The organism is Flavobacterium sp. M31R6 (assembly GCF_013284035.1).
Classification (GTDB): Bacteria; Bacteroidota; Bacteroidia; order Flavobacteriales; family Flavobacteriaceae; genus Flavobacterium.
Genome location: NZ_CP054141.1, coordinates 3402616 through 3460286 on the forward strand (window position 1 = coordinate 3402616; position 57671 = coordinate 3460286).

General features: G+C 35.1%; 47 protein-coding genes and 2 pseudogenes (2 of these 49 only partly in view). 15 read left to right on the plus strand and 34 right to left on the minus strand.

Annotation, left to right across the window (positions count from 1 at the left end; translation table 11 throughout):
• The 8 genes in view from HQN62_RS14030 to HQN62_RS14065 are tightly spaced (at most 15 nt apart) and all read left to right on the plus strand, a layout consistent with a single transcriptional unit that may run on beyond the window.
• Window positions 1–599: the 3' portion of a nucleotidyltransferase domain-containing protein gene (locus HQN62_RS14030; RefSeq protein WP_173504841.1), read on the plus strand. 634 nt of this gene lie to the left of the window's left edge; 599 of the gene's 1233 nt are visible here — the last part of the coding sequence; the start codon falls outside the window, past its left edge; its stop codon occupies window positions 597–599.
• Entirely contained in the window at window positions 583–1062 is a 480-nt protein-coding gene (locus tag HQN62_RS18860; RefSeq protein ID WP_217362494.1) for a type II CBASS E2 protein, read from the plus strand. The genes HQN62_RS14030 and HQN62_RS18860 overlap by 17 nt, the downstream gene beginning before the upstream one ends.
• Window positions 1063–1067: 5 nt before the next feature.
• Window positions 1068–2273, plus strand: a complete 1206-nt coding sequence (locus tag HQN62_RS14040; protein ID WP_173504842.1) for a restriction endonuclease subunit S — start codon at window positions 1068–1070, stop codon at window positions 2271–2273.
• Between the two features lie 11 nt (window positions 2274–2284).
• Window positions 2285–3061: a DUF1883 domain-containing protein gene (locus HQN62_RS14045; RefSeq protein ID WP_173504843.1), complete on the plus strand. Its 777-nt coding sequence runs from the start codon at window positions 2285–2287 to the stop codon at window positions 3059–3061.
• 15 nt (window positions 3062–3076) lie between these two features.
• Window positions 3077–4207, plus strand: a complete 1131-nt coding sequence (locus tag HQN62_RS14050) for an SAVED domain-containing protein (protein ID WP_173504844.1) — start codon at window positions 3077–3079, stop codon at window positions 4205–4207.
• A 4-nt stretch (window positions 4208–4211) separates the two neighbouring features.
• Window positions 4212–5414 (plus strand): PDDEXK nuclease domain-containing protein, encoded by a 1203-nt coding sequence (locus HQN62_RS14055; RefSeq protein WP_173504845.1) that lies wholly within the window; start codon window positions 4212–4214, stop codon window positions 5412–5414.
• Window positions 5414–8638 (plus strand): type I restriction endonuclease subunit R, encoded by a 3225-nt coding sequence (locus HQN62_RS14060; protein ID WP_173504846.1) that lies wholly within the window; start codon window positions 5414–5416, stop codon window positions 8636–8638. The genes HQN62_RS14055 and HQN62_RS14060 overlap by 1 nt, the downstream gene beginning before the upstream one ends.
• Window positions 8638–9348 (plus strand): M48 family metallopeptidase, encoded by a 711-nt coding sequence (locus tag HQN62_RS14065; protein ID WP_173504847.1) that lies wholly within the window; start codon window positions 8638–8640, stop codon window positions 9346–9348. Before HQN62_RS14060 ends, HQN62_RS14065 begins: the two co-directional genes overlap by 1 nt.
• Window positions 9349–9504: 156 nt before the next feature.
• On the opposite strand, the gene HQN62_RS14070 is transcribed toward HQN62_RS14065, so the two are convergent.
• The 9 genes from HQN62_RS14070 to HQN62_RS14110 all read right to left on the minus strand — a co-directional run bounded on the left by HQN62_RS14070 (window position 9505) and on the right by HQN62_RS14110 (window position 24451).
• Window positions 9505–14907, minus strand: coding sequence for an N-6 DNA methylase (locus tag HQN62_RS14070; protein WP_173504848.1), 5403 nt, complete (start codon window positions 14905–14907; stop codon window positions 9505–9507).
• Window positions 14894–15331, minus strand: a complete 438-nt coding sequence (locus tag HQN62_RS14075; protein WP_024981684.1) for a DUF1896 domain-containing protein — start codon at window positions 15329–15331, stop codon at window positions 14894–14896. Before HQN62_RS14075 ends, HQN62_RS14070 begins: the two co-directional genes overlap by 14 nt.
• 24 nt (window positions 15332–15355) lie before the next feature.
• Entirely contained in the window at window positions 15356–16237 is an 882-nt protein-coding gene (locus tag HQN62_RS14080; protein ID WP_100844392.1) for an ORF6N domain-containing protein, read from the minus strand.
• Window positions 16237–18324 (minus strand): type IA DNA topoisomerase, encoded by a 2088-nt coding sequence (locus HQN62_RS14085; protein WP_173504849.1) that lies wholly within the window; start codon window positions 18322–18324, stop codon window positions 16237–16239. Before HQN62_RS14085 ends, HQN62_RS14080 begins: the two co-directional genes overlap by 1 nt.
• Window positions 18325–18385: 61 nt before the next feature.
• On the minus strand, window positions 18386–18829 hold the full coding sequence (locus HQN62_RS14090) for a hypothetical protein (RefSeq protein ID WP_173504850.1): 444 nt from the start codon (window positions 18827–18829) through the stop codon (window positions 18386–18388).
• A gap of 68 nt (window positions 18830–18897) precedes the next feature.
• Window positions 18898–20349: a DUF3945 domain-containing protein gene (locus tag HQN62_RS14095; protein WP_173504851.1), complete on the minus strand. Its 1452-nt coding sequence runs from the start codon at window positions 20347–20349 to the stop codon at window positions 18898–18900.
• A gap of 83 nt (window positions 20350–20432) precedes the next feature.
• Window positions 20433–20741: a helix-turn-helix domain-containing protein gene (locus HQN62_RS14100; RefSeq protein ID WP_173504852.1), complete on the minus strand. Its 309-nt coding sequence runs from the start codon at window positions 20739–20741 to the stop codon at window positions 20433–20435.
• Window positions 20742–21155: 414 nt separating this feature from the next.
• Window positions 21156–21989 carry an RteC domain-containing protein gene (locus HQN62_RS14105; protein WP_173504853.1) on the minus strand — a complete coding sequence of 278 codons (834 nt, stop codon included), beginning with the start codon at window positions 21987–21989 and terminating at the stop codon, window positions 21156–21158.
• Window positions 21990–22021: 32 nt separating this feature from the next.
• Window positions 22022–24451 (minus strand): bifunctional aminotransferase class I/II-fold pyridoxal phosphate-dependent enzyme/GNAT family N-acetyltransferase, encoded by a 2430-nt coding sequence (locus HQN62_RS14110; protein ID WP_173504854.1) that lies wholly within the window; start codon window positions 24449–24451, stop codon window positions 22022–22024.
• 218 nt (window positions 24452–24669) lie between these two features.
• On the opposite strand from HQN62_RS14110, the gene HQN62_RS14115 reads away from it, so the two are divergent.
• From HQN62_RS14115 to HQN62_RS14130, 4 genes are all read left to right on the plus strand, one after another.
• Entirely contained in the window at window positions 24670–25053 is a 384-nt protein-coding gene (locus HQN62_RS14115; RefSeq protein ID WP_100844387.1) for a DUF7793 family protein, read from the plus strand.
• A gap of 32 nt (window positions 25054–25085) precedes the next feature.
• Entirely contained in the window at window positions 25086–26003 is a 918-nt protein-coding gene (locus HQN62_RS14120; RefSeq protein WP_173504855.1) for a helix-turn-helix domain-containing protein, read from the plus strand.
• 112 nt (window positions 26004–26115) lie between these two features.
• Window positions 26116–27594 carry a DoxX family protein gene (locus HQN62_RS14125; RefSeq protein WP_173504856.1) on the plus strand — a complete coding sequence of 493 codons (1479 nt, stop codon included), beginning with the start codon at window positions 26116–26118 and terminating at the stop codon, window positions 27592–27594.
• Between the two features lie 106 nt (window positions 27595–27700).
• Window positions 27701–27967: a hypothetical protein gene (locus tag HQN62_RS14130; protein WP_024981674.1), complete on the plus strand. Its 267-nt coding sequence runs from the start codon at window positions 27701–27703 to the stop codon at window positions 27965–27967.
• 69 nt (window positions 27968–28036) lie between these two features.
• Here the strand turns inward: HQN62_RS14130 and HQN62_RS14135 are convergent, their stop codons facing one another.
• Genes HQN62_RS14135 through HQN62_RS14145 form a run of 3 tightly spaced genes read right to left on the minus strand, consistent with a single transcriptional unit; the run spans window position 28037 to window position 35161 of the window.
• Window positions 28037–30688 carry an alpha/beta hydrolase family protein gene (locus HQN62_RS14135; protein WP_173504857.1) on the minus strand — a complete coding sequence of 884 codons (2652 nt, stop codon included), beginning with the start codon at window positions 30686–30688 and terminating at the stop codon, window positions 28037–28039.
• Between the two features lie 7 nt (window positions 30689–30695).
• Window positions 30696–32114, minus strand: coding sequence for a RagB/SusD family nutrient uptake outer membrane protein (locus HQN62_RS14140; protein ID WP_173504858.1), 1419 nt, complete (start codon window positions 32112–32114; stop codon window positions 30696–30698).
• A gap of 17 nt (window positions 32115–32131) precedes the next feature.
• Complete coding sequence (locus tag HQN62_RS14145; RefSeq protein ID WP_173504859.1) at window positions 32132–35161, minus strand: SusC/RagA family TonB-linked outer membrane protein; 3030 nt, start codon at window positions 35159–35161, stop codon at window positions 32132–32134.
• Window positions 35162–35752: 591 nt separating this feature from the next.
• Between HQN62_RS14145 and HQN62_RS14150 the strand changes: the two genes are divergently transcribed.
• From HQN62_RS14150 to HQN62_RS14160, 3 genes are all read left to right on the plus strand, one after another.
• Window positions 35753–35989, plus strand: a complete 237-nt coding sequence (locus HQN62_RS14150; RefSeq protein ID WP_173504860.1) for a helix-turn-helix domain-containing protein — start codon at window positions 35753–35755, stop codon at window positions 35987–35989.
• Window positions 35990–36168: 179 nt separating this feature from the next.
• The gene (locus tag HQN62_RS14155; RefSeq protein ID WP_173504861.1) at window positions 36169–37605 is read left to right on the plus strand and encodes a hypothetical protein; all 1437 of its coding nucleotides are present in this window, start codon (window positions 36169–36171) and stop codon (window positions 37603–37605) included.
• A gap of 205 nt (window positions 37606–37810) precedes the next feature.
• Window positions 37811–39085, plus strand: coding sequence for a hypothetical protein (locus HQN62_RS14160; RefSeq protein WP_173504862.1), 1275 nt, complete (start codon window positions 37811–37813; stop codon window positions 39083–39085).
• 54 nt (window positions 39086–39139) lie between these two features.
• Here the strand turns inward: HQN62_RS14160 and HQN62_RS14165 are convergent, their stop codons facing one another.
• The 22 genes and pseudogenes from HQN62_RS14165 to HQN62_RS14265 form a co-directional block, all read right to left on the minus strand.
• On the minus strand, window positions 39140–39403 hold the full coding sequence (locus tag HQN62_RS14165; protein ID WP_173504863.1) for a hypothetical protein: 264 nt from the start codon (window positions 39401–39403) through the stop codon (window positions 39140–39142).
• 73 nt (window positions 39404–39476) lie between these two features.
• The gene (locus HQN62_RS14170; RefSeq protein WP_217362495.1) at window positions 39477–39737 is read right to left on the minus strand and encodes a metallophosphoesterase family protein; all 261 of its coding nucleotides are present in this window, start codon (window positions 39735–39737) and stop codon (window positions 39477–39479) included.
• Window positions 39738–39780: 43 nt separating this feature from the next.
• Window positions 39781–40851, minus strand: a complete 1071-nt coding sequence (gene arsB / locus HQN62_RS14175; protein ID WP_173504864.1) for an ACR3 family arsenite efflux transporter — start codon at window positions 40849–40851, stop codon at window positions 39781–39783.
• A 5-nt stretch (window positions 40852–40856) separates the two neighbouring features.
• Window positions 40857–41486 (minus strand): arsenate-mycothiol transferase ArsC, encoded by a 630-nt coding sequence (locus HQN62_RS14180; RefSeq protein ID WP_173504865.1) that lies wholly within the window; start codon window positions 41484–41486, stop codon window positions 40857–40859.
• A 27-nt stretch (window positions 41487–41513) separates the two neighbouring features.
• The gene (locus HQN62_RS14185; protein ID WP_173504866.1) at window positions 41514–41984 is read right to left on the minus strand and encodes a DUF6428 family protein; all 471 of its coding nucleotides are present in this window, start codon (window positions 41982–41984) and stop codon (window positions 41514–41516) included.
• Between the two features lie 19 nt (window positions 41985–42003).
• Window positions 42004–42336: an ArsR/SmtB family transcription factor gene (locus HQN62_RS14190; protein WP_111410129.1), complete on the minus strand. Its 333-nt coding sequence runs from the start codon at window positions 42334–42336 to the stop codon at window positions 42004–42006.
• A 395-nt stretch (window positions 42337–42731) separates the two neighbouring features.
• Window positions 42732–45269 (minus strand): heavy metal translocating P-type ATPase, encoded by a 2538-nt coding sequence (locus tag HQN62_RS14195; RefSeq protein ID WP_173504867.1) that lies wholly within the window; start codon window positions 45267–45269, stop codon window positions 42732–42734.
• Window positions 45270–45347: 78 nt separating this feature from the next.
• Window positions 45348–45908 (minus strand): annotated as a pseudogene (locus tag HQN62_RS14200) (helix-turn-helix domain-containing protein).
• An 81-nt stretch (window positions 45909–45989) separates the two neighbouring features.
• A complete protein-coding gene (locus HQN62_RS14205; RefSeq protein ID WP_111410174.1) occupies window positions 45990–46280 on the minus strand; it encodes a heavy metal-binding domain-containing protein in 291 nt (96 codons plus the stop codon).
• A 161-nt stretch (window positions 46281–46441) separates the two neighbouring features.
• Complete coding sequence (locus HQN62_RS14210; RefSeq protein ID WP_173504868.1) at window positions 46442–47659, minus strand: efflux RND transporter periplasmic adaptor subunit; 1218 nt, start codon at window positions 47657–47659, stop codon at window positions 46442–46444.
• A 2-nt stretch (window positions 47660–47661) separates the two neighbouring features.
• A complete protein-coding gene (locus HQN62_RS14215) occupies window positions 47662–48909 on the minus strand; it encodes a heavy metal-binding domain-containing protein (RefSeq protein ID WP_173504869.1) in 1248 nt (415 codons plus the stop codon).
• Complete coding sequence (locus HQN62_RS14220) at window positions 48906–50165, minus strand: TolC family protein (protein WP_173504870.1); 1260 nt, start codon at window positions 50163–50165, stop codon at window positions 48906–48908. Before HQN62_RS14220 ends, HQN62_RS14215 begins: the two co-directional genes overlap by 4 nt.
• The gene (locus HQN62_RS14225) at window positions 50152–52089 is read right to left on the minus strand and encodes an efflux RND transporter permease subunit (RefSeq protein ID WP_173504871.1); all 1938 of its coding nucleotides are present in this window, start codon (window positions 52087–52089) and stop codon (window positions 50152–50154) included. Before HQN62_RS14225 ends, HQN62_RS14220 begins: the two co-directional genes overlap by 14 nt.
• A gap of 10 nt (window positions 52090–52099) precedes the next feature.
• Window positions 52100–53380: an efflux RND transporter permease subunit gene (locus HQN62_RS14230; RefSeq protein ID WP_173504872.1), complete on the minus strand. Its 1281-nt coding sequence runs from the start codon at window positions 53378–53380 to the stop codon at window positions 52100–52102.
• Window positions 53381–53393: 13 nt separating this feature from the next.
• On the minus strand, window positions 53394–53594 hold the full coding sequence (locus HQN62_RS18960) for a GDCCVxC domain-containing (seleno)protein (protein ID WP_024981691.1): 201 nt from the start codon (window positions 53592–53594) through the stop codon (window positions 53394–53396).
• Window positions 53595–53711: 117 nt separating this feature from the next.
• Window positions 53712–53993: pseudogene (locus HQN62_RS18965) on the minus strand (MerC domain-containing protein); the annotation flags it as partial.
• A 28-nt stretch (window positions 53994–54021) separates the two neighbouring features.
• Complete coding sequence (locus tag HQN62_RS14240; protein ID WP_173504873.1) at window positions 54022–54477, minus strand: heme-binding domain-containing protein; 456 nt, start codon at window positions 54475–54477, stop codon at window positions 54022–54024.
• Between the two features lies 1 nt (window position 54478).
• Complete coding sequence (locus HQN62_RS14245) at window positions 54479–55051, minus strand: DUF3347 domain-containing protein (RefSeq protein WP_173504874.1); 573 nt, start codon at window positions 55049–55051, stop codon at window positions 54479–54481.
• Between the two features lie 30 nt (window positions 55052–55081).
• Window positions 55082–55699 (minus strand): heavy metal-binding domain-containing protein, encoded by a 618-nt coding sequence (locus tag HQN62_RS14250; protein WP_173504875.1) that lies wholly within the window; start codon window positions 55697–55699, stop codon window positions 55082–55084.
• A gap of 222 nt (window positions 55700–55921) precedes the next feature.
• Window positions 55922–56290, minus strand: coding sequence for a hypothetical protein (locus HQN62_RS14255; protein WP_173504876.1), 369 nt, complete (start codon window positions 56288–56290; stop codon window positions 55922–55924).
• A gap of 112 nt (window positions 56291–56402) precedes the next feature.
• On the minus strand, window positions 56403–57308 hold the full coding sequence (locus HQN62_RS14260) for a DUF3943 domain-containing protein (RefSeq protein WP_173504877.1): 906 nt from the start codon (window positions 57306–57308) through the stop codon (window positions 56403–56405).
• Window positions 57309–57560: 252 nt separating this feature from the next.
• A protein-coding gene (locus HQN62_RS14265; RefSeq protein ID WP_173504878.1) for a heavy metal translocating P-type ATPase crosses the window boundary here: on the minus strand, window positions 57561–57671 show its 3' end. 2010 nt of this gene lie beyond the right edge of the window; 111 of the gene's 2121 nt are visible here — the last part of the coding sequence; its start codon lies off the right edge, out of view; its stop codon occupies window positions 57561–57563.

The window sequence follows — 57671 nt, forward strand, 5'->3', positions numbered from 1 at the left end:
AACTTTTCTCTTTAAACGAATCTATTCAACCTGTACCTAAATTCCAAAAGAGAAGATTGCCTTTACAAAGAGTGGTTCAAATTTTAAAACGCCATAGAGATATGATGTTTAAAGATGACAAAGAAAAACCTATTTCTGTAATTATTACCACTTTAGCAGCTTATGCCTATGAAGGACAAACTAATGTCCTTGATGCCTTAGTTGGAGTAATAGATAGAATGCACTTATTTGTTGAAAATAAGCTTGACCAAGATACTGGAGAACCATATAGATTTGTAGGCAATCCTGTAAATATATCTGAAAATTTTGCTGACCGTTGGAGAGATACTCCAGCCAAAGAAAGAAAATTTAATGATTGGTTGAAAAAGGTGAAATTTGATATTAATAATTCTGCTCAACAAAATGGGCAGCATAATATTATTAGAACTCTTTCAGAATCATTTGGAGATAATGCCGTAAAAAAAACATTCAGCAATATTGGAAATCGTAAACAATTATTAACTGAACAAGGAAATAATCGTTTCGATGCAGCAGTAGGCTTATCATCAGCTGGAGCAAGCGCAATTAAACCTCACAAATTTTATGGGACTGAAAAATAATCAAGTATCAATTGCGATTCAAGCAGCCAATATTAAAAAGATGTTTCCAAACTCAATAGTTACAACTTTTCACGGCCAAGAACTAACTTGGACGCATACAATTATGCCTTCTCCTTTAGGTGATAAATATGAAATTAAATTAGTTTATAAAATAAACGGATCAAGAAATAGATTAGGATCATCAAAAACGACAAGTGCGCCTAAAATTTACATACTAAATCCTAAACTTGAATTAGCAATAGGAGAATCAAAATTGCCACATTGTTATGACCAAAAGAAACAACATTTGTGTCTGTATTATCCCGATGGTACGGAATGGAATAAATCAATGTTGTTAGCAACAACAGTTATTCCTTGGGCTTATGAATGGTTATACCATTACGAAATTTGGCTAGGAACAGGAGAATGGACTGGAGGGGGTATACACCCTGTTAAAAACAAACCTAAAATTTCAGAAAAATAATAAAAATGAAAGTAGAAACTAAAACTAAAAAACATACCGAAAACATGATTAGTAAATTTACTGATATAGGAAAGGTCTATAATGGTTGGGAAGCTAAAGAACTTGGATATTTTTTAGATTATGTTCAACCAACTAACTTCATTTCTAAATATATTGAAAAAGAAAAATCTAGTGTAAATTGTATTCCAGTTTTGACAGCAGGTAAATCTTTTATTTTAGGATATACAAGTAATAATGATAAAACATTTAACAAACTTCCAATTATTTTATTTGATGATTTTACAACAGACAATAAATATGTTGATTTCCCTTTTCAGATTCGTTCATCTGCTGCAAAAATATTAGTTCCAAAAGAGAATAATGATTTTGATTTCAAGTTTGTTTTCAATGCGATGCAACAAATAAATTTTATCTCATCAGACCATAAAAGATATTGGATTTCAGAGTATCAGTTATTGACAATTCCTTTTCCATCAATACAAGAACAACAAAAAATAGCATCCATACTTACTACTTGGGATATTGCAATTAACAAAAGCATATTGATATTAGAAGAATTAATAAAACAAAAAAAATGGTTAGCATATAATTTATTATTTAATAAAAAAAAGAATAATAAGAATGAGGTCATTAATCTTGTTTCGCTTTCGAAATTATTAAATAGAGTTAAAAACCCTTTAACACCAGATCCTCAAAAATATTATAAACAGATTGGTATTCGTTCCCATACTAAAGGTATTTTTTATAAAGAAGAAGTAAGTGGTCTGAGTCTTGGAAATAAATCAGTTTTTCATATTGAAGCAAACTGTTTTATTTTAAATATTGTATTTGCATGGGAGCATGCAATAGCAAAAACCACATTAAATGAGGTCGGAATGATTGCATCTCATAGATTTCCGATGTTTAAGCCTGTGGCTGATGAATTAAATTTAGATTATCTATTGCATTTTTTTAAATCTCAAAAAGGTAAAAATTTATTGGGTTTAGCCTCTCCAGGAGGTGCCGGTAGAAATAAAACATTAGGGCAAAGTGAATTTTTAAAGTTAAAAATACCTGTTCCAAATATTAAAGAACAGAAAATTATTGCAGAAGTACTGGACAAGGTAGATGAAGAGATTTTATTATATAAAGAAAAGATAACAAACCTACAATTACAGAAAAAAGGATTGATGCAACAATTATTAACAGGTAAAGTGAGAGTAAAAATCTAAAATAAGAATATATGAATTTTAATGTATATGATTTAGGGAATTTAAAAGCTGGCGAAAGAGTTCAGGTAACTTTACAAGGTAGTGCAGCTAACGTTAGACTAATGGATAGTTCTAATTACAGTAATTATAAAAACGGAAGGAGACATACTTATTATGGAGGTTTAATTACTAAGTCTCCAGTAGTTTTAGGTGTTAAAAATTCAGGACATTGGTATGTTACTGTTGATATGCAGGGGTTGCGTGGCACCGTAAGGTCTTCTGTAAAAGTATTACCATCTGCTTTGCCAACATATAGAGAACCATCACTTGCAACAGTACCTTCGTTAATTCATAAAGAAGAGCATAATCCATATGATTCTGTTGAGGATGAAAAAAAATATGATGTTTTTATTTCTCACGCTTCAGAAGATAAGGAAGAGGTTGTCAGGCCTCTTGTTCATGCACTACAAAAAGAAGGTTTGACAGTTTGGTATGATGAATTTGAAATGAAAATTGGCGATAGCTTAAGAAGAAAAATTGACAAAGGATTGGTAAATAGCAAATTCGGTATTGTGGTTTTATCGAAAGATTTTATCAAAAAAGGTTGGACAAATTATGAGTTAGATGGTATTATTTCTAAAGCTGTCACAGGCGAACAAGTCGTTTTGCCTATTTGGCACAATATTACTAAAAAAGAAGTAATTGATTTTTCTCCATCACTTTCAGATAAAGTAGCAAGAAACACTTCCGCTTATACTGTAGAAGAAATTGCAACAGAAATAGCTGAATTAATTATTTCTAGTAACTAAAAAAATTAAAACATCATGAGCGTAACAAGTATAACAGATAAAAATAAATATTTACTTTGGGTAAAATCGGGCGGAAGATGTCAATATAGGGGATGCAATTGTTCTTTGACACAAGATATTTTAACCAAACGAAATTTCAATCAGTCATACATTGCTCATATTGTAGCTGATGTTCCTGGTGGTCCAAGAGGCGATGCCGTTCGTTCTCCTTTACTAAAAGACGATATTACTAATTTAATGTTGCTTTGCGATACCCATCATAGATTAATTGATAGAGCTGATGTAGCAGGTCATCCGGAAACATTGCTTGTGAAAATGAAAAAAGAACACGAAGCCCGCATTGAGAATGCTACTGCAATTGCTCCAAATATGCAAAGTCATATACTTACATATAAAGCCAACGTAGGGCAATTTACACCAGAAATGAGCTACCAAACAGTAAGTCAATTCCTTAAGCCAACATATTATCCAGCTATGGCGGACACTATTGACTTAAGTTTATCCAATAGTATACAAAGAGATAGAGACACTGCATTTTGGACAACAGAAGTAGCAAATTTAGAAGCACAATTCGATAGAAAATTATTCCAGAATTATGCAAAAGGAGAAATCAAGCATCTATCAGTTTTTGCTTTTGCTCCAATTCCATTATTAGTGAAATTAGGTACATTGATTAATGATATTTACACCTGTCAAATTAACCAAAAAGTACGTAATCCAGATACTTGGAATTTAGACGATGATACTGCAGAGGTTAAATACACACTAATTGAACCTGAGAAAAAACATAAAACAGTAGCTTTAAATATTTCTTTAAGTGCTACTATTACTAATGATAGAATTACTCAAGTATTAGGCGAGGATTGCGATGTTTTTACATTTACGATAGATAATCCATTCAATGATTATTTAAAAAGTAAAAAACATTTAGAAGATTTTAGTATTGCAATTAGGAAATTATTTAATCTCATAAAAGCTAAATATGATGCACAGACTCCAATCCATATTTTCCCTGCTATGCCTATTGCCAAAGCAGTAGAAATGGGTAGAGTTTGGATGCCAAAAGCTGATATGCCTTTATATCTTTATGATCAAAACACAGCTAATGGTGGATTTACAAAAGTGATAGAAATAGTAAATAGTTAATTTTATGAGCAACATTCAAAATCCAGAATTTGGCAATATTGTAAAACTAATACAAGAAACACAAGGCAGAGTAAGACAATATACCAACACTGCTTTGGTAACATTATACTTTGATATTGGTAAAACAGTTAGCCAAAAAGTGGCACAAAGCACTTGGGGACAAGGTACTGTGCAACAATTAGCGGATTACATTCAAACCGAAATGCCTACATTAAAATCATTTAATCGTAGGGGTTTATACCGTATGAAACAGTTTTACGAAACCTATTGTCCAGGATCGGAATTTGATGTTGTATTTCAAAATATTGCTAGTCTAAATACTGAAAATAAAAATAATAAAAATGTATCAGCACCTCCGACACATTTAAGTTTTGAATTTGTGTCAACTGCGTTGACACAATTGCAAAAAACACAAAATGAAAAAGTGTCACCAGTGGCGACACAATTAGAAAATGACGATAATAACGAAAAAACAATTGTCTCTGCATTGCAGACACAATTAAGTTGGTCAGTTCACTTGGAGATTTTATCAGCTTGTAAGTTACCCGAAGAGAAACTATTTTATTTGATTATGGCTTCGAAAGAGAAATGGGGCAAATTAGAAGTCAGAAGACAAATCGATAGTGGTTATTTTGAACGCTATGCTTTAAGCAATAAAAAAGTGTCGCCACTGGCGACACAATTACCAGCCAAGATAAACGAGCACTTAAGAGACATTTATTCATTAGAGTTTTTAGAATTAGGTGATGATTTCAGTGAAAGAGATTTACAAAAATCAATAGTAAAAAACCTAAAGAAATTTATTTTAGAAATTGGAAATAATTTTTCTTTTGTTGGCGAAGAATACAGAGTACAAGTAGCTAATAGAGATTATGAAGTAGATTTATTATTCTATCACAGATCATTACAATGTTTGGTGGCTTTTGAACTAAAAATTACCGATTTCAAACCCGAGTATTTAGGTAAAATGAACTTCTATTTAGAAGCACTCGACAGGGATCATAAACAGCCACACGAAAATCCAAGCATCGGAATAATACTTTGTAAAAGTAAAGACGATGAGATTGTAGAAATTGCAATGAGCCGTTCACTATCACCAACAAAAGTAGCAGAGTACACCACCAAATTAATTGATAAAAAATTACTTCAAGCCAAATTACACGAATTGGGAGAATTGTACAATCAATCAAAAAACATAGATTCATAATGAGTATTCCATCCTATATTGAAGACCATATCAGTCAAATTCCAGCATTACAGTTGCTCATAAAAATGGGATATCAATATGTATCGCCAGATGAAGCAATGGAATTACGTGGCGGTAGAACCAGTAATGTATTACTGGAACCTATTTTAAAAAAACAACTCGAAAAAATAAATAGTATTCAATACAAGGACAAAGAGTTTTCTTTTTCAGAGAGCAATATCAATGCTGCAATTATCGCTTTGCGGGAATTACCAATACAGGATGGTTTTATAAAGGCAAATCAGGCAATTTATGACCTTATAACTTTGGGCAAAAGTTTGGAACAAACCATTCTAAACGATAAAAAAAGTTTTTCTTTTCAATATATCGATTGGAAAAACATTGAGAATAATACATTCCACGTTACCGAAGAATATGCCGTACTGCGCAGCGAAAGAAACGACACCTATCGTCCAGATATTGTTTTGTTCATCAATGGAATTCCAATGGTAGTAATTGAATGCAAAAGTAATGTGATAAAAGATCCTGTAACACAAGGAATATCACAACATTTAAGAAACCAATTAGAGGACGGAATAAGAGGATTATACCAATATTCTAATATGGTGTTGTCATTAGCAGTAAACGAGGCAAGATATGCCACGACAGCCACACAAAAAGAGTTTTGGAGTGTATGGAAAGAAGTATTCCGTACCAAGGAAGAAGGAATACAGTATGGCGATGCAATTAGACAACTAAAAAACAGCGAATTGCCTAACACAGAGCGAACAGCCATTTTCAAACAACGATTTGGCAGTGTATTACATTATTTCAATCAACTAGAAAAAGAAGAAGTAATTGTAACCGAACAAGATAAATTAGTATTCAGTTTATGTCAAAAATCAAGAATTTTAGACTTGATTTTTAATTACATAATTTATGATGATGGCATTAAGAAAATAACCCGATACCAGCAATATTTTGCAATCAAAGAAACACTAAAAAAAATCAGTATTGCCGATGCTAATGGAAAGCGAACTGGTGGTGTGATTTGGCATACACAAGGAAGTGGAAAATCGTTGACAATGGTAATGTTGGCGCAATTAATTGCAACCCAAAAAGAGATAAAAAATCCAAAAATAATTCTAGTTACCGATAGAATAGATTTAAATACACAAATAACAGAAACATTTCAAAAATGTCACGTTGATGTAGAAGAAGCACAAACCGGAAAACATTTAGTAGAACTAATTAATAGCCCAACCGATGCAGTAATTACAACATTGATACACAAATTTGAAGCTGCTATAAACCAATCAAAAGAAGGTTTTACTTCGCCTAATATTTTTGTATTGATTGACGAAGGACACCGAAGCCAGTATGGTACATTTAATGTAAAAATGCAAAAGGTTTTCCCTAATGCCTGTTTTGTCGCATTTACAGGAACTCCATTAATGAAAAAAGAAAAAAGTACTGCCAATAAATTTGGAGGTCTAATTGATGTTTATTCTATAACGGATGCCGTTGAAGATAAAGCTGTAGTACCGTTGCTTTATGAGGGAAGACACAATCTAATTGAGGTAAATGATAAACCATTAGACACCTATTTCGATAAAATTTCGGAACCTGCAACACCTTATGGAAAAGTTGCATTAAAAAGAAAATTCAGTTCAACCAATCAAATTAATAAAGCCGACCAAGTGATTTATGCAAGAGCTTGGGATATTAGCGAGCATTTTGAAGCAAACATTCAAGGGACTGGTTTCAAAGGACAATTAGTAGCACCCAACAAAACCAGCGCAATAAAATACCGAGAATACTTAAAAGAAATAGGAAAAGTAAGTTGTGAGGTGTTAATTTCTGCACCCGATACAAGAGAAAATCACGAAGATGCTTTTGAGGAAAACGAAGATGTAGTCTTGAAGTTTTACAAAGCAATGATGGGTAAATATGGAAAACAATTAGATTACGAAAAATCAGTAATTAGTGCTTTCAAAAAGCAAGAACAACCTGAAATAATTATTGTAGTAGATAAATTATTAACTGGTTTCGATGCACCAAATAATCAAGTATTATACATTACTAGAAGTTTAAAAGAGCATACTTTACTTCAAGCTATTGCAAGGGTAAATAGAGTTGCGCCTGGAAAAGAATATGGTTTTATAATCGATTATTTTGGAAATTTAGAAAATCTGGACAATGCTCTAAATACATACAGCGGACTAAATGACTTTGAATTAGAAGAACTATCAGGAACAATAATAAACATAAACAAGGAGATAGAAAAATTACCACAGGCACACAGCGAGTTATGGGATATTTTCAAAACGATAAAAAACAAATACGATGCAGAAGCATATTCCGAATTATTAAATGATGAAAGCATAAGACATCCCTTTTATGAAAAACTTTCGGCTTTTGTTCGTTTGTTTAAATTAGCAATGGCATCAATAGAATTTAATGATATTAAAAACGAGAAAACCATTGATAAATACAAAAAGGACAGTAAGTTTTTCTTGCAATTGAGAGTAGATGTTAAGCGAAGATATTTTGATGATTTAGATTATTCAGCTTATGAACCACAAGTTCAAAAGTTAATAGATAAACATATAACTACGGAAGGCGAAGTATTAAAAATAACCGAACTAGTAAATATTTTTGATAGAGAAAAAAGAGAAGCTGAAGTAGAAAAAGTAATTGGAAAAGCAGCAAAAGCGGATCACATTGCAACTCGTACCGTCAAGGCAATTAATGTCAAAATGAATGAAGATCCCATCTTCTATAAAAGTTTGTCGGCATTAATTAGAGAAGCTATAAATGATTATCATCAGCATCGAATTGATGAAGCACTTTATTTACAAAAAGCTAAAGAATATGAAAATCAATTCTTAACTGGAAAACAAAATAATGTACCAAATGCTATCCAAGATAAACCAAATGCAATTGCTTTCTACAATCTGATAAATGCAGTTTTACAAAATAGTTTTAGCAATGCACCAGAACCAAAAGAAGTACAAGCTGGTACAGCATTAGAAATAGAAGATTGTATAAAGAATATAGTATTTGAAAACAATACACTTATTATTGATTGGCAAACCAATACTGAAATTGAGAAAGAATTGAAAAATAATCTCGATGATTTACTTTTCGAAAAACAGCAACAATACGATACGCAATTTTCATTTGATAAAATTGATGAATTAATAGACGAAGTAATTAAAATTGCTAAACTAAAATACATTTAATGCTACAATCAAGTCAACAAGTCAATTATGGCAGTAAAAGCATTGAATATAAATTGTCTTTTGCTGAAAGAAAATCATTAGGCATAAAAGTATTGCCTGATGGTTTGGTATTGGTTATTGCTCCATTTGATGCGGATTTAATAGAAATCAATAAAAAAGTAAAATTAAAAGCCAATTGGATATTAAAACAGCAAGCTTTTTTTTGTAGTTACAAACCAAATACTCCAGAGCGTAAATATGTTAATGGAGAAACACATTTGTATCTAGGTAGACAATATAAGTTACAAATTATTGAAGATACTATAAATGAAATAAAGATTTATAGAGGCGCAATGATTATGAAAACTAAAAAAAACAATCCGGAATATTTAGAGAAAAAATTAAATGAATGGTACAAGGAAAAAGCAATTGTCCATTTTGAAGAATTGCTCGAAATTTCTTTAGAAAAATTTAATAAGTACAAAATCGAAAAACCTATTTTAGATATAAGATTAATGCAAAAACGTTGGGGAAGTTGCACTAAATCAGGCAAAATAATTCTAAACACAGAATTAATAAAAGCCCCAAAAGGAAGTATTGAATATGTTGTAATTCACGAATTATGTCATTTAGTTCATCACAATCATAATAAGGAATTCTATGATTTACAAAATACATTATCTCCCAATTGGGAAAAATGGAAAGAAAAATTAGAACACGCTTTGTCCTAAAATCTAACGTCTATCAAATAGAAATTATTCAACATTTATCAAGGTAAATAAAAAGTAAAATAGTAATTAAAGACATTGTTTTAACTTCAATCGGATCTTTTTCTAACACTAACAACCGTTAACTTAAGAAATTCACTTGACGTGAATTGGTCGCTATCAAGTCCCCTTTAAGCGAACAGATGGTCTTTCCTGAACCAGAGCATCACTGCTTTTAATGGGTACTACCAGCTCTTCTAAATCCTGCTCTTTATGTTCTGGAGCAATAGATAATTGTATCTTCCTGTCAATGGACGCCAATTCCGTTTTCAGTTCACTCAACCTGCTTTCCTTTGTCCACGTACCGTTAACCACTTCCTGAAGTATAGGCAGGTCTTTTTTCAGTTCGGTAATTTTCTTTTGTTCCTGCTCAATATAGCTGGGGATTTTTTCTAAAGCACTAAGGAAATTCATTGATGCAAGCTTTGCGTCAGTAGCAATCAAGCCATTATTATAAGTGTATTTTATATTGCCTTCACCCTGCACCAAAAAACGATTGACCCTAATATCAATACCCTCTTTTTCGGATATTTCAGTTTTAACCAATAATGTAAACCCATACAGGCTGCCTATTTCGTCATATTGACCACCGGTACGGGCTTTATCCGCAATCTGATTTAGCTTTGTTCCAATCTGTTTCACATCAGCATTAGGTAACAATCCATCAAGCTGTACAGGGTTCAGTATCGTTCCGTCCTGTCCTTTTTGTAAGCGTTGTTGCAGATTTTCCCAATCGAGGGTCATTCGTTCCAATCGTGACTTGGCAGACTCTAGTGTCGCAGAAATATCTTCCAGCTTGTATTTGGAGCTGAACTTGGAACGATTGAATGCCTGCTTCTCACTTTCCAATCCAGCGACCTGTTTTTCCAGTTTTGCTTTTTCCAATAAATCCGTATTTCCCGAAAGTATAGCTACGTATTCAGAGAAATTCATTCCCGATTTTTCATCCATACTCCCCTCATCAATGGTTCGCTTTCCTAGATTGTTGGTTTTGAGTTGGTCAATAAAAAGCTGTTTATTGTACAAAAGATTAAACTTGTAGCTGTCCAGCGATTTTTCGACTGCATAGATAATTACATCCACCTTGTTATCGGCGAAAAATTTGGCAATTTCATTGCCTTTTCGCACAGCCCTTCCGTCACGTTGAGCAAGATCGCTTGGTCTCCACGGGGTATCCAAATGATGAACGGCAACAGCTCTTTTCTGTGCATTTACACCAGTTCCCAACATGCCGGTAGAACCAAACAGCACACGGATTTTCCCCTCATTCATACCGCCTATAAGCTCCTTGCGTTGCTTATCATTTTTAGCTTCCTGTATAAAACGGACTTCATGTTCCGGTATACCATAATCATCTACAAGTTTGCGCTTGATTTCCCCATATACATTCCATTCTCCTGGCTTGTAAGTGCCTAAATCTGAAAAAACAAACTGCGTTCCTTTCTGCGCATGGAATTTTTGGTAATACTTTGCAATATTGGTTGCACAATGAGAAGCTTTGTTATCGGGGTGGTCATTATATTTACTGCTTACCATCCGCATATCGAGGGACATCTTACGGGCATAATCCGTAGCAATCAGCATCTTTGCTTTTTCTTCCCTATCTGTTAGCGGAGGTCTTCCCAATAAGGTCGCATTACCTGATTTAGCAAACTCCATCAATTTCTGGATGAATACTTCCTGATCGGGCGTAGGCGGTATATTATAAAGTACCTCGTTCTTTTCCGGACGATCTATACCAATATCCTTAGCGGTTCTGTAATCCGTGATTTCCGAATAGAACTGTGCCAGTTCCGGCACTTTGATAAAGTAGCGGAAGCGTTCTTTTGACACGATATTATTCGCTACCGAAAACTCATAATCAGTCGTTTTCCTTGCATAGATAGCCGCCCACGCATCAAAACAGTTAATACCTTGTTTTTCCAATGCTCTTGGACGGAGATATTTAAACAATAGATATAACTCGGTTAAGGAATTGCTGATAGTTGTACCTGAAAGAAAGGTAGCACCCATATCGCCTTGTATGCGATCCTGAATGGTGCGGATGGCAAAAAGCAGGTTCATGGCCTTTTGGCTTCCCATCATATTGCCCAAACCTGCAACCCGGTCATGACGCGTATTGAACATCAGGTTTTTGAACTGGTGGCTTTCATCAGCAAATAAGTGGTCGATGCCCATCATCTTAAAATCCACTACATCATCTTTTCGGTTTTCGATGTCATGTTCCAAAGTTTTCAGCCTAACTTCAAGGTTCTGTCTCCTGATGATTACACCTTTGAGCATACCCCTTGAAATCTCTTTGCCCTGTGCTTCCAAAGCGGCAAGATTATCTTCCACGCTGTTCAGTTCGACTTGTAGGATTTCCTTTTGCATTTCTGGCGACTGGGGTATCATGCCAAACTGGTCATGGGTCAATATCACGCAGTCCCAATCGTTGTTTTTAATATCTCCGAAAATCCGTTGCCTTTTCTGTGGGGTAAAATCTTCTTTGCCAGGATACATAATTTTAGCGTGTGGGTAGGCTTTACGGTACGTTTCTGCAATCTCATGGACATTGGCTTTCAATCCTATTATCATAGGTTTGTGTACCATTCCCAAACGTTTCATCTCCTGTGCTGCGGTACACATCACCAATGTCTTGCCGGCTCCTACTTCGTGATCGCAAATCGCACCGTTGTTCAGCTTGATCATCCATACTGTATCCTTTTGGCTCGAATATAAATCGTTAATGCCTAAGCCTTTTCTGTCCAGTCCTGGAAATTCCTGATGGCTTCCGTCGTACTGCGGACGCACAAAACAGTTAAAGGTATCGTTATACTGGTCGGTCAGCCTTTTTTTAAACTCATCGTTTTGAGTGTGAAGCCATTCGGTAAAGGCGGTACGTATTTCATCAATCTTGGTATTCGCCATCTGTATAGCTTCCATATCCCTTACCTTGACTTCCTTATCATCAATCATTACTTTTTTGGTAATATCAGGAGTAGTATTGACTAATGCGTTTTTCAGTAGAGCAATCCCGTCAAATGTTCGACTTTCAGACTTGACGGCATATTTATCCCATATATGTACATTTTTCTGATCGCATTTTATAGAAAAGTCATCGGAAGTTTCAGAATACTGGATACGCACCTCCGTATCAAAAAGATGAGAAGCAAAACGGGCATAGATCCCTGTCGGTATCCAGCGTTCACCAAGATTGAAATCTAACTCTTCAAATTCGATACGTCTTGGTCGGGCTTCTTCTAAAGACGTAAGGCTTTCTTTGGCCTGCCTATCATGGGGATTGCTTTCGAGATAGCTTTTTAAGGCTGTGGCTTTCTCCACCACATTGCCAGCTACCCATCTTTCAGCTATTTCATATTCCTTTTCCAAAGGATTATAAAAGATGCGTCCGTGCAATACCGCTTTCAAATCGTCGGATGATATACCGCTGATTTTGGACATAAAGTCTAGATCAACGTTCCCGTATTTGTTCAATGATGCGGCTAAAGCCTCATCGGGATTATCGGTAGCTAATGTGGTAATGGAGAAGCTTACCGGACGGTGGAAGATATCCGCCTTATGTACCACACCGCCCACAACACGTTCCAAATAAGCCATTTCCTTACCGGAACTGTCTGTTTTGATAAGCTTGATATTATCGGCACTGTTCAGGTTGCCGTACCTTTTTACGAAGGCATCGTAAACCTTATTAAATGTTTCTCTCTCTTCTTTATGTTCGGTTTGCAGTTTGGCTTCCTTCTGATATAAATCGAGGTAGTTATCTCGTACAGAAATATAGGCTTCAGCTCTTCCTTTCTGTAAGGACGATAATTGCAAAGGATGAAACATCGCCTGTTTCTTATCGCTATCAAAATCTTTAAGATAGCCGACCCAGCCGTTATCCACTGCAAGGCTATCGTTACGATGAAAAGACTGTATTTCTTTGGTATAAATTGCTGGTTCGGGAATGGTGTTGCCTGCGGTAATCTTTTCGGAGAGATTATTTCCTTTCAGTCCTGAAAACAAATCGCCGATAACTTCCTGTGTATTTCTCTCATTTGGTATATTGCTATTTACTGGAGAAGTAGAAATGGGAGGTTGTTGCATCAAACCGCTGAACAGGTTTCCCTGATATCCGCTCACAGTTCTTTTTCTTTTGGCTGGTAGTTTTGTTGTTGTGACTGCTTTAACAGGAGTGGTAAAAGACGCCAGTTCTTTTGAATTTTCAAAGAGATCAAAAATGCTTAGTTGCCTTTCTTCTTTTACAATGTCTTTATTTATTGTTTGAGCAGTTAATGTCTGCGTTTTCTGTGAAATGGTTGCAGATCCGGCAACGGGAGTTGCAACCGTTGGTGTTATAGGAATTTGTTTGATTGGCGCATCGTTTCGTTCACCTTTATACAAGCCAATATCCAGATGTTTTCCAAAATCTTCCGATAGCATTTGCTTTAGGTCCTTGGCAATTCCTTCCACACCATCCCTGTGCGTATAGACAAATGCAGGTTGTCCATAAGGATCGGTAGCCAACATCTGTGTAGTATGTATAATCCTTCCGTTGTCTTGAAACAAGGCGTTGCTTGGCGTATTGTATTCCGTTATTTGACTCTGACAAAACAGTTCTTCCGCTTCGGTCAAACTTTGTTTTGCAGTATTCTTTTGCAGAATTATTAGATCACTTCCTACCTCTGTACCAGCATAGTCGGTAAATAAATTATTTGGCAACCGAACGACTGAAACTAGGTTGTTGTCCTGCATCAATACCTTGCGTATGGGTTCGTTCTTCGGGCTGTTCAGCACACCTTGTGAAGTGATAAAAGCCAGCACACCACCTTCACGGAGCATTTCGGCTCCCTTCATAAAGAAGTAATTGTGTATGCTTCGGGCAGCCTGTACTTTTGCAGCGTCCCTGCTTCTGGAATAGGAAAGATCAAAGACGGACGTATCACCGAAAGGGATATTGCTAGCTACCACATCATAGCTGTTTTTTTCCCTTTCGGGTATTTCTTCAAAGCCGCTAATGCGGATCGTATTATCTGGATAGAGCTGTTTTAAAATTTTTCCAGTGAGCAAGTCCTTTTCATAAGCGGTAACCTGTGGCATATCTTTATCTGCAAAGGATTGTATGAAAGAACCGTTACCGGCAGATGGTTCTAAAAGTTTTTGAATGCTTACACCATTTTCTTTTAATGTGGTGGAAATAGCATCAATAATCAAAGGTGGTGTGTAAAATGCAGTCAGTACAGAACTCCGCATACTGTCCACATATCTACGGTATTGTTTTTCATCAGTTGCATTTTCTTTTAGAAGCTGATGGAGTTCCTGTGTAACTGGAAAAAGTTCATATTCGGTCTTTCTCCAATGGTTAATATCTATCGGATTTTGGGCAGGATTCAACACAAATTTAAGACCACCAAATCCGCTGTATTGCATCATTAGCAGTCTTTCGCCTGCGGAGGCTTTTCTGTTCTCCTTTTCCAGTTTAAAAGCAATTCGCAGGGAATCAATATTCGATTGGAGATGTTGACGTTTACTGAAGCCCATGTTCCTCTATCCATATTGCTATGGTTCCTGTCAGTTCCGTATAGAGCAAATCAAACTCCGTTGTATAGGCGAAGTCATCCGTTAATTTGTAGTTTGTAAAAACAGGGTAGCAAATAGGCAACATCTTTAAGGCAAACGGTCGTAATTCTTCATCTGCCATTCTCGCATCAAACTCATTGCAGACTACTTGAAAAAGGGTATCAAATTTTGAAAAGTGCAATCCTTCAAATAAGACATAATCGGCAATATGATCACATTGGTTTATTGGGTTTCCTGCTCGAAAAGCATCTTCATAAGCATTGGAAGCCCAACTTGAACGCTGGTCAATAAATTTAACATCATACGCTTTTTCGGGAAAGCTTATAGTTAATAATTCTTGTAGTCGTAACCTGAAATATGACAGGTCTTTTTGCTGTGTATTCATACTATATTTTTATTTAGAATTTTGCTAAATGGCTAAAATTTGGAGCATCCTGCCAACCTCAATATCCATTCTCGAAAATGCAAACCATTTTTTACCCAGATCTTTTAATGATGCTCCTATGTGGTAGAGTTCAGTATTATCAATTATGAGAAAACGGTCATGGACATCCGAAAAAACCTCAACTTCAATCAGGGGATATTGACTGTTATATCGTTGCACATCTAGCCGTAACTGATTACTTATGCTTTTAGTATAGATTGTTGCGGTAACATCACTATTTCTCTTACCCAACAAGGTTAGCACAGTATCGTCTACATAATTATCAATAAGGATAATGGAACTTTGGGCACTGCGGATAATATCGGAAACAAAAGCATAGGCATCAAAAATTTGCCCATTATAGAAAATGCCCTTTTCACTGTACAACTTTCCGCTTTCCAGTGCCTTAAAGATTTCTTCAAATTTCTGGTCTGCATCTATCTGTTTCAGTTCAATCTTATCCAGTCGATGAAACAAGGCTGCGTTATTAACAAGTATCTTGCGCATTTCCACAAAGGCATTCATTATCTCGATGCTTACTTTTATGGCAATATTGCTACGGAGTACAGCTGAAAGCATCGCAATTCCTTGTTCGGAAAAAACATAAGGCAGATAACGTCTTCCCCCGTAATTCAAACTTGAGGTCACAAATTGTGACCTCAAGTTAATTGCATCAAATTCATCCTGTGTCAATTGAAAACAAAAGGATTCAGGAAAGCGGTCTGTATTACGCTTTACAGTCTGATTAAAGACTTTGGTTTCTACCTGATAAATCCTTGCGAGATCACTGTCGAGCATAACCTGTTGTCCTCTTATAGTATAAATGCGGTTCTCAATTTCCGGACGGGTAATGATAGAATCACTCATTATTTCTTCGGAAGTTTAGATTTTTCAAATTCAAAAGAGCTTTCGGCTTTCTCATTCAATACGATATAAGCATCGAATTTCTTTCCGGCTTTGCTTTTCATTCCTTTAATGAGAGTAGTTTTTCTTTTGTTAACAAGACTTTCTATATCGGATATACTTATTTGCACACCACACACATTTCGGAATTGTACCCAATTGCAGGCCTCATCAGGACATTTAACAATTTTATCCCTAATAATCAGTTGCCTATTTTTGCATTTGGGACAGTCAAGCATGGCTCGATTTTCTTGTGCGATGGGAGTTTGCAACAATTCATTAGTAATGGATCTAGCATAATTTTCCATTTCTTTTTGGAAAGCTTCCGCATTACTTTCGTTATTTTCTATTTTTTGTAAAGCTAGTTCCCACTCTGCGGTCATCGATACATCGGCTATTTTCTTGTCTTTGATCAGTTCGTACACCTGCAATCCCTTTGCGGTAGGTATAAGGGCTTTCAATTCCCTTTGGATATAATTACGGGTAAACAAGGTTTCAATGATGGCAGCCCTAGTAGCGGGTGTACCTATACCTATGCTTTTTAATGCCTTACGCTCTTCCTCGTTCTCTATTTCCCTTCCGGCAGTTTCCATAGCTGATAAAAGTCCTGCTTCGGTATAAAGCACGGGTGGTCTGGTTTTCTTCTCCAAGACCAAGAAATGTTTGATATTGAGTTCATCATCTTTTTTCAGCTTAGGCAGTTCCTGCATTGGTTCAGCATCATCATCTGAAAAACTGCCTTTAATGGAACGCCAACCTGATTCCAATATCTTACAGCCTTTGAGGACAAAATCATAATGCAAAGCCTGTAAAGTAATATCGGTTATCTCTTTTATACAAGCTTGTGAAATGGCTTCCAGTAGTCGAAAGGCAATCATATTGTAAACAGCATTTTCCTTTGCTGATAATGCCGAAGGGATTTTGTCAGTAATGAGCAGACCATGATGATCGGTAACACGAAGGTCATTAACGATACGTTTATTAAAATGTCCCCATTTCACTTTGGTTACTGCTTGCTTGAAGGTTCCCATATCTTGTAAAGCCCTGATAAGATTAGGGATTTCTGCCCACATATCTTCTGGAATGTATTTACTTCCGGTACGCGGGTAAGTAATAAATTTCTTTTCATACAGACCTTGGGCTATGTTCAGGGTTTCTTCAGCGGTAAGGTTCAACTTAATATTAGCTTCTTTTTGTAAGCCTGTCAGGTCAAACAACAAAGGCGGTTGCTCCGACACATTTTTAGTTTCTACAGCGGTAACCGTAACTATATTACCATTTCTTTCGATGGACTTTAATGTAGCTTCCGTCTGCTTTTTATCTTCCCATTTGTTTTTGGAAAGACTTTTAAAGTCTGTGAACTCTTTTGTATGAGACAACTGTATCTGCCAGTATTGCTGTACCGAAAAATTTCTGTTTTCCAAATAACGCTTGCATATTAAAGCCAGTGTAGGCGTCTGCACTCTTCCGAGCGAATAAATACCATTGCCTGCAACAATGCTCAACGCCTGAGAAGCATTGATACCCACCAGCCAATCAGCACGGCTCCTACCCTGCGCCGCCTGATATAATCTATCAAAATCGCTACCAGGCTTTAGGTTGTCAAAACCCTTTTTGATTGCTTTTTCGGTAAGCGAACTGATCCAAAGGCGTTCAAATGGCTTATTACATTTCAGGTATTCATAGATGTAACGGAATATTAATTCACCCTCACGTCCGGCATCGGTTGCTACGATAATCTTTTCACTACGGTCAATGAGCTGTTCTATTACTTTTAATTGCTTTAATGCTCCTACATCTAGTGTATAGCCTTTGTCTTTTTTGACTTTGCGAACAGTCAGTAAAAAAGGATTGGGCAGTATCGGCAAGGATGATCTCTGAAATCCAGAAATTCCGTAATCTTCCGGCATACCCAATCCTACTAAATGTCCAAAAGCCCAGGTAACATAATAACCGTTACCTGTCAAGTAACCATCCTTCTTTTCGGTGGCTCCCAACAGGCCAGCTATTTCCTTGGCTACACTTGGTTTTTCTGCAATTACTATTTTCATATGTATCTTTTTATTCTATTTGTCACATAAAATACCTTTGGCATTTTAAAATTTCAAGTGACTATATTTTTCTACCACTTGATTTCATTGGTGTCTGTAGCTTTTCCTGTTCAGACAGCAATTGCTTTTGCAATTGTTCTGACTGTAACTCATATTTCTTCAACAATAATCCACCTTCCTTGTAAGGATTATTGATAATAATTTGAATTTCCTTTGCTAATTCAACTGCTTTTGATTCTGGCACAATGAAAAGTTTATAACGAGTTGGATTATGTATATTTGCAAAAAAATCCATAAGAAAGTAGAGAAGAAAATTATCATTCTTATCAAATCTTTTAAACTCTCTATGATTTTCCTTTTTTACTTCTGCCGTTTCATATTCATCATATTTTCCAACTCCCTTCATTCCGTATACTATCTTATCTACTTTATCCATATCTACTAATAATAGTAGATTAGAGATTTTTTCCACAGATTGTTGTCCATCTATTATTAGTTTACTCATAATCAATGCTTTTTAAGTTTATTAAGTAAGGCGGTCCAGAGTTTTTCGCAACGAATGTATTTAGGTGATTACATTTTACGCCCTTTGGATTTGGCAGGTGCTTGAGCTGCTTCCTGTTGTTCCTGTTGTTTTTTGTTGTCCGGATTTGTTTGCCCAGATTTTAAAGGCTCTTTAAGATTCTTGGTCGATTCATTGGTTTTACCATCAGAATTGACCGCCGTCTGCGTTTTATAAGCTTCAGCAGGTTTTCCCTGTTCTTTGATTTTGTTCGGGTTTTGGAAAGAGAAATCTATTTTATTGGTTTCCTTGTTAAAGGTGATGTAACCATTATATTCCTTACCTTTCTTATCTACCAATCCGCTGACATAAACAGTCTGTCCGTCTTTAAATTTCTGATATTGCTCCTTATCCAACTCTTTGTCCCTAAAGGTTTTCGGAGCTTCCTGCGATTGGGCTTGCTGATTACCTTGCATCTGCTTATTGGAGTTACCCCTGTCAAACAGGAACTCTACAAAACGCTTATCGGCATTAAATTGTACGGTTGCATCAAACGCAGTTCCTTTTTTGGAAGTCATTCCTTCGATATAAAGTGGCTTACCCTCCATTAGGGTTTGTTTTTGTACATCATCTAGTTTCACGCCTTTAATCTCATCAGAGATCTTGATTTTATCTGTTCGCAGTGCAACAAGCTCATTGGTAAGCCTGTCCACGCTGACAATGGATGGAATGCTCTCATTCGTTTTTGGATTGGTCAGATTGACCACACGGCCCATATTCCCTGTCTGGAGCAGGTTCTCTTTATCTTCCTTAGTGAACTCGTGACCGAAAAAAGGAAAATTCAGGTTAGGTTCTTTGCGGATACCATGAATGGCAACCACAACCGCCCCTTCATCATTTTGTTGCAGAGACAGCCGTGCATCCATACGGGTAACGGCAGTGCCGAGATTAAGGCTTACTGGTACAAGCTCATTGGTTTTAAAACCTCTCAATAAAGGATCAAGGAGGTTCATCTTTTCGAGTTTTTCTTTACTCAGTCCGAGATTGTTCATTGTTTCCCAGTCAATCTGTTCTGGTTTGTAGCGGTATTCACTTGTCTCTGATGTTGTCTGTGTTGTTTCCATACTATTTTTATTTTCTTGTTTATTATTTTGAACTAGTTCCGTTTTCACTTCGTGTTGCTTCATTAGTTGTTCTCCTTCAGGTGTTGGATAATCTACCTGTTTTTGCATTTCTTTTGCCATATTAATAGCCAATGGTGCAGGAACTTTGAAGAATGTGAAATTGGTAGGATTCTTCAATTGGCTGAAAAAATTAGAGAAGAAATTGGAAAAGAAATCACCCTGCTTATCAACCCGCATAAACTGGTTCTGGTTCTTCTTTGTAGGGTCAACGGTTTCCAGCTTGCCATTTTCATCAATACCCTTTACAGCCTGAATTTTCTTTTTCTCTTTATCCAGCACCAATAATATCTCAGATAATTGTTCGGAAGTTTTTGGTTTATCTAAATTTTGTTCGCTCATAATTTGAATTTTTTTAATTTGATATCGAAAGTAAAAGAGGCTTCTACTGTTTTGTACTAATTGCCATTTATTGGCATTATTTGTCACCCGTTGACTTTTACTTTGGGCATGGAGGCGGTAAAGCTTTCTCTGATGAATTGGTGCACATCTGAGAGCTTATAATAAATTTTTCCACTAATTGTATAATAGGGCAACTTGCCAGAAGAGCGGTAACGCTGAAGTGATCGTGCACTTATCTTCAGCATCTGCAAAATATCCTGATTGTCCAGTAACTCTTCTCCATCAATAATAGCACTTTGATTTTTAGCCCCGTTTACCATTTCCATAAGGATGTCGAACCTCTCGATTATTCGCTCCATCCAAGCCATAAATTCTATTCTGTCAACATTCATAATCAAAAATTTAGGTTCAATACGCAGTATGTAGCAATTCTTCCAGATAGAGGTACTATTTAATATGCTTTTACAAAATTCAGTTGCTTTTTTTGGATTTTATCACAATGGCTTTCGTAGTACTGAAAAAATTTAACATTTAAAATTCTTCAAGCCTTGGTTTTACAGGGGAATTATTCTCTAAAAATGAATGCGCTTATGATTTCTGTTTTAGGTTGATACTCATTAGCCTATTTAGCGGCAATTATTGGATTTTATCCCAATAGCCTTCGTAGTACGAAAAAAATTAACATTTAAAATCTGCAAAAACCTTAATTTTATGGGGAATTATTCTTTGATTGATTCTAGCATAAAAAAAGCAGTATATCCTTTTAAATCAGGATTTACTGCTTGTATATTTTCGTAGTTACGACTTTACTCTTGATCTTCTCTAGACATTTTTTGTTGTAAGTTTAGCGTTAATTCTTCCAAAAATTTTGTCTTGCTACTTTTACGGGCTTTGATTTCGGTATAGGTTTTATAGATATTATCTAATTTGATATTGAAGAAATCTTCAAAGGATGCTGTTATCGTATTAATGTCTGCAGCACCATGATTGATTGTACCATTAGAAAACAATGCATAAATCAATTCTGTTAAAGCTGTTTTTGGTCCTGTCCATACCAATACTTTGTGTTTTTTTTCTTCAAATATTTCGGAATCATCGACTTTTAGTCTTTTTAGTGCTTGTCGGATATAATGAATGAATCGATACATCGCTTTTACTTTTGCCCAAAGCATGTCTTGCGATGTTGAAAATTCAGGAAATTGGTAATAATCAGTCATGGGTGTAAAAGGAAAATTATCCCTATGATTCCTAGTAAAGAATTGATGGTCTAGGTAACAGTATCCTTGTTCCATATAATGCACAAAATCGGCATTTCTGTAAAAGAATTTATTGATTTTTCGCAATTCTTTTTGGAAGAATTGAACTTTATAGGTGTTACCCGCTTTAGGCATTCTTAGTTCACAGGAACGTACTTCTGTAAAATAAATCAATAAGCTCATAGGGACAGGTTTAATGTTTTTGAAAAAATCAATCTCCTCCGGAACGGTGTTGAAATCATTTTTATCCACTATCTCTTTTAAGTTCGTTAATGTTTTATTACACAATACAATTCCATTGCAAGCCTTATTTTGCATCGTTTCGTTTGCATCTAAAATTTCATTGCAGACAGCATTAAATGATTCAATTGCTTTTTCAAACATCTTTTTTAATATTAGTTGTCAATATGCTTTCGTCATTTTGCAATTGATTTGTAATCATTTTGCAAAGTATTCATAAGTTCCATTGCGTAATTGTCTCTTGCCTGAACATAGGCTATTTTTGGAATTACTCTAGCACCTAATTTTCTTTTTTCAAAAGAAGCGGACACTCCAAAATCTATTTTTTGAAACTCTAATGCATTAGCTCTTTTTATAGTTTGAAATAATAATTGCCTGTAGAGTTGGTATTCTTTTGCCCATTTGTAATCCATTCCTATTAATTCTGGGACATAGGTGTGATTGCTGTTTTTGTAGCAAAACATAACACCTGCAAATGGATTTTCGGTATCAGCTTTCAATGTTAACACTATGAACTCCCAGTTGGGGCTTTCATTCATGTTTTCGAAAACTTCTTGAGAATATCGAAATGTATTGATAGCGTAATTATTGTCTTTTACATTGTTGTAGAGTTGATATGCTCTTGCTATTTCTGATTTGCTTAATTGATTTTTTATTGCTACACCATAGCACTTTTCGTAAGGTTCTATCTCTTTATAAAAATGTTTACGGGAACGAATAGATAATGACTCTGCAAACTCTTCATTTGTATGCCAACCTTGGTTTTCAATCACACAGGATTCCGGCATGTCTATTCTAAAATATGCTTGGTCAACTATTGTTTTGTTATAGCTATTGTCTTTTTCAAAATCTCTTAAAACCAACATATCAGCATTTAAGGCATTGTATTTTTCTTCTATATTGTCTAATAAAAGTTTTACTGCTTTCTCCGCTAAAGGATGTTCCTGATTGATAAAGCAGTGTTTACCTTCAGTAAATAAAGATCCCATACTCAAAACTTTTGAGGTTAGATATAAAGGATTGGTTTTTCTTATTTCTTCCAAATGAATAGAGACAGATTCGGTAGCGAGCATATCGTCTTTCCAAAGTCCGTACGTAAAAAAGGTCATAAGTATTATGTTGCCTTCATTGTCTTTAATAGCATAATAATAAAAATCCCATTGGTTTGTTGGGTCAGGATGCTGGCTGAATGTATTCTCTAAATAAACCATTCCTTCCCAATCAAAAATATTTTGCTTACCCATGTATTGATTCCACTCTAATTTCTCAATGTCTTGAATGGTGCTTTTTTCTTCAATAATAAGTTCCTGTTGTTTTAATTCTGAAATCTTTTGAATCCTTCCAATGCCTAATCCAAAAGCCTGTCTTATTTTGTTTTCACTGTTGTTTGTTTCTTCCAACGCTTTAGGGAAATGATATTCCAACGCTTCGGCCAAGGCTGTAATATCTTGTTGCTGATTGTGACTAGATAATGTAATTCTAATCCCGGTATTCTTTATTGGTACAGCAGGATAAATTCCCAAATTCAGAAAAAATCCTTCCTTGAATAAACGTTTCGAAAAATTATAGGCCGTTGCAGGCGTCCCCATTCCCAAAAAGAAAACTGGCGAATCGTTTTTTGAGATTATTGGAAGGTTTCCTAAAGACAACAATTGATTGAAGTGAGCAATTTTATCTGCCAAATCTTTTTGTTTCAATTCTATTTCAGGAGATAAATGGATTTCTGCTGAAGCTATTGCAGCCGCTACAGATGCAGGTTCTAACTGAGCGGAAAAGGTTAACGGTCCGCCGAAATTTTTAATTTTTTCCCGCAGTTTTTGGTTCTTGCAAAATAATGTTGCGCCACTGGCTCCAAATGTTTTGCTTAGTGTACTCACTACAATGCAATTTTCAGGTAGTTCTTTGATCGCGTCAAAAACAAAACCAGTTCCATTTTTGCCTTTCCAACTCATTCCATGGACATCATCAAAATAAAGGTTTAGCTGTGCATACTTTTGGGTTAAAGCCAATAATTCCGGGATATGTGCATAATCCCCAAACATGGAATATACACCATCAGCCATATACCAGATTTTGTTGCACTTGGTACTTAGTTGTTTTATTTTATCTTCCAACATATCCAAATTGCTGTGTCTGATCATTTCTACCGGAATTCCTCGCAGTTTTAAAAGTTGACAAGCATTTTGCACACTCCAGTGGACCTGGTGATCTATTATTACTGCATCCTCATCTCTAATGAGCGTTGGGATAATAGCTAAATGCCCCAATGTACTATTCTTGGTTATAATAGGTGGTATACCATACATTTGTTCGATTTTACTTTCCAATTCACTATATAATGGATGTGAAATATATGATTTTGAAAGGGGAAATTGCGTACCATAATTACGTATGGCTTGAATAGCAGCTTCTTTAAGTCTGTCGTCCTGTTCTAAACCCAGATAACCAGTAGTTCCGAAATGAAACATTTCCTTTCCCTTGATTTGGATTGTCCTGCCCGTTAAAATCTTGTCTTCTGCATATAAGTGCAGTATGCCTTCTTTCTTTGCTTCCGAAAAAACTTCATCCACAGTATCGATAAAGTTATTGTGTCTAATTTTTGCCATTGGTTACTTATTTTTGGTGTTTTTTAAAATAGAGTCATAAATTTCATAAAAAAAATGAAAGTTATTTCAACTACTTCTTCAATACTCCCAAATTGACAAGTCAAATTCCCGAATTAACAACAAATACTGCAAAAAGCAACAAATATTCCCAAATTAACAAGCGCTTGTTAATAAATGTTTATATTTTTGTTAAATTATAAAACTTTAATTCATAGAACATGATTGCAGCCCATGATCTTTATGAGAATGATTTTGCGCGGTTTTGGATAACCGATGGTATTCTTTTTTTTGAATATAAACCCAATACTATTATTGATCTTAAGGTAGCCCAATGTGTTGTAACTGATAGAATTCATTTTCAAAACGAAAAATCTTATCCTATTCTGTGTGATATTCGTGGTATTGTTGCCACCGAGAAATCAGGTAGAGATTATTTGGCACAATCTGGGTCTATATTGACACAAGCCGTTGGTCTTATTGTGCACGAGAAAGTATTGTTGACGATAAGCACTTTTTATGTACAGATTAGTAAACCTTCTGTACCTACTCAAATTTTCACTAAAGAAGAAGATGCTTTAGTTTACCTGAAAGGGTTTATTTAGTTTTTAGAAAGAAAAATTAAGAGTTGAATTTTATGAAAGCGTACAATAAAGAACGTATTGTAACCATTCATCAAATGCTATTTGAGATGGCACGTGGCAATTTTAACAGTCGCATTCCCTTAAGTTCCAATGATGAAGAATTGGAAACGCTTGTTGTTTTAATTAATATGGTTGCGGAAGAAATGAAAGAGTCGATTTTTAATGTCGGCTATGTTAATGCCCATAGAAAACTTCAATTTATAGCTCAAAGTACACTTGTTTTGGACACCTCTTTTTCTATCAAAAGCTTTACTCCTGAAATTGCTTATTTTTTAGGTTATTCGGAATCTGAATTGATAGACCTGCCTTTGGCGGGCATTATTACTCCAGCTTCTTTGCAACAACTTCATGATGTACTCGATGTAAATGTTTCATCGCCTACAACTATTGCTTTAGATTTTACACCTAATGAACATTTGCCTGTTTCTGTTTCCTGTACTATTGGAAGGTTAGTTATTAGTTCGGAAATTATATTAAATTTTGTTACTCCTGCCCGTAAAGATTCTTATCGTCCTTTGATGTACGAAAATGAAAACGAGAAACATAATAAAACTCGAAAGGAAGACGCACTCTTGATTCAAAAACTTTATGACTATATATTGGCACACCTTGAAGAACCGCTTCCATCGCTAAAAGTGCTTTCATCTGAATTTGGTACTAATGAACATAAATTAAAAGATGGCTTTCGTCATTTTTTCAAGACCAGTATTTACCAGTTTTATAATGATGAGCGTTTGAAAAGAGCTTATTTTATGATTGAACACACTACGATACCTTTGAAAAATATATCGGTGATGAATGGCTTTAACGATTATCCCAATTTTTCAAAATCCTTTAAAAAACGATTTGGTTTTTCTCCATATGAAATAAAGCGAAATGAAACCGGTTCTACTTCTATAGTGGAAGATTAAATTTTAGCTTTTCAAACCTTATCCGTTTTGGACAAGTTTTGCTCCCAATAAGACAAGTGTTTTGGCTTTTGAATTCAGAATTTTGCTTTGTAGAACTAAAATCTATGAAGCTATGAGATTTAATATCAAAATACAGAACTTGTTTTTAGAGTTTACTTGTTTGCTCTATATTATACTTTTTGTCTATGCAGCAGTCAGTAAACTATTGGATTTTGAAAACTTTCAGGCTCAGTTGGGACAGTCTCCCCTTTTAAGTCCCTTTGCAGATTTTGTGTCTATTACAGTAATTGTTCTGGAACTGATTATTGCAGTTCTACTGAGTGTCCCTAGATTTAGATATATTGCTTTATGGGCAGCAGTTGCCTTGATGAGTATGTTTACTGCTTATATAGTTATCATACTGCACTTCAGTTATTTTATTCCCTGTTCATGCGGTGGTATTTTGGAAAAGTTAGGATGGAAAGAACATCTTATTTTTAATCTGGCATTCCTGTTTTTGGCAATATTCGCCATTTTATTGCGATCCATGAATAACCGCATTCTGATTCGACTATCCTTATTAGTTTTAGGAAGTGTTTTGGTCATTACAGGATTATTTCTTTTCTCGGAAGACATCATGCAAAAGGAAAACCCTTTTATTAGACGCTTTCCACAAGCGACAGCGGCCAAAGTAGGCAGCATTGATTTAAGAAATACATCTTATTATGTTGCTGGTACTAATAAAAATAAAATTTATTTAGCCAATCGTTTGGCTCCGCTTCAAATTCTTGAAATTGATTCCAATCTAAAAAGCAAAAAGAAATACACCATCCAATTGGACCGTGAGAATTTTAATTTTAAGGCAGTCGAGATTCGGATTAACGCTCCATATTTCTATGTAATTGATGGGACGGTTCCTGTCATTTACAGAGGTTTGATTTCTGATTGGAAAGCCAAAGTAATGATGGAAAAACAATTCTATTTTTCAGATATAGTCTTTATCAATGATAAGCAGCTGGCTTTTAGAACCCAAAAACCTCCAACAGGAGAAAATATTCTGGGGATTGCCAACAACTATGAGAATCCAAAAATCAAATACAATCCACAGGTGTTGCAAAAACAGATGGAAGGAATTTTTGACACCGATGGTACACTACAATATAGCGCCACATTGCATAAACTGATTTACACTTACTACTATCGCAACCAATATATTATTACAAAGGAAAACCTAACCGTTGAGCATCGTGCCAATACCATTGACACTACTACTAAAGCAAAATTGGAAGTGGTAAAAATAAAACAATCCGGGGACATAAAATTAGCAGCACCACCGTATATGGTTAATCGTCACACAACAGTACGGGGTAACTTACTTTTCGTTAATTCCCTGTTACGAGGCAAATATGAAGAGATTGATGTGTGGAAGTATGCTTCTGTAGTTGACGTTTATGATTTGTCAAAACAGACTTATCTTTTGAGTTTTTACGTGTATGATGAAGAAGCGGGGCGAATGAAAAACTTTTTCGCTGGCGATTCAGCGATGTATATCCTCTCGGGACATTATATGCTCAAATACGGATATGGGAAAAGAATCCAATCCAAAATTTAGTACAGTATATGAATATTATTGAAAGATACCGGCCGGTAGCAGGAGTAACGATCGAAAACCTGTAGAAAAGAGTAGATCAAATTCTATTAATTTAAATTTAAATATTATGAAAACAACCATTTTAAGAGCGTTTGTACTGCCTATAGCAGCATTTGCTCTGGCTAGTGCCGGTGCAGTAAGTACTAACACTTCAGAAGTAAGTAAAGCCGATGTATTGATTCCGGCTTTTATTCACAATCCATCAGTGAACGACTGTCAGGAAGTTCCTGATGTTAACTGTGCTCCAGGTAATGGTCCTGCCTGTCTCAGCGGTGGTAATATCGCCTATGGTGGCAGTAAAACTTCTTGTAACCAACAATTGCACCGCAATTAGTAAAATCATTTTTCAATGAAGATAATGCAGTTTTTTTGAAAAACTGCATTATTTTTTTATGTTTATTCCCTATTCCGTTTCTTTTGATACTGCTTTAAATTCAGCTTCCCCTTTCAGCCAATAATCAAACCATTCCATCATTCGCTGACTGAGATTCTTCTGGTTTTTTGGATTCTCTAGCGAATGGTCTTCGTCAGGATAAACAAGCATCTGGGTTGAAACTCCCAATTTTCGAAGTGCCAAATAGTAGGTAATACTCTGATTCCAAGGAACGATTCTGTCGTTTTTTCCGGTCCACAGCAGCAGCGGCGTTCTCACATTTTCCGCATGCATAATGGGAGAGTTATTAACGTATACTTCTTTATCATCGTACAGTGATTTTCCAATACGAAACTGCTGGTTTTCAAATCGCCACATATCTGATTGAAAATAGCCATTCCTGCTGATATTAAAATAAAGGGATATGATGTCACTTATGCCAGCGCCGGAAACAGCGGCCGCAAAAATAGGAGTTTGCGATATGATGAAATTGGTTTCATAGCCGCCAAAGGAATGGCCGTACAAACCGATCTTATCTTTATCCACCAGGCCTTTACCAATAACTGTATTGACTCCAGCTGTCACACAATCAACGGCCGAACTTCCGGGATTACCCATCTGGTAGATGATATCGGGCATCAATACAAAATAACCATTGAGCGCATAATTGGTGACATTAAAACCTTCGGGATTTAAAAACGAGGGGTTAGCATAGTTATACCTGTTTTTAGACATAACATCATAAATTTCCACCACCATTGGGTATTTTTTCGTAGGGTCATAATTGGCAGGATAGAACAGCGCCGCTTTTAGTTTTTGACCTTTACTATTGTAGTAATACAGTAATTCAGATTTTCCAAAAGAATACTCTTTTTGCTGTTTGTTGGACTGAAATAAAATTTTGGAAGCGGTCTGGTTTTTCCGTCTGAATTCCAATCGCGGCGACTGATTGAAAGTTTGAGTCTGGAAGATATAAGCACTGTTTTTACTCTTACGGATTTCATCGATTTTACTGGCTTCATATACTATGGGTTGTTCTTTCGATTTATCATTGTAAATAAAATATCCCGTTGACCAGTTTTCACTATTGGTGGCTTCGAGCAGCAGGTCTTCGGATAGATCAAAAATGGTGGGGTTCCTTCCATCATAGTTACTCTGTGATCGCCAGTCATATTCAATGGGAGTTATCCTGTAAACTAGGTTTTTCTCGTATCCTCTGGTTAATCGCTTACAAGAAGAACCATCGATAGCCACCAGCCAGATATCATTGGCATCATACAATAAAACATTTTTTCCATCATTGGTCCAGCCCGGATTGCCATAGGCTCCAAATTGATGGGGAGCATCAGAAGTATTATAGTTGTCCCAGTGAGTTGTAACTTTTTTAGTCAGGTTGGTATGTGTTTTTTCCACAGGATCATACATCCACCAATTACTTTCCCGATAATACAGTATTCTGTTGCTGAAAGGATCAAAGCCCATCTGGTTCAAATCAACGGATTGCTTTTTCAGTATCAGCTCTTTGGAACCATCCTTTAGATTGGTTAAATAAAAATCCGCTTCTTCATAATATTTCGATTGCAGGCCATAGGAAAACTTATTGTATAAAACAGCATACTGCTGTTGTCCGCTCAGCATGATTGACGGTAGCTCGTCATCGCTGATCTGTAAACACAAACCCGTTTCAGGATACCAGAGAGCTACTTTGGGAATATCGCCCTCAGTCTGCTGCCGTTGTCTGTCTGCATAAAGCCATTTGTCGTTGCCGTGCCAAATTTCAGGCACATCCGGCTTTTCTAAATTAGGATCCTTCTTTTTGGCTAACATAAAAAATACTTTTTTTCCATCGTCGGAAATGGCATATGTAGTCCTTTTAAAAACTTCCATATTCTTTGAATCCGCTTTAGAGGCATAATCCAGTGAGAAGAGCTTTTTATCAGCAATTCTATAATAATTCACGGTAACTTCCTTAGTAGCTGAATCTGTCTCCCGTAAAAAAGCCACCGATTTAGAGTCCTTAGCCCACATCAAGTTAAAAAAGTGACTGCCGTTTACTTTTGAAACAGCAGTATGTGAATAGAGGGTAAAATGAATAATCCCTATCTCGCTATAATCCTTTTGACTCGAAGCATACACAATCGCATCCTTATCTGCATTTAACACATATTCAGAGATACCGTCAATACTGTCAATCACCTTACCATTTGGGTTGCGGATCTGCATCAGGCATTTTTCACCGTAACCTTTATTCAGGGTGATTATATATTGGCCATCCTTTGCCAGCTCATACCGCTTAACATTGTCATAAACCGCAATTTTGCCTGTGGGAAGCTCCATTACTTTTAGTTTTGAATCGGGAGCTAGAAAAGCAAAGAGTTGTTCCCCTCCAAAACGACCCTCATTTCCTTTTGGGAAAACATAGCTTTTATTTTTAGCGATGTTCTGCACAAATAAAGTATCACTGTGGTTTTCGTAACGCATCGCATAACTTGCCCATTTCCCTTGGTCAGAAATGGCTTTTACTTCTAGTGTTCCCCATCTCTGGTAATCGTTCTCGGTTAATGCCTTCTTTTGTTGTACCTGCCCCATACAGGGACAGGACAGTAACAAAAGAAGTGTAGCCAATACTAAACTCAAAATTTCGAAGTCAATTTTTTTTCTTATTATTAGTATTGCTTTCATAATGATTTTAATATCCCGGGTTTTGTGGATTAAGATTTGGATTGGAATTCAATTCAAGAGCAGGTAATGGCCACAAACTATCAGTAGTATTCCATCCCGGTTTGGATACAGATAGTATTTCGTCCAGTTTTCCAGTTCGTTTTAAATCAAAAAAACGTTGCCCAAATTCAGTAAACAATTCAAAACGCCTCTGATTAAGAATATCGGTTTTAATATCCTCGGCTGTCACAGCATTTGTAGGGTTAAGTCCTGCCGTTGTTCTAATCCGATTCAGATCTTCCTTCGAACCAATCAGATCGCCCTGATATACTCTGGCCTCGGCTCGGATCAAATATTGTTCCGCTAAACGAAACACTATGGAATATTCCACTGAACTCGGGGTCGTCGATTGTTGTTTATATTTAGAGGCATGGTACCACGTGGAGACTCCATCAGTTACTTCGGTTGTCCAATGCGTTTTTCTCTGATCACCCTGCTCAAAAGCATTTACAAACTCCGGTTTAAGTCCCACGACCGGTGGTGGACCAGAAGTAAAAATGTACAGACTACCCTCTGCAGTATTACTGTCGGAGGTGTTAGGCATAAATTGCCAGATTGTAGTACTGCTTCCTTTTAGAAAGATTTTATCCAAATCCGTTTCCCAGATATACAGTGGATTATTAATCACAGAAGAGGCGGCATTGGATGCTTCAGGATACATTCCCATATACAAATAAACCCGTGCCAAAAGTGCTGTAGCAGTACTTCGGTTAGGAAGAATGCGCTCAGGCGAAACATAATCCTCTGATAGTAATTCAACAGCTTTGTTCAGGTCCATCAGAATTAGGCTGTAGATTTTATCGGCTGGCATTCTGGACACTTTGCTGTTCAGCAGATAATCCGTTGTGGTGATATAAGGAATATCGCCATAGAGATTTAACAGATAAAAATGAAGCAATGCCCTCACAAAGATAGCTTCCCCTTGCAACTGTTTTTTATTGGCTTCGGCAATGGATATGGAATTATCCAATCCTTCAAGAACTGCATTGGCGCTATAAATCTGGCTGTAACTCTTGTTCCAGATATCGTTTACACCTAGTTCACCAGGAAATAGCGAATTGGTATAAAAATTGCTTACGTCATATGCGTAGTAGTAGTCAAATTCATCGGCGTAGAGGCCAAGATTACAGGAAACACCATTTGAATTTCCATTTAACAAGCCGCCATCTCTCATTTTGGCATACAAACCCGCCATTGCGGCATTAGCAGTTCCTGCATCTTCGAACACGGTTTTGGCTGTCAGTTGTGAAGCAGGAAGATCCACTTCCACAAAGCTGTCGCAGCCAGCTAGTGTTAGACATACCGCTATAAGGAAACAACTATTAGCAGTCAATTCTTTAGCACTTTTATGAAGTAGCTTTTTAAAAATAATAAGTATATATATCATGGCTGTATGTATTAAGGTTAAAAAGTAAGCTGTACGCCAGCCGTGATTATTCTTAACGGAGGCAGGTAGGCAGTATATTTAAATTCGGGATCACCGCCTTTGTATGGAGTAAATGTTAACACATTCTGTCCCAGCAGTGAGATTTTGCAGTGCACCCCTTTGATGGCCTGTTGTGGCAAGTCATAACTTAATGCAATATTTTTTAATCGAATAAAAGAGGCATCTACAATGGAGGCATTACTGTCCAGATAATTATAATAGGCATTTACTGCATCCCCATTTTCACCTGATGTATTCATTTGAAAGGGAACTTGATCGCCTGCATGTTGCCATGCATTTGCCATGTCCGAATGCTGATTAAAGAAACTTCCTCCAGGAACGCTGGGACTGTAGTCGTAATTTTTCTGTTTTACAAATTGAAAAAGAAAATCCAATTGCCAATTTCCATATTGAAACTGGTTTTCTAAACCTCCAAAATATTTTGGAGTGAGATCCTCAATATTTTTTTTGTCTTCCAAAGAAGTAATCATTCCATCTTTATTAATATCTTCCACTTCATAGAGTCCCGTTTGCGGATTGACCCCATTTAACTGATATGTCTTTACAATGCTTGTAGATTCTCCGATAACATAGCGATTAGAATAGGTCGAACCTTCGAGTCCCGGAAAAGAAAGCAGTTTGTTGTGGGAAGCCGAGATATTAAAGTTAGTTGTCCATTTAAAATTGGCGTTTTCAAAATTTAAGGTTCGCAGTGTAAATTCCAGACCCATATTTTGGACGGTCGCGTTTAAATTGGCATTAATAGAACTGAATCCAGTGGTGCCAGGCAAAGGAATTCCCACCAGCTGATTGGACGATCGATTTTGATACCAAGCCAGCGTAAAGAATATACGATCACTTAGAAGCCCCATTTCCAATGCAGCTTCCAATTTTTTATTGATTTCCCAACTAAAATCTGGATTGTAGAGTCGTGTGGGATCCAAACCTATTGCGCCATTATAATTCAGACCTGAAGAAGTATAGGTATCCAAATACTGATAATCCCCTATTTGATCACTGCCTGAACTGCCATAACTCGCTCTAAGCTTTCCAAAACTAAAAACGGTGTTTTCCTTGAGGAAATTTTCTTTCGAGAACAGCCATGCGGCTCCCACAGCTCCAAAAGTGGCAAACTGCTTACCTGGACCAAATCGGCTGGAGCCGTCCCTTCTTCCTGTTATATTCACAATGTATTTTTGATCCCAATTGTAATTGAGCCGCCCAAAAAAGGCTTGGTATTTATACAGAGTTTCATCGCTTACATAAATGGATTTTTGCGTGGCAGAAGCTATATCTGTAATCTGGCTGTTGCTGGCAAAACCATATCCGAACTGGTACAGCCTTGAAGAAGTTTGCTGCTGTGCGGTACCCCCCACCAATATATCAATTTTACTGATTCCAAAATCATGGTTCCAGCGGAGTTGTGGTTCCACAATCCATGATTTTCTTTGAGTATTGTTGGAAAACATCGATGAGCGGTTACTTCCCAATCCATAGGCAGGATCATACATCGTCGAAGGCAATAGTCGCTGTTCTGCATTCTTTAAATCCGTTAAGCCTAAGTTAGCCTTGAGTTCCCAACTGGGGGATATTTGATAACTAAGTACGGTATTGGCAATAAGATCATTTGTTTTTGCAGTGGTGATGGCTCTAAGTGCTGCCAATGGATTTCTAAAGGTACTGTTTTCAAAATTCAGGTTGCCATCGGCATCATATAAGGCGGGGGCATTTGGAGCCAGATTTCGTGCAGTGCGGCTAATATCGGTTTCAGGCTGTACATTGTCTTGGGCGGTATAGCCTGTTGAAAAAGTGAGTTTAAACTTTTTATCTTCACTCCTATGGTTCATGCTAAAATGAACAGCCGCTTTATCGTACTCAAAATCTCCCGGGAGTACCGTTGTTTCAGTGTGATAGGTACCACTCAACAGGTATTGAGTTAAATCGGAACCACCCGATACGGATGCCTGCATATTGGTAATTACCGCAGTTCCGCCCAAAAGTTCTTTCTGCCAATCGGTATAACGGTTTTGATCCCAGGTTCCATTAATGTCATACGCCCAATCGGGATATGTAGTAACACCATCATTGGCAAAACCCTGTCTTCTCATTTCCAGATACTCCTGGGTATTCATCAGGTTTATCATTTTGGTAACTTTTCCAATTCCTGAGGACGCAGAAACTGTTACATTGGTCTTTCCTTCCTTACCTTTTTTGGTGGTAATCAGTACCACACCATTGGCACCACGCGAACCGTAAATAGCAGTCGCATCGGCATCTTTTAGAACTTCTATACTCTCAATATCGTTGGGATTAATACTGTTTAACGGACTGGTGGGTGTAGGTATACCACTGGTCGTATTGCTGTATCCGATGACTTCCGACGAATACGGCACGCCATCAATAATATACAGTGGCTCATTGCCTTCTTCACGAAGACTGTTGAGTCCTCGTATCTTTATTTGAAACCCACCGCCGGGAGTTCCTGTGTCTTGTGTGATATCTACTCCCGCCATACGCCCCTGCATCGTGGCCAATACATTGGTAACAGGCTGTTTCTCGATGTCTTTGGTAGTTATTTTGGAAATGCTACCGGTACGTTCACTGTTCTTTACAGAATAGTATCCTGCATTAATCTTGACCTCCTGAAGTTTGGTTGTGTTTTCCTGTAAACTAATATTGATAGTAGTTCTCCCTTGAACGTAAACCTGCTGGGTTCTGTAACCTATATACGAAAAAACTAAAATATCTTGTGGAGAGGCAGAAAGGGTGTAATGACCACTATAATCGGTGACAGTAGCAATCTTAGAATTCCCTTGTATCGAAATACTGACTCCTGCTAAGGGACTATTCCCATCTGTGACAGTTCCCTGAATTTGATGCTGTTGAGTAGTTGCTAGATTATGCCGTAGTGAATTGTTGGCTTGTATAGGAGAAAAAGACAACAGGCAACCCATTAAAAATAGGAAACAAAAAGCCTTTCCGCCCCTAGAAAATGAAAAATTATTCATAATATTGGGTTGGTTTAGTAAAATGTTAGTTTTATTAGCTAGGTCCTCTACACAAGTTTTGCCGGCGAGTTAGAGGGCCATTTTTTTCTTAAAGTCAAAAGTTTTACCATGACTGAAAGAATGGATGATTTTTTTTTATTGCATAGGCATTTAATTTAAAAGGTTAATTAAAAGGAAAGCCAACTGCCGTTGCCTATTGCAGCCAGACGGTGGCAGTGTCTTTCCCAACTAATTCAGTAAGATAATGTTATGCGATGCTTAAAAAAAGAAACGTTGCTAAGAATTGTAGTTGAGTTTTTGCCTAATTAATGGCAATAAAAAATGGCATGGAACTCAGCTTACTGCACCGTAGGTACTGGTATACCCTGCAACAATAAGTGAGCCCACGCCATAGGACGTGAGCATCATACTTATTATCCCGTTGCTAAATTACCAGTTTCACGATGCGAGATTCTAAGCGAATGCTTCAAATATTTTATATGAAGAATCGCAAATATATATATTCAATGTCAAATATAATAATAAAATTTAATGTAGCAATATATTACCACATTTTTATTATTGATTTTAAACAAATTGCATAAAAAAAATATGGTTGATGATGATATAAAAAAAGCTTTTCTAGTTAAATTTGGTACGGAACTAAATAAATTACGCAAATCTAGGGGGTTAAGTTATCGAAAATTAGCAACTCTTTGCGAGAGTTGTGATCACAGCTATATAAGTAAAATTGAAAAAGGAGAAGCAAATATAACTTTAGAAACAATTTTAGAGTTACTAATTGCATTAAATGCAAATCCTAAGGATTTATTTGATTTTACATTATAATTAAATATAACAAAAACAAGTTTGATCAATACCACTAAAAAAAGATGCTTTTCAGCATCTTTTTTTATATAAGCAATTTACATTAAGATAATACGGAAAACCGTAAAGAATAATCAGAATGGTTTTGTAAGTTTGATATTGCATAGTAAATAAAGAAACCAAACGCATTAAAAAATATTATGGAAGAAAGTACCAAACTGCAAATAATTGACAACACCAATAATAACACACTTCAACTTAATCAATTTGAAGATGGATTAAAACAAGTTTTGGCATTACATTCATTACCAACTGAAGGTATTTTTGTTGATGTAAATCAAAGATTAAATGTATTTAAAAACCTAGAATCGGTTTTAGTACAAATAACTGAACCTGAAAAAAAACAATCAATTTATCTTTCAAAATTTATTGCTAGTGTAGCGTCAGGATTATTCGATGCTTCTTTAAATTATTTATGGGACGAAACTATTTTACAAATAAGAAAAAGAGTTTCTCAATATGACATTGAATTTTTTTATGATAATGCTGTTACAGGAGATAGAAGAAAAAAACTTAAAGATGAAAATGATTTGGACAAGGTCGATGATTACGACTTAATTCGTGGTGCAAAAGAAATTGGTCTTATTTCTGATTTAGGCTTTAAACATTTGGAATACATCAATTATATGCGAAATTGGGCAAGTGCGGCTCATCCAAATAATAGTGAAATTACAGGATTGCAATTGGTCTCTTGGTTAGAAACTTGTGTCAAAGAAGTTATTACTTTACCTATATCAAATATAACTATTCGCATTAAGCAATTATTACAAGGCGTAAAAAATACTGCAATATCAGATAATGACGCTCAAGAAATTTCTGTTTTTACTACTGGTTTAACACAAGAACAGATAAATAATTTGACATCTGGTTTTTTTGGCATCTATTTAAAACCTGACACTGAAAGTCAAACACATCAGAATATTAACAAATTATTACCCCTTATTTGGGGCAGAGTTGACGAAGATGTAAAATTGTCATTTGGCCTAAAATATGCTCATTTTGCGGCAAACAATAGTCAAGACGAAAAAAAAACAGCTAGAGAGTTTTTACAAATAGTAAATGCTGAAAGTTATATCCCTGATGAATTAAGGGCTATCGAAATTGATAACTCAATAGATAATTTATTATCAGCCCACAGAAATTTTAACAATTTTTATAATGAACCCGCATTTGCAAGACAACTACAAAGAATAATTGGAGAACCGATAAAATTGCCAAAATCAGTTTCAAAGAAATTTATAATGGCTATAGTTGAAACATTTTTAACAAATGGCAATGGAGTTGCGGTTTCTGCAAATGAAATTTACACTAGTATTCTTTCAAATTTAGATTCACATCAAGCTAACATTGCTGTCCTTTCATTTACTGATACAAGAATAAGCAGTAGATTACAGTTCTCTCTTTGTCAAAGAAAATTTGTTGAATTAATCAACATTGTGAAACCTAGTATCACTTCTCCACCTGTAAGAGATTTAATCAAATATATTAAAGAAGATTATAAAGGAAAGCCATCACAATTGATGAATGACAAAATAATTAAAACATCAGTCGAAAATTTGAGAACATTATTAAAATAGAAAATCCTGCCACCAACAGCAAATTTTCGTTGCGTGTGCAACGCGAATAATAAAACTCGTATGAGTTAGAAATTTTAAAAAAGATAATTATACTTTAAATCATAACATTTATTGCTAATTAAGGTAAAACAAGTTTGTTTACCCTTATTTAACTGCTCTTAATATAAAAGACACCGTAATAATCTAGAAAATTACACTAAAATTTATGGAGGATAAAATTCCAAGTTGGTTGAAGGCAATGCAAAATGGGTCATTAGGAGAAGCTAGATCAAAAGCCTTTTTGATGGATCGATTTTGGATATTAGAACGCTCTGTTGATATTGATGGTGCCGATTTAATTATTCAAAGACGTATAACAAGCCAGAATTTATTGGACAGAAATCCTCCAAAATTAGGTTTTGTTCAAGTAAAATTTTTTGAATCAGAGAAAACTACACATTATATTCCTAAAGATTATATAACAGATGACAATGGTAAATTAAGAAATGAGTTTTTTCTTTTATGTCATTCTGGATTTGAAGAAAACTCACAAACTTTCTTTTTGACATCGGAAATGATAAATTCAGATTTCGACATTGTTAAAAAATCAGGGATTAATAAATTTAGAATTAGTGGTGCTAAAATATTACGAAACAAGAAATTTTTAGTCCAATCGAAAACTAATACCTTAAGCAGGATTGAAAGACAAATTGCCTTGTCAAATTTTATCCGAAACCGAGAATTTATTTCTTGGAAATTACCAAACTTAATTTCTAATTCTGATGCAATTCTTCCTGATTTTAATGAACCTATTGAAAATTCTTGGGGTCATATACCAAATGAATTTCAAAAAATTAAAGATAATGCTTTAAAGGCAATGAATAAAATTGAAACCTTATATTTGGATTTAAAATCAATTGCTGAAGAAATTGACCCTTTGGAAGCATTTACTAAAATTGAGATTTTAAATTCAGAGTTAAGTGATCAAACATATGGACACTGGGGACGTGAGATAATGGAAAGTTTATATGATAAAGACTTTTATTATACGAGCAAGACGCACTTGGATAAAGTCGAACTTCTTCGAAGTGACGGATTATTAGATATATTCATTAATCTCAAAGGGGTAATTAGAAAAAATGTTTCAGATTTTTTATGTGATAATTTACCAATTGATTCTAATACTATTCACTCATTGCAAATTGAGTTCTCTTTAGAGGATTTTAAGATAATATCCATGAAGCACAATCTAGTAAAAGCAAGTGAATATTTTAATGTTCCAGAAACTTTGGATCGATTTGGACATATAGAAGTACCTTCATCTAATTATAGAGGATTTAAAGAGATTTCTAACTCCGGTTTTGAGTATTATTGGTTGGCAGGTCGCATATACATTGATGAAAAATTTAAAGATAAATTAGCTGATTTTTATCGTGAAAGCGATTTCTGGGTTTATAATGACTGCATAGAAAAGATGTATGAATTGAAATATTGTAATTAATTGCGTCACACAATAAACAATGAAACCTGTTTCGAGTGAAATCGCTAATAATTACTATTTATGTGACTTGATCTCTCTTATCATTCGTTCAATTTCTGCCTGCTGCTGTTTCATTTTTTCATCATATGCCTTTTGTCTTCTTTCGGACTTGACTTCAAGCTGATACAGTTCTTTGTCTATCTCAAGACGTTTTTTTTCTACAATTAATATCTCATATCGATTATAAACTAAGAGAGATAATAAAAATATAATAATGCAGAAATAAAAACGATATTCCTGTAGTATGTATTTTAACGTTTCAATTGTTCTTGATAACATATTATACTATTTTAAAAATGTTCTTTTGAAAAAACTCCTATCAAGGTAAATATACTACAAATTACAAAAAATGTTATTCCTTTTTAACTTCTATTTTAAGATAAGCACATCCGCAATCATTACTTGTTCTTCCAATACCGAAATCGTAGTTTCCTGCAATGGTAGGAATACCTCTTTTTCTTATCTCATTGATAACTTCGTTTGGCCAGATATTGTATCCGACCAAATCTCCTAAACAATAAACCGCATCTGGTTTTGTTATTTCTATATCTTTAAAAAAAGCTTCCAAAGCAGGAAGGTTTGCGTGGATATCACTAAACAAAGCTATTCTCATAATTTATTTGTTTTTAAATTATTTATTCACTTTAAAAAAAAAATTATGCTTTTACAGTATAGTATTTCCTTCTAAACCAAAAAGCAACATTTACTAATGCAATAAGTGCAGGCACTTCAACTAATGGTCCAATTACACCAGCAAAGGCTTGACCGCTATTAATTCCAAAAACTCCGATTGCAACTGCAATGGCCAATTCGAAATTATTTCCAGTAGCTGTAAAAGCAATGGCTGTAGATTTTGAATAATCTGCACCGAAATATTTCCCGATGAAAAAACTAATGACAAACATTATTACAAAATAGATAACTAATGGAATGGCTATTCGCACTACATCCATAGGTATTTGTATAATCAATTCTCCTTTGAGGCTAAACATTAAAATAATGGTAAACAACAATGATATTAATGTTATTGGCGAAATAAAAGGAACATATTTGGTCTCAAACCATTCTGCGCCTTTAAGGGCAATCAAAGCATAACGACTTATGATTCCGAGTGCAAAAGGGATTCCCAAATAGATACCCACGCTTTCGGCAATTTGTCCGATGCTGATGTTGACTTCAAAACCAGTATATCCAAAATAAGGAGGCAAAATTGTAATGAAAACATAGGCATAAATACTGTAAAGCAATACCTGAAAAATACTGTTCAAGGCAATCAAACCTGCTGCATATTCTCTATTTCCGTCGGCTAAATCATTCCAAACGACAACCATCGCGATACAGCGTGCCAAACCAATAAGGATAACACCAATCATATATTCCGGATAACCGTTAAGAAACAATAATGCCAAAGAGAACATTAATATTGGACCAACAATCCAATTTAGAAATAATGAAGCCCCTAACACTTTTGTGTTTTTGAATACTTCTCCCATTTGCTCATATTTTACCTTTGCTAATGGAGGATACATCATCAAGATTAATCCGATGGCCAATGGAATATTAGTTGTTCCACTTGAAAAGGAGTTGATAAAACCGCTACTTGATGGAATTAAATAACCTATTGAAACTCCAATTGCCATTGCCAAGAATATCCAAAGCGTAAGATAACTATCTAAAAAACTTAATTTTTTTCGCCCCACAACCGGAGCACAATTATTTGCTGACATACTTATTATTTAATTTGTGAAAAAACGTAAAACATTTCGGTTGCTATCTGCAAACTTCTCTCTTCGTATTTTTCTTCTTGCTGAGGTGTATTGTCAAATGCTTTTGGATCTTCAAAAGTGATTGGAATACGCTTTTCAGCTCCGGCGATAAAAGGACAACCTCCATCGGCTTGTGAACAGGTCATAATGGCAACAAATTCATCTTGCGGATTAAAATCGTCATCATAAGTTTTAGAAAAGCCAATAATCGGATGCTCATTCTTAGCATATTTTATAGTATATATTGGATTGCTTCCTTCTGCAATAGTTTTTATTTCAAAACCTTGCTTGGTAAGTGTTTTAGACACCATAGGAAACATAGCTGTCGCTTCTGTACCGCCAGAATAACAAAATACATTTTTTATATCATAATATGCAGCAGCTGTTTGTGCCCAGACTTGAGACAAATGGCTTCTTCTTGAATTGTGAGTACAAATTAAGTTTAGTCTTATTTCTTGTTGATTAGTCGCTTTACCTTGTATATAATCTACAAGTGGCTGTAAAATAATTTTACGTTCTGCAGTAATGCTTTCAAAATTAAAAGTATTGATCACAGCTGCAATCTCAGTAAAAACGTTTGTTTTGGTTAAGGTCATTATTATATCAATTTTTATAGTTTAACATTAGCAACAGCTTCCACCGGGAGTACAACAACTAGCTTCATTATTCATATCGGATAATCTCACTTTTGGCTTCTCTGATGGAATGCCACATTGGTCTTGAGCCAAACAAGCCGTTTTCTTGTCTAATAAAACAAAATCATTTCCGTTGAAATCCAAATCGTATTTACCGATGGTTTGTGCCTGATATTCCACTTCGATTTCAAAATCTTCTATTCCCAGCACTTTCTCCGATAACTCGATGATATTGAGTAATTTTTGAGGTTTCAATCGATGTTCAAAATCGTTGGCATCCCATAATTGGAAGTTGACCACAGTTTCTTTTCGAACTGTTCCTCCGCAATCAATAAAGTTTTTGGTAATTAAACCCACTTCGGTTACATGAAAATGTTCCGGTACTGAAGTTCCGTCAGCCAAGATGAAGTTTACAGCTTCAACCGATTTCAAGATGTTTTTTACTTGTGATAGTTTCATAATATTTTAATTTAAAAATTTAACAACAGTCGTTTTTCTTTTTATCCAAATGTTTTGTGATGTCTTGGAAAAAACCTTTTATTTGTTCAAAACCCGGTTCGTTGATACAATAGCAAATTGAATTTCCTTCAAAGTTTCCCTTGATTATCCCAGCATTTTTTAGCTCTTTTAAGTGTTGCGAAACCGTAGGTTGTGCCAGTGGCAACTCATTTACAATATCTCCACAGATACAAGAGTCCACTTTGAGTAAATATTCAATAATAGCGATACGCGCAGGATGTCCTAATGCTTTGGCTAAAATGGCCAACTCATTTTGTTTATCTGTAAAGCTGTCTGTTTTTGTTGCTCCCATAGTATTATATTTATATTGCAATATTACGATATATTTTTTTTTAATAAAAAAATGAATACCGTTTTATTTAATAAGTTATTTTTTGATTTCCATTTTATCTTTACATATAAAACTAAAAACAGCATCAAAAATGTTTTTGATGCTGTTTAATTTATTTAAATTTATCTAATAATCTGTATCGATTATTTAGGACTAGTCATTTCATCCAATTTTACATTTTATTGTTTCGGTTATCGTAAATATCCAGAATTCGCAATTTAGGTTTCCAATAAAATGGATGTGTCATACCTACAAATATTTTTTGTTCAGCAATATAGCTCGATAGAAACTCTAAACTGCATCTTTTGAAATCATTTGGAAATGATTTATTTTTATATCATATTTATTCTTAGTTTTTATAATTTTAAACTTCGTAAACGCAACGCATTTACAATAACTGATACAGAACTAAAACTCATTGCTAAAGCTGCAATCATTGGCGATAATAAAACTCCAAAAAATGGATACAAAACTCCCGCTGCAATTGGAACTCCTAAAACATTATAGAAGAAAGCAAAAAACAAGTTTTGTTTGATGTTTCGCATTACAGCGTGGCTCAAATTCTTGGCTTTTACAATGCCTTGCAAATCGCCTTTAACTAATGTTATTTTAGCAGATTCTATAGCTACATCAGTTCCGGTTCCCATAGCGATTCCAATGTCGGCTTGTGCTAGTGCGGGTGCATCATTTATACCATCGCCTGCCATTGCAACAATTTTCCCTTCGGATTGTAAACGTTTTATTTCGTTTAATTTGTCTTCGGGTAAACAACTTGCTTTGTAGGATGATAAGTTTAATTCATCGGCAACTGCTTTGGCTGTGTTTACATTGTCGCCTGTAAGCATAATGACTTCAACTCCTTGACGCATTAATTCTTTTATAGCTTCTTTACTGGATATTTTAATTGCATCGGTAATTGATACAAAACCAACCGCAATGCTATCAACAGCAATATAGGAAACAGTTTTTCCTAGTTTCTGTTCGGCAGTGATTTTGTTTTCTAAATCATCAGAAACAGTAACTTTGACCTGTTCCATTAATTTTTTATTGCCTAATGCTACTTTTTTATTGGTAACCGTTCCTATAACTCCTTTTCCTGCAACGGCTTCAAAATCTTTCACTTCTATCAATGAAATATTTTTTGTTTTTGCATAATTTACAACCGCTTGGGCTAATGGATGTTCGCTGTATTGATTTAAAGAAGCAATGCTTTCTAGCAAATCATTCTCATTATTGTTTGAAGCAAAAATCTTTTCTACCGATGGTTTCCCTTCTGTTATTGTACCTGTTTTATCGGTAATTAACACATTAACTTTATTCATGTTTTCTAAAGCTTCAGCATTTTTTATAAGTACACCAGATTGCGCACCTTTACCAACGCCAACCATTACCGACATTGGCGTAGCTAATCCTAATGCACAAGGACAAGCGATAATTAAAACAGCAATAGCATTTACAAAACCATAAACCAAGGCAGGTTCTGGGCCAAATTTGGCCCAAACAAAGAATGTTATTACCGAAATAATGACTACAATTGGGACAAAATATTTAGCAATACTGTCGGCTAATTTTTGAATTGGTGCTCTTGAACGACTAGCATCATTTACCATCTGCACTATTTGGGAAAGCAAAGTTTCTGAACCTACTTTTTCGGCAATCATTACAAAGGACTTGTTACCGTTTATGGTTCCGGCAATAACATTATCGTCTTTCTTTTTGTCAACGGGTATTGGTTCTCCTGTAATCATCGCTTCATCAATACTACTTTCGCCATCGGTAATTTTTCCGTCAACTGGAATTTTATCTCCAGGTTTTACTCTCAGTAAATCACCTTTTTTGATATCATGAATAGAAATTACTTTGTCACCTCCATCTGCTACTAAAGTAGCCTCAGTTGGTGCCAATTTAAGCAATGCTTTAATAGCTCCGCTGGTTTGGCTGTGTGCTCTGGCTTCGAGTAGTTGCCCCAATAAAACTAAAGTCAGAATAACTGTTGTAGCCTCGAAGTACAGTAATACTGCCCCATGTTCTGTTTTAAATTCACTAGGAAAAATGTCTGGGAAAAACATGCCGACCAAACTAAATAAAAAAGCCACTCCTGTACCAATTCCGATAAGGGTGAACATATTTAAATTCCATGTAATTATTGATTTCCAAGCGCGAACAAAAAATATCCAACAGGCATAAAAAACAACTGGAAGTGATAAAATAAGCTGTACCCAATTCCACTTAGTGGCATCCATTAGTTGAAGCAAAGGATTATTATGTGCCATTTCTATCATAGCAATAGCGAAAATAGGAACTGTAAATACGACCGCTATTTTCATTTTCTTTACCAAATCTTTATACGTCTTTTGGTCTTCGCTTTCGCTTGGTTCCATTGGTACTAAATCCATCCCGCAAATAGGACATGAACCTGGAGTTTCACTAATTACTTCAGGATGCATCGGACAAGTATATAAGGCTTTATTAACTGTTAAATCGGGTGCTTTTACTAAATCCATTCCACACACAGGGCAGTCACCCGCTTTGTCATATAGTTTTTCGCCTTCACAATGCATTGGACAGTAGTATTTTCCCTGAGCATTGCTTGGTATAACAGTTTCTTTTTTATGCTCATGAGAATGCGTAGAGCAGCAGGATTTTGTTGTAGTTTCATTAGCTGGTGCCTGTACTAGGATCTTGCCATTATTCATTTCTATGGTGTATTTCCCAACTGCTGTCAATGCTTCTTGTAACTGTGTTGTTGGTATATGTTTTTCCATAGTTATAGTTGCGATGGGTGGATTTAATGCAACTTTTGCCTCAACTCCTTCAATAGTATTCAATGCTTTTTCGACTTTAGAGCGACAACCATCGCAAGTCATACCGGTAATGCTGTAAGTATGTATCATCTTCTATATTATTTTAATACAAATTTCTATCATAATTGTTTTTTGCATTTGCACAATTTTGGGTATGATATGCAAGATTTACAAATCTTCTATTTGCTTTCTTTTAATGGTTTTTATGTTCTTGAAGTAAGTTGGCGAAAAGCCAGTTACTTTTTTGAATTGATTACTCAAATGCGAAACAGTACTATAATTTAAAGAGTAGGCAATTTGGCTTAAAGATAATTCATCATAAATAATCAATTCTTTTACTTTCTCAATTTTCTGATTGATGAAATACTTCTCAATAGTAGTATTTTCAACTTCCAAAAACAGATTACTCAAGGTGTTATAGTCTTGATGGAGTTCTTGTGAAATATAACTGGATAAGTTACTTTTCAAATCATTGTTTTTATTTTGAACCAAATCAATAATCTATGTTTTAATCTTATCGATTGTTTTACTTTTCTTATTGTCAATTAAATCAAAGCCAATTGCACGAAGTTTTTTTAACAATTCGCTTTTTTGATTTTCGTTAATGTCACTTTTCAATTCAACTTCCCCTAACTCAACTGAAAAAGGATTAATTCCCATACTTTCAAATACAGACTTTACTACCATTTTACAACGGCCGCATACCATATTTTTGATATAAAGTTTCATAGTAAACAGGTTTAATTAATATAAACTAACCCTGCTAAGTTCATAACAAGGTTAATTATAGTTTCTTCCCCAAATTAGGTGTTATTTGTTTTCTTCTTTTTTCTCAGGAACAAGTTCTGTTAATTTCATCCCACATTTTGAACATTTGTCATTCAGTTTTCCTTGCACTTCCGGGTGCATTGGGCATGCATACATTTTTTCATGATTTTTCATTGTACTGTTTTTGTCGTTTATCGTTATACTGTCATTATCCATCATTGTACTATCGTTGCTCATCATATTAGAATGATCCGTTGAAGCTTCTTTGTTTTTTTGGTTACAGGAAACCAATACAAATACCATTACTATGGCTGAAAAGATTATTTTTTTCATTTTATCGGATTTTAATTTACAGATTACTTTCTGTTATATAAATATATAGTTTACTGTTTTGTAAATTGTTATACTATTATTTTTTTGATTTATGTAATTCTCCCCAACCATTTTACTCTTTTTTAAGAGCTTGATTATTTTCGATGCCCAATGAGTATTTTTTACATTTTCATCCCCTCCATTGGGTCACTTCCTTTCCGGAATTTGTATTCACTATTTATGGCATAAGCACCTGTAATCACTACTTTTTTTGAGGGATCCAAATCGGATTTGATTTCAATCATTCCATTGGTTTCTATTCCTGTTTCTACCATAACATTTTCAAATATTCCCGGTCTTTTTTCAACCCAAATATAGGAAGCGTTTTCTTCTCGAATAACTGCATCAATCGGGATAAAAAGTCCTTTAGCATTTGATTGTGTCAATTTTACAACCGCCTGCATTCCTGGTTTTAACTGTAAACCCCTATTTGGAATTTCCATTCGAATTAACAGCAATCGGGTATCTGGATTTATTTCAGGATTGATAAAGGCAACTTGGGTATTTATTGTTTTATCTGGGAAATCACTAAAAGTAACATTGGCTTTTTGACCTATTTTAAGGTTTTTGGCATAGTTTACGTTTACTTGTGTTTCTAACCAAAGGTTGTTTAAATCAGCGATTTTTATTATTCCCGAACCTTCCATTACATAACTTCCTTCTGTAGCTACAATTTCAGAAATTGTTCCGCTATGAGAACTGTAAAATATGGTATTTGGTGAAACCTCTTTATTGGTTTTAATGTTTTCAATTTGGGCATTGGTAAGACCATAAAAAAGAAGTTTTTGCTTCGCGCTGGCTAGCATGTTTTTTGCGTTTTTCCCAAAATCTCCTGGCATTGACAGTTGCTTGAATGCCGTGAAATAATCCTGTTTGGCTATGGCGATATCTTCACTGTATAATTGATAAACCGCTTGGTTTTTGGCAACATAATCTCCAACTGTTTTGAAAAATAATTTTTCAATTCGCCCCATCGCTCTTGATGAAACGGAATTGATTTTATCCTGATTTATAGCTAAAGTACCCGTGTAATTTTGGTTTACACTACTTTGGGATGTTGTAATAGACTGAAGACTAATATTACCCAATCGGATTTGCTGTTTGCTTAAACTTATTTCATTTGAGTTAGTTTTATCGAGTTTTACGGGAGTTAAATGCATATGACAAATGGGACATTTGCCTGGTTTGTCTTCTTTTATCTGAGGATCCATCGAGCAAGTGTAGAAAGTTGTTTCATCAGTCATTTTATGTTCACTATGATCTTCCTTGTTTTTCGAATTGCAAGCTATCATTACCATAAGTAGTATTGATAGTAAAGTTATTATTTTTAATGTCTTCATCTTTATTCGGTTTTAATGAAGCTTTCGCTGTCAATTAAATATTGTGCGTTTTTAGCAATTGTATCTCCCACAGAAATACCTCCAATAATTTGAACAAAATCATCAATTTCAATACCCGTTTGTATTGCTGTTGCTTTGAAGCCATTGTCCAATTTTATAAAAACAACTTTTTTGTTACCCAAACTAACCAAAGTTTGCTTTTGCAACCAAATTCCCTTTGTGGAATTTAATTGCACAACACCCTGTAATCTTGTTCCAATGGGCAATTTTAGAGTTGAATTATTCAAATGCACCCGAATCCTATTGGTTTTATCAGTTGGATTCAACTGTGTTTCCACAAAATTTATTTTTGAATAAATACTATTCTTTTCATCCAATTCAGAAGAAATATCAATAGACTGATTCATTTTAATAAGACTATTATAACCTTGCAAAACATTGAAAATACCCCATACTTTATCGGTATTCGCTAACTTGAAAACAACTTCCCCTTTTTTAATATAGTTTCCCTGTTTGACATCCAAAGTTTCTGTGTTGCTACTTGTATTGGACATAGGAGAAACACTAGAACCAGTCATCTTTTCGGTTCCCGTGATGATTCCGTTAGCGGGACTGTAAATAACGATTACAGGATTCACTTTTTTAGCGGAAGCCAATGTGTTAACTTGATTATTGGACATTCCATAAAGTAATAATTTTTGCTTAGCGGAATTAATAATCGATGTGTTTTGACTGTCATTGGAAATCAAATAGATAAAATTTTGTTGTTCGGTCAATAATTCAGGGCTGTATATTTCAAATATTTTTTGTCCTTTGGTTACTTTTTGGTACTTATAGTTGACGTACATTTTTTCAATTCTACCACTTATTCTCGCTGCTATATTTACTGCTGAATTAGGATCGTAACTCACTATTCCGGGTAAACTGATTTCGCTATTTATAACTGTGTCTTTTACCGTTGTGGTTTGATAATTTCCCACAACAAAACTATCAGTAGGTTTCAAAAGATCGTTGATAGAGTCATTTTTTTCAGAATGGTCTTCGGTTACTTTTTTTACTAAAGTCATTCCGCAAATAGGACAGCTGCCCGGTTTGTCTTTGATAACTTCAGGGTGCATCGAGCAAGTGTAAACCTCATTTTGATGTTCCATTTCAGAATGTTTTCCTGATTTTGTTGCAAAAAAATAGATTGTAATTCCAATAAAAACTACGACCAAAAATAGTATTGCAAATTTTAAATATCTGTTCATAATTTTTCGGTTTCAAGTTGTTTTTCTATTTCTACTTGTGTCGCTAAAATCGATTTTAATTTGTCGAAAGCATCGATTTGAGTCATATTCATCGCTTCCCACGCATCCAAGGCTACGAATAAATCTCCGGTGTTATTTTGCCAAGCTAAAATAGCTGTATCATAATTTCGTTTCAAAGCTGGAATAATATTGTCTTGCGTAATTTTGTATTGCTTTTTCAGATTCAAAAACTCAGCATTCATTCCTTTTATCATACCGCTTGCTTCGTTCGCAATCATCTGTTTTTGCCAATCCAAACTTTCGTTTTTTATTCGATAGCTTTCCATATTGGCTTTATTCATTTTGGTTGAATAAGGCATTGGAATAGTGACCATTCCCATCAATGAAAATTGTTGTGGCTGATTGCCAAAAGCGAACATATGGTCGTATTTTACACCAAATTCAGGTCTGGTTGCCACTTTTTCAACCTCTATTTTCAGGTTGTTGATTTCTTTGGTTTTATCAATGGCTTTGATATCACTACGGTTGTTGATGTAGGGAGACAAATCGGTTTCGAAGAGATTGAAATCTTTAATCTCGTAATTGGAATCAATTTCTAAATCCTCGTTTTTATTACGAGCCATTAATGTATTGAGCATATATTTTCGCTGTGATACATCATTTTCCAACATCACAATCATACTTTGCAAAGTGGCATATTGTGATTTTGCTTTGTAATAGGACGGCAATTTGTCCATATTATATTGATAGCGTATTTCCATACTCTTAATCATATAATCTAAAAGCAAAAGATTGTCTTGGGCAATTTTTATTTTTTTCTTAATGATAATCCATTCATAATAATAGGTTTTGGCCAATGCATTTAATTGATTGAGCGTGAAGTTTTTATTTTCACTTTCGACTGATGACATTGCTTTCATTAAATTTTCATTGGCATTTAGCTTAGAAGCATTCGGAATCATTTGAGTTACTCCCAACATATAACTCCCCATTCCTGGCCCCATTTCGTCGGCTTTCCATAGATTGGAATTGTACGGAGTCATAAAGAAACCCGTTTCCACTTGCGGTGGCATCCAACTTCTGGCTCCTTTGGCCGAAGCATCCATACTCTGAATATCGGCATCGTACATTTTCAGTTGGGGATTATTTGTCTTGATGGTACTCAAGACATTATCCAAAGTAAGTGTTTGGGCTTTAGTATTTGTAAAGCTTAAAACCAAACAACTCAGGGCGATATAAAATTTAATGTTTTGCATCTATGAGACTAATTTTTCCTTTTGTTCTTAACTCGTGAAGTTTCACCATTTCAAAAACAACCGGGGTTACTAATAATACATAAATTGTTGAAGTAATTGTTCCTCCTATGAGCGGAACAGTGATTGGGAGCATCACATCTGCTCCTGTTCCCGTTGCCCAAAGAATGGGGATTAATCCAAATAATGAAACAGAAACTGTCATCAGTTTTGGACGTAATCGTTTGGCAGAACCATCAATAATATACTCTCTCACTATTTCTTCTGTTAGGGTTTGTTTGCTGTTACCGTGTTTTTCGACCATTTTGTTCATCGCTTCATTCAAATATATAGTGATTAACATAGCTGTTTCGACAGCCAAACCAAACAAAGCAATAAAACCGACTGCTACAGCCACCGATAAATTAATCCCATAGAAATACACCATAAAAACTCCCCCGATTAATGCAAACGGAACCGTTATCATTGTAATCAAAGCCTCTTTCATAGAATGATAAGTGAAATAGAGAATGAGGAAAATAATCACGACAACAATTGGCAGAATTAAACCCAATGTTTTGTTGGCTCTGATTTGGTTTTCCCATTGACCGCTCCATTCCACATAATACCCTTTGGGCATTTTGGTTATCATTTCATTCAGTTTTTTCTGTGCTTCTTTGACGGTACTTCCTAAATCACGGTCACGAACATTAAACAATACACTTCCACGAAGCATTGCATTTTCGCTGTTTATCATTGGCGGGCCATCGCTTATTTTTACATCGGCAACCGTTTCCAAAGGAATTGGGCCAAAATCCATTGTTTGTACTTGTAGCTTTTTCAAGGCTTCAATACTACTTCGATATTCTTGTGCATATCGTGCGTTTACCGAAAAACGCTGTCTTCCCTCGATGGTTGTGGTGAGTTTCATACCTCCAATTGAAGCTTCCACTACATTGTTAATATCATCGATGCTTAGTCCGTATCTACCAATAACTTCTCTTTTGGGTTCAATATCAATGTATTTTCCGCCCGTAATAGGTTCAGCGTACAAGTCTTTTACTCCCGAAGTTCCATCCAATGCCATTTTTATTTTTTGTGATAAAGCATTAATGGTGTCTAAATTTTCCCCGTAGATTTTTATTCCCACATCGGTTCTGATACCTGTAGAAAGCATATTGATACGATTGATAATCGGTTGTGTAAAACCATTGGTTACTCCCGGTATTTGCAGTTTATTGTTTATATCATTTATAATATCCGCTTTTGTTTTACCTTCTCTCCATTCGTTGTGGGGCTTCAGCAAAATAATTGTTTCAATCATACTTATGGGGCTGTTGTCCGTTGCTGTATTGGCTCTGCCTGCTTTTCCTAAAACGTGAGCCACTTCGGGAATTGATTTTATCAATCGGTCCTGAACCTGTAAAATTCGTTTCACTTCAGAATTGGACACATCGGGCAATGTTACAGGCATAAATAAAACAGAACCTTCGTCGAGCGGAGGCATAAATTCAGAACCAAGTCTTGTAAACATTAACACACCAATTAACAGCGCCACAATATTGACTGCCAAAACTGTTTTTCTCCATTTTAAACAAAGCGTCAAAATTGGAGTATAAATGCTTTCCAATTTTCTGTTTATCGGATTTTTATTTTCTGTACGAAGTTTGCCTTTAAGTAAAAAACTAATCAGCACAGGAGTAAGTGTAATCGCAAAAAACGCATCCACAATTAGTATAAAAGATTTTGTCCAAGCCAATGGACTAAACAATTTACCCTCCATTCCCGTAAGCAGGAATACGGGTAAAAATGAAGCAATTACTATTATTGTCGAATAAAAAACACCCGGTCCAACCAATTTGGAAGAGGATTCAATTAGCTTCAGTTTCTCATCGGAAGATAACGGGTCATTTTCTTTTTTGAATATATTTTTCAGTTTATCTTTCATTTTACGTAACTTATTGGTTATTATCCATTTCTTCCTGTTTCTCAGAAATTGTCCTATACGCATTCTCTACCATTACAATTCCGTCATCAACCAAAACACCAATTGCTAAAGCAATTCCCGTGAGCGACATAATATTTGAAGAAATTCCAAAAGCCTGCAGGAAGATAAAGGCAACCGCCACCGAAATTGGTATTTGTATCAAGATAATTAATGCGCTTCGCCAATGAAAAAGAAAAAGCAACACCACTATTGAAACGGCAATCATTTCTTCGATTAGCGTTCCTTTGACAGATTCAATTGCTTTCTCAATCAATTCGCTTCTGTCATAAGAGGTTTTAAAAGTTACGCCCTCGGGTAGTCCTCTCTCCACTTCTTTCATTTTGGCTTTGACCGCTTTTATGACATTATCTGCATTTTCTCCGTATCGCATAACTACGATACCACCAACGACTTCTCCTGTGCCATTTTCATCAAAAATACCCAAACGCAAATCGCCTCCCATTTGAATGGAACCGATATCTTTTACCCGCACCGGAATAGAATTGTAATTTTTGATGGCAATTTCTTCTACGTCCTTTATGTTTTTTATATACCCCAAACCCCTTATGATGTATGACATATCACTCATTTCGAATTTCCGTCCTCCTACATCATTATTATTGGCTTTAACAGCATTCATCACTTCCATCATAGTGACTTTATAATATTGCATTTTCAAAGGATCCAAAACCAATTGGTATTGTTTTTCAAAGCCTCCAAAAGAAGCTACTTCAGCAACTCCTGGAACCGTTTGCAATGCAAATTTCACGTACCAATCCTGCAAAGCTCTTTGCTCTCCCAAATCCATACCATTGGCATCTAAATGATACCAAAATATGTGACCAACACCCGTACCATCAGGGCCAAGCGTAGGAACTACATTTTGAGGTAGTAATCGTTGAGCATAATTCAGTCGTTCCAAAACTCTTGTTCTTGCCCAATAAATATCGACATTGTCCTCAAAAACAATATATACGAAGCTCATTCCAAACATAGAAGCACCACGAATATTCTTGACTTTTGGAATTCCCTGAAGATTTGAAACCAAAGGATAAGTTACTTGCGCTTCTATAACCTGCGGACTTCTTCCCATCCATTCTGTAAATACAATTACTTGATTTTCGGACAAATCGGGAATGGCGTCAATAGGATTTTGTTGCACACTATAAACACCCCAAGCAAATAAACAGGCCGAAACGAGCAAGACAACGAATCGGTTTTTTAATGAAAATGATATTAATTTTTCTACCATAATATTTTAATTTTTAACAACATTTATCTCCTGCTTGTATAGGGGGACATTTTACAGTGCCATAGCTACAAAAAACACAGCAATCTCCTTGTTTTGGTCTTAAAACTGTTTTGCACTTTTCACATTCATAAAAAAATTGACAAGCATCCGTTGGCATCATTTCATCTTTTTTGTGTCCGCAGTTTGGACAAGTTAAAGTTGATTTTAGCTCCACTGATTTACCGTTATAAATGGTGCAGGTTTCACAATTACCACCTAATTTATTATAGTAGTAATTAAGGACAGTCGCAATTAGTAGCCCAAACATACCGATGTAGATATGTTGAAAATCATTACTGAAATAATATCCATATAAAATGACTATTCCACTTGGAATAGCAAACAATAATGGATAAAGACTGTGATGCTTTCTATAAGAAAAAATCAAGCCTGCAATTGATATTAAAATCATTGCCTGAAATATCCACATTGTCCATCCGCCAAACAATTCGAAACTACCCAAACCGAAAGCTGAAGCCACGAATGCAAAAAGGGGAAAACAGCAAGGAGAAAATAATGCCGTGAAGAAAAGTCCAAGTGTACCTAGTTTATCTATATTATTGTTTAATTTCATTTTTATAAGAATAATTTGTGTTAGACTATTAGTTATTTTTAAGTGTATTGATCCAATTCATTAGTTCCTGTTTTTGACTAACCGAAAGTATTGCGTTTTTATGGATCAAAGTATAAGAAGCCAAAGGCATTTCATTCAACTTTATTTGTTTACTCATAGCTTTTAATTTGCTATTCTGTTTGCGTTTTGAATAATTTCCAAATTCATTAAAGTTCAATTCCTCTTTGCCTTCATTTATATGGCTATCCATAAAAAAACGAACAGGCTGAATGTTTGAATACCAAGGATAATCGGTTTTGTTGCTGTGACAATCATAACAAGAGGTTCGCAGTATAGTTTCTACACTTTTAGGGACATTATATACTTTTGTAAAATTTGCAGTTACATCCTGCTCAAAACCAATGTTTCGAGCAGGTTGATAAAACTGCATCAGTAAAAAAATAATTAATCCAATAAAAAATATTTTTTTGAAGATTCTTCTCATTCTAGAATTCTTTTCTAACGGAACCACAAGTAAGCATTTCTGAACCATAATATGGATTTTTGATGTCTTTTAACTCGCTTATCCAAATAGCTCCTTTTCCTTCATCTGCCATTGGGCAAAAATCCTGATATAGTTTTTGTTCTGTTCCAAAAGTGGTTATCAAATCATTGATGTCTTTGCTCATTAAAACAAAATGCTCTCTTTGGTGTGCTATGTTCCCCGCATTATCTCCAATATGTTCAGCGTGTTCTTTGAGATCATCGGCAATATCCATATAGGTTTTCATTTGTTCACTAGATAATTTTTTCATATCAATTTTCCCCAAAGTCGCCACCATTTCTTTTCCTGCATCGGCAGTAGCGTTAGAATCGTCTTTAGTCAAAGCATTTTTTAAAGACAAATAATCCGTTACAATTTCTTTAATGGAAAAAGAATTTGGATTAACTTTTACAGCTGTAGCTTTAGCTTCAGTTTCATTAGGTGCTGAAGTAACTGTTTCTTCTTGCTTGTTTTTTTGGTTGCAAGAAATTAATACGAATGACATTGCTATCGCTGAAAGAATTATATTTTTCATTTTTAAAATTTTTGTTATTGAAAGATTAGATTAGTGTTTATGGTTTTCTGTTTGCGTCATATCCATACCGCATTTAGGACATTTTCCAGGAACATCTGAAGTGGAACCATCCATAGGACAAACATATTTTGTCACAATTTTACTTTGAGGCTGACTTCCTTTTTGAGGGTGCAAATCAACTTTTTCGGTGACTTTTACCAAACCCATTCCACATTTAGCGCATTGACCCGGTTTATCAGAAGTTGTGCCGTCCATCGAGCAAACATATTTTGTCACAGTTTTACTCGTAGGCTGACTTCCTTTTTGCGGGTGCAAATCAATTTTTTCAGTGGTTTTTACCATTGCCATTGCACATTTAGAACATTTACCTGGTTTGTCGGAAGTTGATCCGTCCATCGGACAGACATATTTTGTTACAATTTTACTTTGAGGCTGACTTCCTTTTTGAGCATGGGTATCTACTTTTACAGTGGTTTTAATCAATTCCATTCCGCATTCAGGGCATTTACCTGCACTTGAATTTTTCTCGTCAGGATGCGTAGGGCAAACGTAAATTGTTTTTTGCTCTTCCTTTTTTGTACCGTCTTGTGCTGACGCTACTGTACTAAATGCAAAAAATGCACTTAATACGATAATTAAATTTTTCATTTTTTTTGATTTTGTGAAACGATACAATTGTTCGTCTAAATTTTAGATTTAGCGAATTGCCGTTTCCATTAAAGTTTAAAAAATATTGAATTGAACAGGCCGTAGAATATTAAAATGACAGCAATAAACTATAATTTAATAATTCAATTAACCGATAAAATATAATGATTTAAAGCAAGAATTGCTTAGAATTTGACACACGTATGGCTGTCAAAATTTGATTTAGCCTATTTTTGGTATAAGCCATAAAGAATTGAAACCACAAGAAATGGAGGTTTCGTAATCGTAAAATTTTTCTTTTTCTGAAGAGAAATTAAAAATATTTTTATTAATATCCCATTCACTAATTGAAATAGATGTGTTGCTTGAAGAAGCACAAGCGCATTTTGAATGGTTGCATTTACCACCGCAACCTTCATGATTTTTAGTTTTTGAATGGCTGTCCTTTTTACAGCAATCGCTATGACAAGTTTCAGAAGAAGTCGCTTTGTGGGAAGTATCTTTAGCAGAATCTTTTTCACATGCAAAAACACCATTTGACATCAGTAAGAAGCCAAATAATGTGATTACTAAAATGTGAAATTTATTCATTTATGTTTGTATTTAATTACATCAAAAATAATCAAATTGTATTGATTATTTGATAATAACCTGTTAAAAAAAACATGCATTGTATTTTTTCATAAACAAACAAGTGGTTTAATTAAAAACTGGCCGAAAAACTAAGTCCCCACGTGGTATTTTTAGTATATGGATTGAATCCTACTGGAGCTACATTAAGTTGTGTTTTTACCTTTTGCTTGTAGCCGCAACCATCCATTATAGTATTAAATGGATCCATAAAAAATAAAGACGTTTTGCCTAAAAATCGCGAATTTAAAACTCTGGAATCATTTTTAAGAATGCTTTTCTTCGCATAAAAAAATCCCTCACCCATTGCAGAACCAACAATAGGTGTAATAATTAAATCTTGCACTGAAGGAATCTCTGCAAAAGCTTCAACACCGTATTCCCAGAAGAAAGTTGACATTATAGCCGAATAAGTAAAGGATTCAAAGATATTAAAGCCACAACTACGAGCTGTCATATAGTACACCGCTCCAGCATAGGGATGGGTAACATAATTAAAAAAAAAGTTGTCACTATCTACTACAGGACCCGCTTTCACATTCTCTTTCCATTTGGCTGTAATTCCGTTTTTTCTCATTTCTTCTTTGTCCCATTTCGTTACGCTTTCAGGAAGCAACAATAAAACACCGTAAATAACAACAGTAGTACCTGCGAAAAGAGCGGTATTATATCCTAATTTTCTATAATCTTTTGTTGTAGGTGGATATACAAGGGAATCTTTAACATAAAAAGAAGAGTCTAATTGGAATGAATCCTCTTTGTCAAAAGGATAACTGTTAGTATTGTCATTTTCTAATTTATCAATACTAGAATTAAAAGTTAATAAAGAGTTGTCAAATGAGAATTGGTTAGTACTACTGGTGCTGATTTGTTGTGCAAATGTTGCAACTCCTATCAATGTAAAAAGTAAGCTGCAAATATTATTCTTTGTTTGAATCATGGGTAATGTAAAAAATATTTTATTTAATATTGTTATCAAGTGTATATCTCAGATTTTACGTTCTTTCAAATAGCATAAAAAATAATTTCCTGCTTAAATAGAATTATTTAAGCCGGAAAAAGTAATCACATGAATGCTATGTTGACCAACTCAATTAATAAGTTTTGGAATCGTTATACTTCTGATTTTCTTTAATTATAGTTAGAATTCGTTTTGTTCTTTCATTCAATTTGCTCTTTCTTGAAATATTGAATACTTTTCGTTGAAAAGAGAATTATTTGAATCGGATTTTTAAAACTTCATTCTCTGTATTCTGACTGCGTTTAAAATGGCAAGCAATGCTACACCTACATCTGCAAAAACGGCTTCCCACATTGTTGCCAGACCACCAGCTCCAAGAAC

Coding starts and splice junctions, on each gene's coding strand:
- HQN62_RS14055 (WP_173504845.1), top strand. CDS start 4,212: ATGAGCAACATTCAAAATCCAGAATTTGGCAATATTGTAAAACTAATA.
- HQN62_RS14110 (WP_173504854.1), bottom strand. CDS start 24,451: ATGGCAAAAATTAGACACAATAACTTTATCGATACTGTGGATGAAGTT.
- HQN62_RS14040 (WP_173504842.1), top strand. CDS start 1,068: ATGAAAGTAGAAACTAAAACTAAAAAACATACCGAAAACATGATTAGT.
- HQN62_RS14080 (WP_100844392.1), bottom strand. CDS start 16,237: ATGAGTGATTCTATCATTACCCGTCCGGAAATTGAGAACCGCATTTAT.
- HQN62_RS14170 (WP_217362495.1), bottom strand. CDS start 39,737: ATGAGAATAGCTTTGTTTAGTGATATCCACGCAAACCTTCCTGCTTTG.
- HQN62_RS14060 (WP_173504846.1), top strand. CDS start 5,414: ATGAGTATTCCATCCTATATTGAAGACCATATCAGTCAAATTCCAGCA.
- HQN62_RS14070 (WP_173504848.1), bottom strand. CDS start 14,907: ATGGGCTTCAGTAAACGTCAACATCTCCAATCGAATATTGATTCCCTG.
- HQN62_RS14255 (WP_173504876.1), bottom strand. CDS start 56,290: ATGAATAAATTTCACATTTTAGTAATCACATTATTTGGCTTCTTACTG.
- HQN62_RS14210 (WP_173504868.1), bottom strand. CDS start 47,659: ATGAAGACATTAAAAATAATAACTTTACTATCAATACTACTTATGGTA.
- HQN62_RS14150 (WP_173504860.1), top strand. CDS start 35,753: ATGGTTGATGATGATATAAAAAAAGCTTTTCTAGTTAAATTTGGTACG.
- HQN62_RS14130 (WP_024981674.1), top strand. CDS start 27,701: ATGAAAACAACCATTTTAAGAGCGTTTGTACTGCCTATAGCAGCATTT.
- HQN62_RS14245 (WP_173504874.1), bottom strand. CDS start 55,051: ATGAAAAATATAATTCTTTCAGCGATAGCAATGTCATTCGTATTAATT.
- HQN62_RS14140 (WP_173504858.1), bottom strand. CDS start 32,114: ATGATATATATACTTATTATTTTTAAAAAGCTACTTCATAAAAGTGCT.
- HQN62_RS14205 (WP_111410174.1), bottom strand. CDS start 46,280: ATGAAAAAAATAATCTTTTCAGCCATAGTAATGGTATTTGTATTGGTT.
- HQN62_RS14115 (WP_100844387.1), top strand. CDS start 24,670: ATGATTGCAGCCCATGATCTTTATGAGAATGATTTTGCGCGGTTTTGG.
- HQN62_RS14225 (WP_173504871.1), bottom strand. CDS start 52,089: ATGAAAGATAAACTGAAAAATATATTCAAAAAAGAAAATGACCCGTTA.
- HQN62_RS14095 (WP_173504851.1), bottom strand. CDS start 20,349: ATGAGCGAACAAAATTTAGATAAACCAAAAACTTCCGAACAATTATCT.
- HQN62_RS14215 (WP_173504869.1), bottom strand. CDS start 48,909: ATGAACAGATATTTAAAATTTGCAATACTATTTTTGGTCGTAGTTTTT.
- HQN62_RS14120 (WP_173504855.1), top strand. CDS start 25,086: ATGAAAGCGTACAATAAAGAACGTATTGTAACCATTCATCAAATGCTA.
- HQN62_RS14190 (WP_111410129.1), bottom strand. CDS start 42,336: ATGGGAGCAACAAAAACAGACAGCTTTACAGATAAACAAAATGAGTTG.
- HQN62_RS18860 (WP_217362494.1), top strand. CDS start 583: ATGGGACTGAAAAATAATCAAGTATCAATTGCGATTCAAGCAGCCAAT.
- HQN62_RS14125 (WP_173504856.1), top strand. CDS start 26,116: ATGAGATTTAATATCAAAATACAGAACTTGTTTTTAGAGTTTACTTGT.
- HQN62_RS14185 (WP_173504866.1), bottom strand. CDS start 41,984: ATGAAACTATCACAAGTAAAAAACATCTTGAAATCGGTTGAAGCTGTA.
- HQN62_RS14045 (WP_173504843.1), top strand. CDS start 2,285: ATGAATTTTAATGTATATGATTTAGGGAATTTAAAAGCTGGCGAAAGA.
- HQN62_RS14065 (WP_173504847.1), top strand. CDS start 8,638: ATGCTACAATCAAGTCAACAAGTCAATTATGGCAGTAAAAGCATTGAA.
- HQN62_RS14075 (WP_024981684.1), bottom strand. CDS start 15,331: ATGAATACACAGCAAAAAGACCTGTCATATTTCAGGTTACGACTACAA.
- HQN62_RS14155 (WP_173504861.1), top strand. CDS start 36,169: ATGGAAGAAAGTACCAAACTGCAAATAATTGACAACACCAATAATAAC.
- HQN62_RS14165 (WP_173504863.1), bottom strand. CDS start 39,403: ATGTTATCAAGAACAATTGAAACGTTAAAATACATACTACAGGAATAT.
- HQN62_RS14240 (WP_173504873.1), bottom strand. CDS start 54,477: ATGAGAAGAATCTTCAAAAAAATATTTTTTATTGGATTAATTATTTTT.
- HQN62_RS14230 (WP_173504872.1), bottom strand. CDS start 53,380: ATGGTAGAAAAATTAATATCATTTTCATTAAAAAACCGATTCGTTGTC.
- HQN62_RS14050 (WP_173504844.1), top strand. CDS start 3,077: ATGAGCGTAACAAGTATAACAGATAAAAATAAATATTTACTTTGGGTA.
- HQN62_RS14105 (WP_173504853.1), bottom strand. CDS start 21,989: ATGTTTGAAAAAGCAATTGAATCATTTAATGCTGTCTGCAATGAAATT.
- HQN62_RS14145 (WP_173504859.1), bottom strand. CDS start 35,161: ATGAATAATTTTTCATTTTCTAGGGGCGGAAAGGCTTTTTGTTTCCTA.
- HQN62_RS14220 (WP_173504870.1), bottom strand. CDS start 50,165: ATGCAAAACATTAAATTTTATATCGCCCTGAGTTGTTTGGTTTTAAGC.
- HQN62_RS14135 (WP_173504857.1), bottom strand. CDS start 30,688: ATGAAAGCAATACTAATAATAAGAAAAAAAATTGACTTCGAAATTTTG.
- HQN62_RS14180 (WP_173504865.1), bottom strand. CDS start 41,486: ATGACCTTAACCAAAACAAACGTTTTTACTGAGATTGCAGCTGTGATC.
- HQN62_RS14100 (WP_173504852.1), bottom strand. CDS start 20,741: ATGAATGTTGACAGAATAGAATTTATGGCTTGGATGGAGCGAATAATC.
- arsB (WP_173504864.1), bottom strand. CDS start 40,851: ATGTCAGCAAATAATTGTGCTCCGGTTGTGGGGCGAAAAAAATTAAGT.
- HQN62_RS14250 (WP_173504875.1), bottom strand. CDS start 55,699: ATGAAAAATTTAATTATCGTATTAAGTGCATTTTTTGCATTTAGTACA.
- HQN62_RS14195 (WP_173504867.1), bottom strand. CDS start 45,269: ATGATACATACTTACAGCATTACCGGTATGACTTGCGATGGTTGTCGC.
- HQN62_RS14085 (WP_173504849.1), bottom strand. CDS start 18,324: ATGAAAATAGTAATTGCAGAAAAACCAAGTGTAGCCAAGGAAATAGCT.
- HQN62_RS14160 (WP_173504862.1), top strand. CDS start 37,811: ATGGAGGATAAAATTCCAAGTTGGTTGAAGGCAATGCAAAATGGGTCA.
- HQN62_RS14090 (WP_173504850.1), bottom strand. CDS start 18,829: ATGAGTAAACTAATAATAGATGGACAACAATCTGTGGAAAAAATCTCT.